The sequence below is a fragment of the Mycobacterium persicum genome (assembly GCF_002086675.1).
Classification (GTDB): Bacteria; Actinomycetota; Actinomycetes; order Mycobacteriales; family Mycobacteriaceae; genus Mycobacterium; species Mycobacterium persicum.
The window spans coordinates 1-46,359 of the sequence record NZ_MVIF01000036.1 but is presented as its reverse complement, the minus strand read 5'-3'; the positions used below and the strand labels follow the sequence as shown (position 1 = coordinate 46,359).

General features: G+C 65.9%; 45 protein-coding genes and 1 riboswitch. Of the genes, 22 read left to right on the top strand and 23 right to left on the bottom strand.

All coding sequences use genetic code 11. From position 1 onward, the window contains the following. The 4 genes from BST40_RS13405 to BST40_RS13390 form a co-directional block, all read right to left on the bottom strand. Window positions 1–461, bottom strand: a 461-nt coding sequence (locus BST40_RS13405) for a transglycosylase family protein (RefSeq protein WP_142276730.1), incomplete at its 3' end; no start/stop codon positions are given. Between the two features lie 9 nt (window positions 462–470). Further along, window positions 471–664: riboswitch (cyclic di-AMP (ydaO/yuaA leader) on the bottom strand. Between the two features lie 236 nt (window positions 665–900). After that, a complete protein-coding gene (locus BST40_RS13400; RefSeq protein ID WP_075548288.1) occupies window positions 901–1,191 on the bottom strand; it encodes a MoaD/ThiS family protein in 291 nt (96 codons plus the stop codon). A 4-nt stretch (window positions 1,192–1,195) separates the two neighbouring features. After that, a complete protein-coding gene (moaA, locus tag BST40_RS13395; RefSeq protein WP_075548287.1) occupies window positions 1,196–2,281 on the bottom strand; it encodes a GTP 3',8-cyclase MoaA in 1,086 nt (361 codons plus the stop codon). Continuing rightward, window positions 2,278–2,682 carry a YccF domain-containing protein gene (locus BST40_RS13390; protein WP_075548286.1) on the bottom strand — a complete coding sequence of 135 codons (405 nt, stop codon included), beginning with the start codon at window positions 2,680–2,682 and terminating at the stop codon, window positions 2,278–2,280. Before BST40_RS13390 ends, moaA begins: the two co-directional genes overlap by 4 nt. Before the next feature lie 163 nt (window positions 2,683–2,845). On the opposite strand from BST40_RS13390, the gene BST40_RS13385 reads away from it, so the two are divergent. Together BST40_RS13385 and BST40_RS13380 are read left to right on the top strand one after the other, a co-directional pair. Further along, window positions 2,846–3,250 carry a cold-shock protein gene (locus BST40_RS13385; RefSeq protein ID WP_036410085.1) on the top strand — a complete coding sequence of 135 codons (405 nt, stop codon included), beginning with the start codon at window positions 2,846–2,848 and terminating at the stop codon, window positions 3,248–3,250. 325 nt (window positions 3,251–3,575) lie between these two features. Further along, window positions 3,576–5,540 (top strand): acyl-CoA dehydrogenase family protein, encoded by a 1,965-nt coding sequence (locus BST40_RS13380; RefSeq protein ID WP_083154485.1) that lies wholly within the window; start codon window positions 3,576–3,578, stop codon window positions 5,538–5,540. A gap of 333 nt (window positions 5,541–5,873) precedes the next feature. On the opposite strand, the gene BST40_RS13375 is transcribed toward BST40_RS13380, so the two are convergent. Together BST40_RS13375 and BST40_RS13370 are read right to left on the bottom strand one after the other, a co-directional pair. Beyond that, a complete protein-coding gene (locus BST40_RS13375; RefSeq protein WP_075548296.1) occupies window positions 5,874–7,061 on the bottom strand; it encodes a PPE family protein in 1,188 nt (395 codons plus the stop codon). Window positions 7,062–7,169: 108 nt separating this feature from the next. Next, a complete protein-coding gene (locus BST40_RS13370) occupies window positions 7,170–8,390 on the bottom strand; it encodes a PPE family protein (RefSeq protein WP_083154483.1) in 1,221 nt (406 codons plus the stop codon). Window positions 8,391–8,698: 308 nt separating this feature from the next. On the opposite strand from BST40_RS13370, the gene BST40_RS13365 reads away from it, so the two are divergent. Beyond that, a complete protein-coding gene (locus BST40_RS13365; protein ID WP_083154490.1) occupies window positions 8,699–9,703 on the top strand; it encodes a glutathione S-transferase family protein in 1,005 nt (334 codons plus the stop codon). A 78-nt stretch (window positions 9,704–9,781) separates the two neighbouring features. Here BST40_RS13365 and BST40_RS13360 read toward each other — a convergent pair whose 3' ends face one another. From BST40_RS13360 to BST40_RS13330, 6 genes are all read right to left on the bottom strand, one after another. Next, window positions 9,782–10,168 carry a hypothetical protein gene (locus BST40_RS13360; RefSeq protein WP_075548284.1) on the bottom strand — a complete coding sequence of 129 codons (387 nt, stop codon included), beginning with the start codon at window positions 10,166–10,168 and terminating at the stop codon, window positions 9,782–9,784. A gap of 441 nt (window positions 10,169–10,609) precedes the next feature. Next, on the bottom strand, window positions 10,610–11,029 hold the full coding sequence (locus BST40_RS13355) for a hypothetical protein (protein WP_131808332.1): 420 nt from the start codon (window positions 11,027–11,029) through the stop codon (window positions 10,610–10,612). Window positions 11,030–11,891: 862 nt separating this feature from the next. Then, the gene (locus tag BST40_RS33240) at window positions 11,892–12,293 is read right to left on the bottom strand and encodes a hypothetical protein (protein ID WP_099224591.1); all 402 of its coding nucleotides are present in this window, start codon (window positions 12,291–12,293) and stop codon (window positions 11,892–11,894) included. A gap of 3 nt (window positions 12,294–12,296) precedes the next feature. Further along, window positions 12,297–12,596 (bottom strand): hypothetical protein, encoded by a 300-nt coding sequence (locus BST40_RS13340; protein ID WP_075548282.1) that lies wholly within the window; start codon window positions 12,594–12,596, stop codon window positions 12,297–12,299. Between the two features lie 42 nt (window positions 12,597–12,638). Next, window positions 12,639–13,130 carry a DUF2771 domain-containing protein gene (locus BST40_RS13335; RefSeq protein WP_075548281.1) on the bottom strand — a complete coding sequence of 164 codons (492 nt, stop codon included), beginning with the start codon at window positions 13,128–13,130 and terminating at the stop codon, window positions 12,639–12,641. After that, the gene (locus BST40_RS13330) at window positions 13,127–14,728 is read right to left on the bottom strand and encodes an MFS transporter (RefSeq protein ID WP_167381690.1); all 1,602 of its coding nucleotides are present in this window, start codon (window positions 14,726–14,728) and stop codon (window positions 13,127–13,129) included. Before BST40_RS13330 ends, BST40_RS13335 begins: the two co-directional genes overlap by 4 nt. Window positions 14,729–14,921: 193 nt before the next feature. Between BST40_RS13330 and BST40_RS13325 the strand changes: the two genes are divergently transcribed. Further along, window positions 14,922–15,725, top strand: coding sequence for a DUF3027 domain-containing protein (locus tag BST40_RS13325; RefSeq protein ID WP_075548279.1), 804 nt, complete (start codon window positions 14,922–14,924; stop codon window positions 15,723–15,725). On the opposite strand, the gene BST40_RS13320 is transcribed toward BST40_RS13325, so the two are convergent. Then, complete coding sequence (locus BST40_RS13320; protein ID WP_083154480.1) at window positions 15,722–16,177, bottom strand: SRPBCC family protein; 456 nt, start codon at window positions 16,175–16,177, stop codon at window positions 15,722–15,724. The two genes, BST40_RS13325 and BST40_RS13320, sit on opposite strands and share 4 nt — an antisense overlap. Window positions 16,178–16,204: 27 nt before the next feature. Beyond that, window positions 16,205–16,492, bottom strand: a complete 288-nt coding sequence (locus BST40_RS13315; protein WP_075548293.1) for a DUF2530 domain-containing protein — start codon at window positions 16,490–16,492, stop codon at window positions 16,205–16,207. 720 nt (window positions 16,493–17,212) lie between these two features. Between BST40_RS13315 and BST40_RS13310 the strand changes: the two genes are divergently transcribed. Genes BST40_RS13310 through BST40_RS13300 form a run of 3 tightly spaced genes read left to right on the top strand, consistent with a single transcriptional unit; the run spans window position 17,213 to window position 18,761 of the window. Next, window positions 17,213–17,644: an Rv0880 family HTH-type transcriptional regulator gene (locus tag BST40_RS13310; RefSeq protein ID WP_075548276.1), complete on the top strand. Its 432-nt coding sequence runs from the start codon at window positions 17,213–17,215 to the stop codon at window positions 17,642–17,644. Beyond that, window positions 17,641–18,468 carry a TrmH family RNA methyltransferase gene (locus BST40_RS13305; RefSeq protein WP_075548275.1) on the top strand — a complete coding sequence of 276 codons (828 nt, stop codon included), beginning with the start codon at window positions 17,641–17,643 and terminating at the stop codon, window positions 18,466–18,468. The genes BST40_RS13310 and BST40_RS13305 overlap by 4 nt, the downstream gene beginning before the upstream one ends. After that, a complete protein-coding gene (locus BST40_RS13300; protein ID WP_075548274.1) occupies window positions 18,465–18,761 on the top strand; it encodes a DUF2537 domain-containing protein in 297 nt (98 codons plus the stop codon). Before BST40_RS13305 ends, BST40_RS13300 begins: the two co-directional genes overlap by 4 nt. 1 nt (window position 18,762) lies before the next feature. Here the strand turns inward: BST40_RS13300 and sepH are convergent, their stop codons facing one another. After that, a complete protein-coding gene (gene sepH, locus BST40_RS13295; protein WP_075548273.1) occupies window positions 18,763–19,512 on the bottom strand; it encodes a septation protein SepH in 750 nt (249 codons plus the stop codon). Between the two features lie 120 nt (window positions 19,513–19,632). Beyond that, complete coding sequence (gene serC / locus BST40_RS13290; protein WP_075548292.1) at window positions 19,633–20,763, bottom strand: phosphoserine transaminase; 1,131 nt, start codon at window positions 20,761–20,763, stop codon at window positions 19,633–19,635. 217 nt (window positions 20,764–20,980) lie between these two features. Between serC and BST40_RS13285 the strand changes: the two genes are divergently transcribed. After that, entirely contained in the window at window positions 20,981–22,006 is a 1,026-nt protein-coding gene (locus BST40_RS13285; RefSeq protein ID WP_075548272.1) for an AurF N-oxygenase family protein, read from the top strand. Between the two features lie 6 nt (window positions 22,007–22,012). Further along, window positions 22,013–23,707, top strand: coding sequence for an FAD-dependent oxidoreductase (locus tag BST40_RS13280; RefSeq protein WP_075548271.1), 1,695 nt, complete (start codon window positions 22,013–22,015; stop codon window positions 23,705–23,707). A gap of 1 nt (window position 23,708) precedes the next feature. Here the strand turns inward: BST40_RS13280 and BST40_RS13275 are convergent, their stop codons facing one another. Next, window positions 23,709–24,167: a VOC family protein gene (locus tag BST40_RS13275; RefSeq protein ID WP_075548270.1), complete on the bottom strand. Its 459-nt coding sequence runs from the start codon at window positions 24,165–24,167 to the stop codon at window positions 23,709–23,711. Window positions 24,168–24,381: 214 nt separating this feature from the next. Here BST40_RS13275 and BST40_RS13270 point away from each other — a divergent pair, with 214 nt between their 5' ends. The 3 genes from BST40_RS13270 (at window position 24,382) to BST40_RS13260 (ending at window position 28,389) form a co-directional block, all read left to right on the top strand. Further along, window positions 24,382–24,984 (top strand): TetR/AcrR family transcriptional regulator, encoded by a 603-nt coding sequence (locus BST40_RS13270; protein WP_142276729.1) that lies wholly within the window; start codon window positions 24,382–24,384, stop codon window positions 24,982–24,984. 10 nt (window positions 24,985–24,994) lie between these two features. Then, window positions 24,995–25,756, top strand: a complete 762-nt coding sequence (locus BST40_RS13265) for a sterol desaturase family protein (RefSeq protein ID WP_083154476.1) — start codon at window positions 24,995–24,997, stop codon at window positions 25,754–25,756. A gap of 1,088 nt (window positions 25,757–26,844) precedes the next feature. Continuing rightward, window positions 26,845–28,389, top strand: a complete 1,545-nt coding sequence (locus tag BST40_RS13260; RefSeq protein ID WP_083154475.1) for an Ig-like domain-containing protein — start codon at window positions 26,845–26,847, stop codon at window positions 28,387–28,389. Between the two features lie 60 nt (window positions 28,390–28,449). Here BST40_RS13260 and BST40_RS13255 read toward each other — a convergent pair whose 3' ends face one another. Beyond that, window positions 28,450–29,571 carry a citrate synthase 2 gene (locus BST40_RS13255; RefSeq protein ID WP_075548266.1) on the bottom strand — a complete coding sequence of 374 codons (1,122 nt, stop codon included), beginning with the start codon at window positions 29,569–29,571 and terminating at the stop codon, window positions 28,450–28,452. A 91-nt stretch (window positions 29,572–29,662) separates the two neighbouring features. Here BST40_RS13255 and pdxH point away from each other — a divergent pair, with 91 nt between their 5' ends. Both pdxH and BST40_RS13245 read left to right on the top strand, forming a co-directional pair. Next, window positions 29,663–30,289, top strand: coding sequence for a pyridoxamine 5'-phosphate oxidase (pdxH, locus tag BST40_RS13250; RefSeq protein WP_089025131.1), 627 nt, complete (start codon window positions 29,663–29,665; stop codon window positions 30,287–30,289). A gap of 438 nt (window positions 30,290–30,727) precedes the next feature. Beyond that, a complete protein-coding gene (locus BST40_RS13245; protein ID WP_075548264.1) occupies window positions 30,728–32,023 on the top strand; it encodes a citrate synthase in 1,296 nt (431 codons plus the stop codon). A 17-nt stretch (window positions 32,024–32,040) separates the two neighbouring features. Here BST40_RS13245 and BST40_RS13240 read toward each other — a convergent pair whose 3' ends face one another. Together BST40_RS13240 and BST40_RS13235 are read right to left on the bottom strand one after the other, a co-directional pair. After that, window positions 32,041–33,606 (bottom strand): phytoene desaturase family protein, encoded by a 1,566-nt coding sequence (locus tag BST40_RS13240; RefSeq protein ID WP_075548263.1) that lies wholly within the window; start codon window positions 33,604–33,606, stop codon window positions 32,041–32,043. Between the two features lie 30 nt (window positions 33,607–33,636). After that, window positions 33,637–33,900: a DUF2630 family protein gene (locus BST40_RS13235; RefSeq protein ID WP_083154473.1), complete on the bottom strand. Its 264-nt coding sequence runs from the start codon at window positions 33,898–33,900 to the stop codon at window positions 33,637–33,639. A gap of 104 nt (window positions 33,901–34,004) precedes the next feature. Between BST40_RS13235 and arfA the strand changes: the two genes are divergently transcribed. From arfA to arfC, 3 genes are read left to right on the top strand one after another with little or no spacing between them, the layout of a single operon-like run. Further along, window positions 34,005–35,003, top strand: a complete 999-nt coding sequence (gene arfA, locus BST40_RS13230) for a channel-forming protein ArfA/OmpATb (protein ID WP_082275531.1) — start codon at window positions 34,005–34,007, stop codon at window positions 35,001–35,003. Window positions 35,004–35,015: 12 nt separating this feature from the next. Further along, on the top strand, window positions 35,016–35,162 hold the full coding sequence (gene arfB / locus BST40_RS30820) for a channel accessory protein ArfB (RefSeq protein ID WP_089025130.1): 147 nt from the start codon (window positions 35,016–35,018) through the stop codon (window positions 35,160–35,162). Further along, window positions 35,159–35,719, top strand: a complete 561-nt coding sequence (gene arfC, locus BST40_RS13225; protein ID WP_244174377.1) for a channel accessory protein ArfC, sunset domain variant — start codon at window positions 35,159–35,161, stop codon at window positions 35,717–35,719. The genes arfB and arfC overlap by 4 nt, the downstream gene beginning before the upstream one ends. A 1-nt stretch (window position 35,720) precedes the next feature. Here arfC and prrB read toward each other — a convergent pair whose 3' ends face one another. From prrB to BST40_RS13210, 3 genes are all read right to left on the bottom strand, one after another. Continuing rightward, a complete protein-coding gene (gene prrB / locus BST40_RS13220; RefSeq protein WP_075548261.1) occupies window positions 35,721–37,061 on the bottom strand; it encodes a two-component system sensor histidine kinase PrrB in 1,341 nt (446 codons plus the stop codon). Continuing rightward, window positions 37,062–37,772: a two-component system response regulator PrrA gene (gene prrA / locus BST40_RS13215; RefSeq protein WP_089025129.1), complete on the bottom strand. Its 711-nt coding sequence runs from the start codon at window positions 37,770–37,772 to the stop codon at window positions 37,062–37,064. Window positions 37,773–38,012: 240 nt separating this feature from the next. Further along, window positions 38,013–39,494 carry a carboxyl transferase domain-containing protein gene (locus BST40_RS13210; protein ID WP_083154469.1) on the bottom strand — a complete coding sequence of 494 codons (1,482 nt, stop codon included), beginning with the start codon at window positions 39,492–39,494 and terminating at the stop codon, window positions 38,013–38,015. A 26-nt stretch (window positions 39,495–39,520) separates the two neighbouring features. Between BST40_RS13210 and BST40_RS13205 the strand changes: the two genes are divergently transcribed. The 5 genes from BST40_RS13205 to BST40_RS13185 all read left to right on the top strand — a co-directional run. Next, on the top strand, window positions 39,521–40,252 hold the full coding sequence (locus BST40_RS13205; protein WP_075548259.1) for an enoyl-CoA hydratase: 732 nt from the start codon (window positions 39,521–39,523) through the stop codon (window positions 40,250–40,252). Window positions 40,253–40,257: 5 nt separating this feature from the next. Then, window positions 40,258–41,376, top strand: coding sequence for an MBL fold metallo-hydrolase (locus tag BST40_RS13200; protein ID WP_089025133.1), 1,119 nt, complete (start codon window positions 40,258–40,260; stop codon window positions 41,374–41,376). Window positions 41,377–41,452: 76 nt separating this feature from the next. Continuing rightward, window positions 41,453–43,045 (top strand): serine hydrolase, encoded by a 1,593-nt coding sequence (locus BST40_RS13195; RefSeq protein WP_083044258.1) that lies wholly within the window; start codon window positions 41,453–41,455, stop codon window positions 43,043–43,045. Further along, on the top strand, window positions 43,042–45,429 hold the full coding sequence (locus BST40_RS13190; protein WP_083154468.1) for an HAD-IC family P-type ATPase: 2,388 nt from the start codon (window positions 43,042–43,044) through the stop codon (window positions 45,427–45,429). The genes BST40_RS13195 and BST40_RS13190 overlap by 4 nt, the downstream gene beginning before the upstream one ends. 269 nt (window positions 45,430–45,698) lie before the next feature. Then, window positions 45,699–46,359 (top strand): PPE family protein (locus BST40_RS13185; protein WP_083154487.1); only part of this gene is annotated, 661 nt, incomplete at its 3' end.

The following is a 46,359-nucleotide window of genomic DNA, read 5'->3' as shown; positions in this document are numbered from 1 at the left end:
GGGGGTGGGGCGTCGGCCAGCGGGGCCGGTTCGCCGTTGACATCCGGCGCATCGACGGGCGCGTCCATCGCCGCCGGAGCAGGAACGTCGCGGGGAGTGGCAGACGACAGCCCGTGACCGCACACCGGCCAGGCGCCGCGGCCCTGGGTGGCCAGCACTCGCTCGGCGACCGCGATCTGTTGTTCCCGGGTGGCCAGTTGGGCCGACGGGGCGAACTCGCCGCCGCCGTGGGAGGCCCAGGTGCCTGGGGTGAACTGCACGCCGCCGTAGTAGCCGTTGCCGGTGTTGATCGCCCAGTTACCGCCGGACTCGCAACGGGCTACCTGATCCCATTCCCAATCGGTGGCCGCGGCCGCATGACCGGCCATGGCGATGCCGCCGCCGCCGAGCACCGCGCCGGTAAAGGCGACTTTGGCGACGCTGACGCTTGATGTGGTGGGCTTACGGTGACGTCCACTCATACGCTCGGTTATTCCTCTCTGTACACGCCTACGAGGTCAGCTGTCGGGTTCGGGTTGGTTCAAAACCAGAGAGGCCACCCGGCCAGCGTCGTACTCCGGTGAGACGACGTCGGCTTCACCCCAAGGGCCGTGAACGGCCCTGGTCCGATCTCGGCGGACCCGGTGGGTCCCCCGCCTCCATCCGCGTTCGGAACCCCTCACCTACTGGATGGAGCTCGGCGCGTGGTAGGCAGGGTGGGCAAGTCAGTGGTTCGTTGACGAGCCTTCGGAGACGGTAGCGGTTTCAGCCAATCTCGTCACGTGTGAGATGGGCCGGCGTTTTGCTCACAGACGCCGCCGAAAACCCCAAGAAGCGCGGCTATTTGCGCAGGTCATAATGCTCGACACCGCACCGTGTCCGGCTTGTTATCGTTCCGTTACGTGACAAATCTCACAGCGATCAGCCGCCCGCAAAGGGGGGGAGTACATCAAGCGTGTCGCCGGCGGATAACGATGTGGCGTCGTCTCGGACGGCAATACCGTCGCGCAGATAGGAGCATCGGCCCAACACCGTTGCCAGCCGAGCGTTGCGTGCGGCCAGGCCGTCGACCAATTCGGCCACCGTGGCGCCGGGCCGCAACGTGACTGTTTCCGACTCGATACCGGCGGCCGCTCGCGCCGCCGCGAAGTAGCGGACGGTCACCTGAATCCCAGTGGCATCTGCCACCGAGTTAGCCAGCGTGTTAGCCATCGGGTTAGCCACCGATGGCGCTCATCGGGCGGTCGGGCTGCACGAAATCCGGATCGTTGATGCCGTGGCCGGCCGGCTTGCGCCACATCGCGGCGCGCCATGCCCGCTCGATCGCGTCGTCGTCAGCGCCGCTGCGCAGCAGGCCGCGCAAGTCGGTCTCCTCGCCGGCGAACAGGCAGCTGCGGATTTGGCCGTCGGCGGTAAGCCGGGTGCGGTCGCAAGTCGAGCAGAAGGCATGCGAGACCGAGGCGATGACCCCGAACTTGCCGGCCGGCGTGTCGGGGCCCGAGTCGGCCAGCCAGAGCTCGGCCGGGGCCGAACCTCGCGGGGCCGGGTCGGGCCGCAGCCGGAAATGCGGGCGCAACGCTGCCAGCACATCGTCGGCGCTCAGCGCGGCGTCGCGGCGCCATTGGTGCCCCGCGTCGAGTGGCATCTGCTCGATGACTCGCAACTGGTAGCCGTGTTCCAGGCAGTAGCTCAGCAGCTCGACGACATCCTTGCGGCCGGTGGCGGGGTCGAGCACGGCGTTCACCTTGACCGGGGTCAGGCCGGCGTTCTTGGCGGCGGCCAGGCCCTCCAATACGTCGGTGAGCCGGTCCCGACGGGTGATGGCGGCGAAGTGGGCGCGGTCCACGCTGTCCAGTGAGACGTTCACCCGGTCCAGGCCGGCGTCGGCCAAAGCGGCTGCCCTTCGTGCCAGCCCGACGCCGTTGGTGGTCAACGAGATCTCCGGACGAGGCCGCAGGCCGGCCGTTACGACAACGACCTCTTCCAGGTGGCGGGCCAACAGCGGCTCGCCGCCGGTAAACCGCACGCTGGTGACACCGAGCCGGGTGACGGCGAGACCGATCAGCCTGCCCAGCTCCTCAGCTCGCAGCAATTGCTCCCCCGGCAGCCAGTCCAGGCCGTGCGCCGGCATGCAATAGTTGCACCGCAGATTGCAGCGGTCGGTCAGCGAAACCCGTAGATCGGTTGCGACCCGGCCGAAGCTGTCCAGCAACGGGCCTTCCACGGGGGCGGCGTCCGGTAGGGCCGCTGGCTCCGGCAACCGGCCACGCACCGTCGGAACGCCCAGCGCCGTCACCGTCATACGGTCACGCGTTCGATTCGAGCCGGCGCACCGACGGGAACGATCTCTTTGCCCAACGGCACCAACGACACCGGGATCAGTTTGAGATTGGCCAGGGCCAGCGGAATGCCGATGATCGTGGCGGCCATCGCCACCGCGCTGACCAAATGCCCGATTGCCAGCCAGATGCCGAACAGCAGCACCCAGATGACATTGCCGAGCAGCGCGCCGGTCCCGGCGCTCGGCTTGTCGACGATCGTCCTGCCGAACGGCCACAACGCGTACGACGCGATGCGCAGGGCCGCGAAACCGAACGGGATGGTGACGATCAGCAGGAAACAGACCAACGCCGCAACCAGGTATCCGACGGCCAACCACAGGCCACCGAAGACCAACCAGATAACGTTCAGGATCAGGCGCATATCTCCTCCAGCGGTAATCCCAGCCTACTCAGTACGCGGTAAACACGGATGCTCGGCGGCCGACGATCCGAGTAGGATCTGAGATCGTCATCGCGTCCTGCGCAGGCGGGGCGCGTCTTGGTGTGGTAAACCCAGCGATCCGTCAGACAAGCAGGTGAGAGCAGTGCCGACCGGCAAAGTGAAGTGGTACGACTCCGAAAAGGGGTTCGGCTTCCTGTCGCAGGAGGACGGCGAGGACGTCTACGTCCGTTCCTCGGCGTTGCCGGCGGGCGTCGAGGGACTCAAAGCGGGGCAACGCGTGGAGTTCGGCATCGCATCCGGGCGGCGCGGACCGCAGGCGCTGAGCCTCAAGCTGATCGACCCGCCACCGAGCCTTTCCCGCACCCGGCGGGAGGTGGTCGAGCACAAGCACAGTCCCGATGAACTGCACGGCATGGTCGAGGACATGATCACCTTGCTGGAGAGCACGGTGCAGCCCGAGTTGCGCAAGGGTCGCTACCCCGATCGCAAGACGGCTCGGCGAGTTTCCGAGGTGGTCAAGGCCGTGGCGCGGGAGTTGGACGCCTAGCCGCGCCAGCCGGGGAGGTTGCCCGCGCCGCCGTTCCGGTCGGATCGGTGGCGCGCCACGACACACTGCTCGCAGCGACACCAACTCGGTTGGCTCGCCGGCCAGGCTTATCCGGCAATGCTTTTCGTGTATGACAGCGGGCCGGGCTGGGCGGCACGGCTGTTCTGCGCCCGTCCCGCTCGAACTCGGAGGCGCGGGGCCGCGCTGGGCGATCGCACAGTTTTTGCCCCGGCCGGTAAGGGTCATTCGGGCCGTCTCTCGTCGTACTATCGGGCAGGAACCGGGTAACCAACCCCCATGTCGGTTCATCAGCGAGGAGGCCGCGATGGCGCAGCAAGTGCAAGTCACCGAACAGCAGGCGAGAGCGCTTGCCGAAGAATCGCGCGAAAGTGGTTGGGACAAACCATCTTTCGCCAAAGAGATTTTTCTTGGCCGGTTCCCGCTCGAACTCATCCACCCGTTTCCGAAACCGTCGGAAGCCGAGGAGGCCCGCATCGAGGCGTTCCTGGGCAAGTTGCGGGAATTCCTCACCACCGTCGACGGCAGCGTGATCGAGCGTGATGCCCAGATTCCCGACGAATACGTGAAGGGCTTTGCCGAACTGGGTTGTTTCGGCATGAAAATCCCGACCGAATATGGCGGATTGAACATGTCGCAGGTTGCCTATAACCGCGCGCTGATGATGGCCTCGACGGTTCATCCGAGCCTGGGCGCACTGCTGTCGGCCCACCAGTCGATCGGGGTGCCCGAGCCGTTGAAGCTGGCCGGAAGCCCGGAGCAGAAGCGGAAGTTCTTGCCCCGGTGTGCTGCCGGCGCCCTGTCGGCTTTCCTGCTCACCGAGCCCGACGTGGGTTCGGACCCGGCGCGCCTGGCCTCGACGGCCACACCGATAGAAGACGGCAAGGCGTACGAACTCGAGGGCCTCAAACTGTGGACCACCAACGGCGTGGTCGCCGAATTGCTGGTCGTCATGGCGCGGGTCCCCAAGAGCGAGGGGCATCGGGGCGGCATCAGCGCGTTCGTCGTCGAGGCCGACTCACCCGGGATCACCGTGGAGCGGCGCAACAAATTCATGGGACTGCGCGGTATCGAGAACGGCGTCACCAGGCTGCACCGCGTGCGGGTTCCGGCCGAAAACCTGATCGGCCGGGAGGGCGACGGTCTGAAGATCGCGCTCACCACACTCAACGCCGGACGGCTGGCGATACCGGCGATGGTGACCGGATCGTGCAAATGGTCGCTGAAGATAGCGCGTGAATGGTCTCGTGAGCGGGTGCAGTGGGGCAAACCGGTAGGCAAACACGAAGCGGTGGCCGGCAAGATCGCGTTCATCGCCGCCACCACTTACGCGCTGGACGCGGTGGTCGAGCTGTCCGGTCAGATGGCCGACGAGGGTCGCAACGACATCCGGATCGAGGCGGCGCTGGCCAAGCTCTGGTCCAGTGAGATGACCTGTCGGATTGCCGACGAGCTGTTGCAGATCCGGGGCGGGCGGGGATACGAGACCGCCGAGTCGCTGGCCGCGCGAGGTGAGCGCGCGGCACCGGTGGAGCAGTCGCTGCGCGACATGCGGATCAACCGCATCTTCGAGGGATCCAGTGAGATCATGCGGCTGCTCATCGCCCGGGAGGCAGTGGATGCGCACTTGACAGCTGCCGGCGATCTCGCCAAGCCCGAGACCGATCTGCGCCAGAAGGCCGCGGCTGCGGTCGGCGCCAGCGGTTTCTACGCAAAGTGGTTGCCGCAGCTCGTATTCGGCGAAGGGCAACGACCCACGGCATATCAGGAATTCGGCCCGTTGGCGTCGCATCTGCGATTCGTCGAACGCTCCACGCGCAAGCTGGCCCGCAACACGTTCTACGGCATGGCGCGCTGGCAGGCCAGGTTGGAGCAGAAGCAAGGGTTCCTCGGGCGCATCGTCGATATCGGTGCAGAGCTGTTCGCCATGTCCGCGGCATGTGTTCGGGCCGAGGCACAGCGGGTTGTTGATCCGGTCGTCGGTCATCAGGCGTATGAGCTGGCCGAAATCTTCTGTGAGCAAGCGACCCTTCGCGTCGAGGCGCTGTTCCACGCGTTGTGGGCCAACACCGACAGCAGCGACGTTCGCCTGACCAACGATGTGTTGGACGGCCGCTACACCTGGTTGGAGGAGGGGATCATCGATCAGTCGGAGGGCACCGGACCGTGGATCGCGCCCTGGGAACCGGGCCCGTCCACCGAAACCGATGTGGCACGGCGAATTTCGACGGTGTCCTCGCCCGGGCCGGTCGGGCGAACGCAAAGCGCGTGAGTTCCGCTGAGAAGCTCAAGCTCGGCTCGAAACCGGCGGTATCGTTCGGCGCGGCACCGGCCGGCGCCGGACGACCAGCCAACCGACCGCTAGGAGTATGAGCCACAACGGAAACCACGCAATGCGATCAATGCTTCGGTATCTGTGGTGAGCGTCCAGACCACGAACGCGAAGAAGGCGAGTACGGCCCAACGCATCATGACGCCACCGGGCATCCGATAGTTCGAGGCCCATGGCGTTGGTGGTGTCGACATCGGTTGTGGCGTCGGCGGCGGCAACCTGGCCGACGATCGGTGAAGTCTTCGGCACAGCCGTGTGTTTTTCGTCATTCCGCTAACCCGCAAACGGTGGCCGCAGCATCACCTTGGGACGAAAACCGTATCGGGGAGCGCTGCCTGCGGCATTGACTCCGGCGCCGGCCAGCGGCATGCCGCCCAGCATGTTGCTGCTTTCCGGAGCGGCCTCGGGCAAGGCGATATTGCTGACCAAGGGCGCCGATACCGAACCCACCGACGGAGCCGGGGCCGGGCCGGTCGCCGACCAACTGGGCGGTACCGACAACTTGCCGACGGCCGGCGCATTGCCCATACCCGCGGCTATCGGTGCAGCGCGGCCCAGCGTCCCCGCAGCATCGGTCGCGGCGCCGCCCGCGGAAGCCGCCGCCGCGCCGACGTCCGGACCGATCGCTCCGACGGCTCTTGCCGTCGAAGCAAGGCTGTTGGTGATACCGATCCCGAAATAGGGCAGGCCCGTGACGTTGTACCAGGTACCGGTCAAGGGAGAAATCAGGTTCAGGAAATCCTCTAGCCACACCACCCATGAGGGTGGCGTCGGGGCTGCTCCCGCAGAAGCCAATAGGGACGAAAGTGGCGTCGCCAGATCAAGTAAGGCGTTCGGCGCTTGAGAAACCAGCTTCGACAGCAGGTTTTGTATCCCTCCAGCAGCGGTGCCTGCGGCCTTCGCGACGGCCGCGCCTTGCAAGGCCGAAGCCGACAGGCTGGTGGTTTGCGTTGGCGACGTGAACGGTGTGAGACGGGAGGCATTCGCGGAAGCGGCGGCATACACATACATGGCCGTCGCATCCTGAGTCCACATGTCACCGTACTCCGCCTCGAGAAGCGCTATCCGCGCAGTGTTTTGGCCAAAGACGTTGGTCGAGGTCAGTGAGGCCACCCGGGCGCGATTGGCCGCAACCAGAGGTGGGGGAACGACCGAGGCTACCGCGGCCTCGTAGGCGGCGACTACCATGCGTGCCTGGGTGGCAGCGTGCTCAGCCTGTGCCGCAGTGGTTCTGATCCACGCCAGGTACGGTTGGACCGCATCGGCCATGGACGTCGCCGCCGGACCAATCCAGTCCTCACTCTGCAGTCTGGTCACAATGGTCTCGTAATCGTCTGCGGTAGAGGCTAATTCGGCAGCAACTCCGCTCCACGCCGACACAGCGGCCAACATCGGCGCCGACCCCGGGCCGGAATACATTCTAATTGAGTTGACTTCCGGCGGTAATACGCCAAAATCAATCATTGCTCTGAACCCCTTACGTCATGTCCGTCGCTACTGTGTGTGAACTACCTTCTGGCCCAAGCATCCTCGGCGGTGACTCGCTCATGGCGCCGGGTATGAACTCTGCTAACCGATTGCCTTCGGGCTGAGCACCGCAATGCGTGATCCCTGTTGGCGTTTGACGAAGTGTGTGTCTTCGCGCATACCACCTGTGCGCATGCCGGGAATCAGACCGGTTGGTCCACTTCCCGGCACGGCGTCGCTGACCACCATCGGTGCCATTCGCACCGCTTCGGGGTGCGGCGCTGAAGCCGTGGTTGCCCAGCTGGTCGGCGCCGACATCAGCCCGATCTTGTCGGCCTTGCCCATACTCGCCGACACTTCAGCTGCGCTCAGCCGGGCAAGGCCAGAGCCGACAGGGTGCCCGCTGACGCCGGTTGATGCGGCCGCGGCACCGGTTGCTGCTTGCGCGGGTGCCCACGTCAGCGACTGAATGAGCTGCAGGGCGTTCAGTTCGTAGCCTTGGGTGTCGTAGATCAGGGCCCCGTACATGTATTCCAGGTTCAGCAGCTGGTCCCACACCGGGATCGGGATACTCTTGAGGAAGTCCCAGATTCTGATATACCAGGGCGGCAACGAAAGGTGTTGCAACACTTGGGTTGCAACGGCGAGGTCGATCAATTTCGGGGTTAATTGCGATATCGCGGATACGGTGCTGCCGACCGCAGCGGCTTGTCTGGCCGGACCGTCTGAGTCGGCAGTTCGGGGCGGCGCGGTGAACGGAGTCAGCGTCGAGGCGCTCGCGCAGGATGCGGCATAACCGTACATCGCGGCGGCATCTTGCGCCCACATCTCGGCGTAGTGGAACTCGGTGGACGCGATCGCCGGGGTGTTCTGGCCAAAGAAGTTCGTCGCAATCAGCGTCTGCAGCACGCTCCGGTTGGCCGCGACGACGGGCGGGGGCACGGTCATCGCGTGCGCGGTTTCAAAGGCTGCGGCGGCTGCCCGCGCCTGCATTCCGGTCAGCTCTGCATTCCGGGCGGTGGCGCTGATCCAGACTTGGTGCGGCACGATGGTGGCCGCCATGGCCGTCGATGCGGGCCCCAACCACTGTGAGCTGGTCAGCTCCGAAATCACCGAAACGTAGCCTGCCGATGCCGCGGCCAATTCTGCGGCCAGCGTGTCCCACCCCGTTGCCGCGGCGATCAGCGGCCCTGATCCGGGGCCGCTGTAGATCCGAGCCGAGTTGATCTCGGGGGGTATTGCGCCGAAATCGACAGTCACCACTTGACATTGGGCCAGGAGCGGCTTCGTGCCGGCGTGGGCGTCGTTGGCTCGAAAGGTCATCTAGCCCACCATGTGTATGGGTCGCGTGCGCGACACCGTTGTCGGGGCACAGCAGACCGATGAATAGAGCGATAGTCTCTTGCTGCACTACTGCGTGAGGGAAATAATTGCCTATGAGTGTTTTGTTCGGGTTACCTTTTTGTAGCGTCCTGTTCTCCGGCGTTGACCCGTTACGACCATGGCCGCGGTTCCCGCGGGGCGGCGGAAACGACGGCAGCCCACGGCTATGAGATTCGACGGAGCCAGCGTTCGATCGTCAAGTGTCGAGCGCTTCGCCAGGTGTGTGCGCCAAAGGCATGATGGAAACCATGGCCGCTTACGTCGCCGGGACAGGCGAATTCAACCGCGACACCAATTACATCACCACCCGTATCACCGCCGACGGACGCGACGGCTATCCGGTCGAGCCGGGCCGCTATCGACTTGTCGTTGCCCGCGCCTGTCCGTGGGCCAACCGCACGATCATCGTCCGTCGGCTACTTGGCCTGGAACCCGTTCTGTCCATTGGTTTTTGCGGTCCCACTCACGACGAGCGCAGTTGGACGTTCGATCTTGATCCCGGCGGCGTCGACCCGGTGCTCAAGATTCCCCGGCTTCAGGATGCCTACTTCAAGCGTTTCCCCGGCTACCCGAAAGGCATTACTGTTCCGGCGATCGTCGACGTGGCGAGCGGGGCGGTGGTCACCAACGATTTCGCTCAAATCACTGTGGACTTTTCCACGGAATGGACCGCTTACCACCGCGACGGCGCGCCGCAGCTGTACCCCGACGCATTGCGGGACGAGATCGACGAGGTGAGCAAGAGGGTTTACACCGAGATCAACAACGGCGTTTACCGCTGCGGTTTCGCCGGATCACAGCAGGCCTACGACGCCGCCTACGACCGGCTGTTCACCGCGTTGGATTGGGTCAGCGACCGCCTGGCGGCGCAGCGATACCTGTTGGGGGACACCATCACTGAGGCCGACGTGCGGCTGTTCACCACGCTGGTCCGCTTCGACCCGGTATACCACGGGCATTTCAAGTGCAATCGAAGCAAGCTGTCCGAGATGCCGGTGTTGTGGGCTTATGCCCGAGATCTGTTCCAGACGCCGGGTTTCGGCGATACGGTCGACTTCACTCAGATCAAGCAGCACTACTACATCGTGCACGCCGACATCAACCCGACCCGCATCTTGCCCAAGGGGCCTGAGCTAGCCGGATGGCTCACACCACATGGTCGGGAAGCATTGGGCGGCAGGCCTTTCGGTGATGGGACACCGCCGGGGACGCCGGTTGAGGGAGAACGGGTGCCGGCGGGTCACGGAGTGTAGGGGATTCCGGCGTCGACGCGTCTGGCTGAAATGAGTTGACGGGCATGCCGCCCTGGTATGGCTGCCGCGTCTGAGGAATCAGTCCGCTGCGTCACCTTTGAGCTTGTGGGCTTGCCGTTCTCCGGCGGGCGTGAGGCCCAGCCAGATCGTGAATTCCCACAGATCAGGCTCATCGTATTTGCTGACAAACAGGTTGGAGACGCGCTCCATAGCAGCGTCCACCGAGAGGTCCCACCCTGCGAACCTTTCGCCCGGGTAGGGAAGGTCCCCAATTTGCATGAGCCCGTCTTCCAAGAGCGATCGGATGGTCCGCAGGGCGAACTGTTGTCGGGCGGGAAGGGTTTCAATAAGGTCGCCGCGGGTGATCAGCGATTCCACCTCTGCCAGCGGCACCAGGTCGTACAGCGCACTGACGAGCAACTCGGCGCGCAGCCGGTCTTGCGCTACTTCGATTGGCTGGCTCACCGGCCGCCTATTCTCATCGGGTCCAGTCATGATTCTCCATACTTGGGTGGTGTGCTTGTGGTGTCGTGTCTTAGCGACCGGTCGGAGTCAACGTCAGGGCGTCATCCGGGGTTGAATTCGTCGAGGTCGGGTAACTCGTCTTTGCCCAGCACCGGGGGCCCGTGGTGGCTGTGGGCGGGTGAACAGGGTGTGGCACGGATTCCGGCGGTACCGGGGTTCAGCCGGGGCGTAGCATTCCGCCATTCGCGTTGCTGCCAACGTGGTGCGCATGGAACCGCGATCGACGAAAGGACCCGGTAGAACGAAAATCACCCGGACTCCTGTCTAAATGCACGTAGGTGCGGCACTGGAGGGCGGTACGATGTGCGACCGCATGTCTGCATGAGCGGTTCTCCCATTCCGCGAGTATCGCCAACGGCTTTCGCGGACGCTCCCGACGATTCAGTCCGCGGCTTCACCCTGAAGCTCGCGCGCTAGCCGTTTCCCGGCAGGAGTGAGTCCCAGCCAGATTGTGAAGTCCCACAACCCACGCTCCTCGTAGTGGCGAACTAGGAGGTCGTAGATACGTTTCATAACCGCATCGATCGAGAGATCCCAGGGCACGATGCGTTCATCGGAGGCGCCGAGTATGTCTCCGATCTCCATGAGTCCATCATCGAGGAGCGACCGGATAGTGCGCAGCGCCACGTCTTGTTGCGCCGTTAGGCTCTCGGCGAGGTGTTCGCGCAAAATTAGCCCCATTACGTGCGCCATTGGCAGGCAGTTTGCTTCCGCATCGGACAACAAACGTCGGCGCAAGGAATCTTGGGCGCTAAACCCGCTCTGGCCGCGTTTGCGGCGCTCGTCATCAGGTTGAGTCATCGTTCTTGATACCTTCGCATTGTTTCTGGGTCGTTAGTTGTCCAGCGACGAGTGTCAGTCGACATCTTGGGCGTCATCCTGGGGTGAATTCATCTAAGTCAGGTAACTCGTCCTTACCCAACACCGGAGGTCCGTGATGGCTGTGCGGAGGGTGGACAGGGTGTGGGATGGATTCCGGCGGCACTGGGCCGATACCGACGACCGGTGGTGCTGGCCCAGCGCGGCCCGGCACCGGCTCTACTGGTGGGCGCGCAACAGATGGAGGTTCGACCGGGGTCCGGGCCGGTGGCGCCTCGACTGGCGCAGCCCTGACTGGCTCCGGAATTTCCGGTACACCGCCCCGCGGATTGATGTGGATCTTGGTGTAGCCACGTTCGCCGGGGATATCGATGTCGAGGACCGGCTTTCCGGTGGACTCGGCCGACCAGCGTTGTCCGATCATGGTTCCGTCTGGGAGCCGATATCGAATGCCCTTACTGGGATCACCATACCCATTGGGTACTTCCACCCCGTTCTGCTGCGCCCACCTCCACAGGTTTTCAAGATCCTCCGGTGAGCGGACCTCTCTGATGAACGGTTTGTTGCCCGCAGGCAATTTATCCAGCACCTTGCGAATATCGTCGGCGCTCGGACCAGTGGCAGGTTCCGGCGGCGGCGCCGGCGTTGGGTCCTGTTTCCAAGTGCGGTTGTCGACGGCCTCGACGCGGTTGCCGTGTGCCGGTGCGGCGGGGGCAGGTGTTGGCGGGACGACGTGTCGGATGCCGGCCACGGCGGCGGTGACTTTGGCGGCGACTTGCTGATCGACCCCAACCAGCTGGACGGCTCGTTGGGCGGATGTCGCCGGCGAAGGCTTGCGCCTGGGTTAGCCGGGCGGCCCGCTGCGCGGCCGACCCACCACTGCTTCGATCTGTGACCGACAGGTCTTCGCCGACATCGAACCCGCCGCGCGGGCATCCTCGACCGCGTAGCGCACCCGCGAGCGCGCCGCATGCAGATCCGAGGCTCCGCTGCGTGCCACTTTGGCCGCCTCATGCAACTGGTCGGCCACCGCGCTGGTCGTCAGCATGTCGGAATGCGTTTCGGTGCGCAGTGTGTCGGCTGCCGCGCCTCGCCAATCCACCGCTAGCGCGTCTCGCCAGCCCTGATTGGCCACCCCGTAGCAGCGCCCACCGACAGCCTCCCAGTGGTCAGCGGCCTCGATGAGATGCTCGGTGGGCCAGGCCAACAGCTGCGAAAGGGTGGGAAACGCGGTGACCACTGACATGTGCTAGGCGCGGACCACCGGACTGGCCACGGCGGCCAGCATATTCGCCGAATCCGTCTCGTTGGCAACGTAGCGAGTATCAGCCTCGACGACATGGGCGGCCCGGGCGATCACCCGTGCGGCGAGCGCCGCCGAGAACGCCGTGACATCGGCGTGGGCGCCGTCGACCGCGACAGCGCTGGCCTGACCCGACAAACCCAGCCCCGTCGGAGCCGCTGTCGCGTTCAGTTCGCCCGCCGCAGCGTCCCAGCGGGTGGCCATGGTCTGCAGACCACCGCTATCGACACGCAGATTCTGCTGCATGGCGGCAGTGTGGCCACCCTTTTCGTCGCCCGCACTTCGGCGTCAAAATACCAGGCGCACAGACCATTCCGCGTGCGGCGCCTCGCGCAACTCACCGGAGGCGGGGTCGACCACCAACGTCAACAATTGCACCACAATCCCGGTCAGTCGGCCCCGCTGCGGGTCGACGGTGGGGATGGTGACCGCAAGCCGGCTGTTGGGCCGAAAGATGGTGGCGGCGGCATCGGCGGGATCCTCGTAGAGCTGCAGGAGTCGCCACGGTGCCCGCGAAATGGCTTGCGGCACCGAGAGCTGCACCGGGTCGCGTTCGTTCACCGGCAGTTCGCCCTGGGTCTGCGGCGTCTCACACTCGTCGAGCCGCAACACGTTGCAATACATGTAAGGGCCGACGCGGCTCAGGTGCCCGTGCGAGTACGCACTGATCTCAGGTCGCTGCGGGCCGGAATCGCGCACCAGCAGCCACGCGCCAAGCCCCGCCCCGACGGACAACAGCAACACCACGACCGCGAGAAGCGCAACGCCCCAACGTTTCACCGCGGCATCGCTCCGGTTGCCGAAGCGGCGCGGCGGGTGCTCTCCTGCTCGGCCAGCACCGGCCGATTACCGCCGAGACCCGGGATCAGCGAGTCGCCGCGGAAGCTGACGACGGTCTGCGCCAGACCCAGGATCAGCAGGGCGCTGACGGCGGTGAATCCGACCCCCAATTCGGTGTAGACCAACACGCCGAGCGCTCCGCCGAGCACCCAGGCCAACTGCAGCGTCGACTCCGAACGGCCGAACCCCGATGCCCGCGATTCCTCGGGCAGATCGTCTTGGAGCGAGGCGTCCAGCGAGGCTTTGGCGATTGCACTGCAGCCCGACGTGATCAGGGTCGCGATAGCGGCCGCCACCAGATTGCCGGCCACCGCGGCAGCCAGCGCGAACACCGTCACCACCACGGTGCAGCGCACGACCAGCACCGCCGGCCTGCCCAGTTGCAGGCGTGCGCTGGTGAAATTGCCGGCGAAGTTGCCGATCGCGGCGGCCGCGCCGATCAGGCCCAGCATGGCCAACTGAACCCACCCGTCGGCGTCGTGAGCCTTCGCGACGAACGCCGGATACAAGAACAGAAAGCCGACCATCACCTTGATGGTGCAGTTGCCCCACAACGAGGTAATGATGTTGCGGCCCAACGGTTGTCGCAGTGTTCCGCCGAGGTTCTTGACTTCCTCCGGCCAGCTTCGCCGCAGCTTGCCGGCGTCGCGGTGGTAGCTCAGGGTGGCCGGCACCTCGCCGGTGGTCACCTCGACCCAGCTTGGAATCCGCATCGACAAAACGGCGCCGGCGATGGTGATCGCGACGACGACGAACAACGCGCCCGGAAGTTCCAGCAGATGGGTACAGCCGAACTCGACCCCAGCGGCGACGGCACCGCCGGCCATGGTGCCGCCGAGCAGCCCGAACACCGTCAGCCGAGAGTTGACCCGCACCAAATCGATCGTCGGCGGCATCACCCGCGGGGTCACCGCGCTGCGCAGCACGCTGAATGACTTCGAGAACACCATCATGGCCAGCGCGCACGGATAGAGCACCCACGACGGGAAGCTGCCGGTGGCGCCGTCGTAATTCATGATCAACACCAGCGCCAACGCCGTCCGCAGTCCGAAAGACAGCGCCAGCGCCACCCGCCGGCCGTGCTGCAGCTTGTCCAGCGCGGGGCCGATCAGCGGCGCGATCACGGCGAACGGCGCGATGGTGATCAACAGGTAAAGAGCGACGCGCGATTTGCTTTCACCGCTTGCCGCGGCAAAGAACAACGTGTTGGCCAGCGCAACCGCCATCGCGGAGTCGACCGCGAAGTTGGCCATCACCGGCCAGGTCAGCGCGGTCAGGCCCGACTTGTCGGCGCCGTCGGCGGTGGCGGCGCGCTGCACCATCCAATACATCCGCGAGCCCATTTCGCGGCTGCGCATCGCCGCGGCCCGGGTGACGGTGATCCGTTCGCCGTCGTTGAACTCGCGCGGCGGCGGTTGGCTGTCGCGCTGGCGTTCCTGCTCCTGACCCAGCGGCGGGAGGTAGCGGTTGGCGCTCGGCATGGGCGGCGGACGGCGCGGGCGCCGATAGTCGGCGTCGTCAGCGGGATAGTTTTCCATACCGGGGTGCTCGTTGACCGATCCGTTCCGGCTCCGGCGGCCCGCAGCCGGAGCCGTACGGCCCGGGTGATCACGCCGCCGTGCAGACACGCATCAATTCTGGCTTATCCCGTCTCCACGCGTAGGCAACCGGGTGTGGCTCGTCCACCGTGTCTTCCGGCAGTATGGATACGCACTGCAGAGAGGGAAGAGTGTGACCGGACCCTTGGAGAATTCGGCGGAATCCGCCGTGGCGACCGTGGCCGAGTGGCCGCACGATGTGGCGTCGGTGCTCACGGGCGCGGTGGACCAGGCCAGGGCGGCGGTCGCCGAGTTCAGCGGGCCCGATGCGGTCGGCGACTATCTCGGTGTCGGCTACGAAGATCCCAATGCAGCGACACACCGATTCCTGGCGCATCTGCCCGGGTACCAGGGATGGCAGTGGGCCGTCGTCGTCGCTGCCTACGCCGGTGCCGACCATGCCACCATCAGCGAGGTGGTGCTGGTCCCCGGCCCAACGGCCTTGATGGCGCCGCCCTGGGTGCCCTGGGAGCGGCGGGTACAACCGGGAGATTTGAGCCCGGGAGACCTGCTGGCGCCGGTCAAGGATGACCCGCGGCTGGTACCGGGCTATAGCGCCAGCGGTGACCCGCAGGTCGACGAGATCGCTGCCGAGGTCGGGTTCGGCCGGCGCTGGGTGATGAGCGCGTGGGGCCGCGCCGAGGCGGCGCAACGCTGGCACGACGGCGACTACGGCCCCGACTCGGCCATGGCACGGTCGACTAAACGAGTGTGCCGCGACTGCGGGTTCTTCCTGCCGCTCGCCGGAGCGCTGGGCGCAATGTTCGGGGTATGTGGTAACGAATTGTCGGCCGATGGCCATGTCGTCGACAAGCATTACGGTTGTGGTGCGCATTCCGACACCCCGGCCCCGGGGGGCAGCGGCTCCCCGATGTATGACCCGTACGACGACGGGGTGCTCGACATCTGGGAGAAGCCGCCGGAATCGTCCGATTAGCCGTTTTCGGCGGCCGCCTTGATCTTTGCCAGCGAGGTGTTCATGCCGTCGACCAATTCGCGTTCGAAGTTGGTGGTGCCTCCCAAGAGGGCGTTGACCGACAAGTTGGAAAACGCGCTGACCCCGTTTTCGGCGTGTCGGCTCTCGGTGACCCGGGTGCCCTCGCCATTCGGCTCCAGCTCGTAGCTCCAGACGCTGCGGTTGGTATCGACCCGAAACGCCAGCTTCTGCTCCGGGATGACCTCGACGACGGTGCAGGTTGTCGGCCAGAACAACCGATTGCGACGGTTGAAATTAATGGTGCGGGTGCCAGGGCGCAGCGGACCGAATTGGTGCGTCCAGCGACATTGCGGGCTCCATTGCGGCATTCGCCGCAAATCGGAGATCAGCGCCCAGACTTTCGCGGGCGGCGCATCGATGTCTACCTGCGCCTGTAGCAGCGGAGCTACCATTTGTCCTCCCAGATGTGTTTTGCGCCACTATTTTTGGTCGTATTCGTGGTCCAGATAGGTCTCGAGTCCGGCTTGAGCGCCGCGGGCACCGCGGCGGGCGGCGGCAAGTTGCCAGACGAAGATGCCCGTGCCGAGCAACCCCACCGCCAGGCCGGCCACTGTCACCGGACGCCATGTCTGAAGACTCGGCACGGCGAATGCGGCCACCGCGGCGGCCAGCCAGCCGAGTGCGCCGACCGCGATGACCGGCCACACTTCCAATAGCGCTGTCGGTAATGGGGGCGGCTCGGGATCGTGGTCAGGTTCGTCACTCATCATCGGGTTTCAACATAGCCCGCGACGATGCCGGCCGCCGTATGGGCGGAACGACAGCGCCCAGGGGTGCACGGCGTCGGGGTGCACGGCGCCGGGGTTGTCGCTGTTAACGGCGTCGGGTGTGCGTTGCGGGCGTCGAGTGTGCGGTGGCGGCGTCGGGTGTGTGTTGTGGGCGTCGAGCGTGCCGTCAGGGCGGGCCGCCGCGGATTTTCCCGCCCTACGCGCACGATCAAAGCCGTCGTTGCACACTCGATACGGCGGGCATGGCCGTCGGCTCGGTGAGCACCCGATTCTTCTGCTGTACTGAACTGAAACACCCGCCATCACAAGAGGTTTGAGCTAAGCCGCGAACATCGGCGTGGCCGAAAACCGACGTCAAGGTGTGCGCGCAGCCCAAGCTGCGCGACGACCGGCAGCCTTGTGGCCTCCGGAAGGCTTTGCATCGCCCCACAGATGAAGAAGCCCCACAGATGAAGAAGATGACGTACGTGGTGAGCGAGTTGACACAGGATCCTAGAGGCATCCTGGGCCTCTCGGGGTGGCCGCCTGTGCAGGACCGATGTGACAGGTGGCATGGATGTGACGTTGCTGGACTGCAGCGACGCAACGGTTTCAGCATGCCGAGGGAGTGTGGCGACGGGGTGAGCGCTCAAGGCGGGAGCGCAGTCGTTTGCCGTCGTTCTGATCGCGAGCATTGGGGTTCCGTTGTAACCTCGCGCTGTGCCTGACAGCGATGCGCAGCTGGCGAGCGACTTGTCGCTGGCGGTCATGCGTCTGGCGCGCCAACTTCGATTCCGGAACCCGTCATCTCCGGTGTCCTTGTCGCAGCTGTCGGCATTGACAACCCTGGCCAACGAGGGGGCCATGACGCCCGGCGCGCTGGCAATCCGGGAGCGGGTCCGCCCACCGTCGATGACCCGGGTGATCGCCTCCCTGGCCGACGTGGGTCTGGTGGACCGCGCCCCACATCCCGTGGACGGCCGTCAGGTGCTGGTGTCGGTATCCCAAGCCGGCGCGGAGTTGGTCAGGGCTGCACGGCGAGCCCGTCAGGAGTGGCTGGCCGAACGGCTCGCGACGCTCGACAGCGACAGACGGGACACCCTGCGCCACGCCGCCGACATCATGATGGCCCTGGTCGACGAAAGCCCGTGACTGTTCCCGACATCGACGTTCAAGACATCAGCGATCCCGACGATCCGCGCCTCAACGATTTCCGCGACCTGAACAGCGTCGACCGCAGGCCCGACCTGCCGTCCGGGAAGGGCCTGGTGATCGCCGAGGGTGTTTTGGTCGTACAGCGCATGCTGGCTTCGCGCTTTACCCCGCGGGCAATGCTCGGCACCGACCGCAGGCTGGCCGAGCTCAGGGACGACTTGGCCGGCAGCCCGGCCCCCTACTATCGAGCCTCCGCGGAAGTCATGGCGCTGGCTGTCGGATTTCACCTCAACCGGGGGGTGCTGGCCTCGGCAAGCCGGTTACCGGAGCCCAGCGTCACCGAGGTGGTCGACGGTGTTCGCACCGTCGTCGTGCTCGAGGGGGTCAACGATCACGAAAACCTGGGGTCCATCTTTCGCAACGCCGCGGGGTTGGGGGTGGACGCGGTGGTGTTCGGCAGCGGTTGCGCGGACCCGCTGTACCGTCGCGCGGTCCGGGTTTCCATGGGGCACGCTTTGCTGGTGCCCTACGCTCGAGCAGCAGACTGGCCCACCGACTTGCTGATGCTGCAAGAACGGGGCTTTCGGCTGTTGGCCATGACCCCCCGCGGCGATGCGCGCGAGCTGGCCGAGGCCATGAACGAGGTGCGGGACCGACCGATCGCGTTGTTGGTCGGTGCCGAGGGCCCGGGACTGACAGCCGCCGCCCTGCGGATCAGCGATCTGCGGGTGCGGATCCCGATGTCGCGGGGCACCGACTCACTCAACGTGGCCACGGCGGCCGCAGTGGCGTTCTACGAGCGGGCTAGGCTCTGCCCGTGAGCCAAGAGCTCGAAGAGCGTGACGAATCCGTGCCGTGGGCAACGGGTTTGGTGGTATCCGGTTTCGTCGCCGCAGTGACCGGGGTCGGGATGGTAGTGCTCAGCCTGGGGCTGATCCGGGTGCACCCGTTGCTGGCGGTCGGGCTGAATGTGGTGGCGGTCGGCGGGCTGGCGCCGACCCTCTGGGGCTGGCGGCGCACCCCGGTATTGCGTTGGTTTGTCCTGGGCGCGGGAGCAGGTGTCGTGGTGGCGTGGCTGACGCTGCTCGCGATCGCCGGATTGGGGCGCGCTTAACTCAGCGCTGCCCGCCGGAGCGCACCCCGAGCAGGACGTCCTCCCAGGCCGGGATGGCCGGCTTGCCCCGCCGATGGCTGGCTGGTGGTTCCGCCGCCGGGGCGGGTGCCGGCTTCGCGGGTTCGTCGAAGGCGAGGTGGGCCACTGGAGCCAGCTGCCGGGGTTTGAAGCATGGGTCGATCAGCTCGCTGGCCGCGTCGTCGATCGCGGTGACGGTGCCGCCATGCGCGCCCGGTGTGAAGCGGAAGTGCGCGAGGTTATCGGAGTGGCCGGCCTGCCATGCAAGCTGCACCGTCCAGCGGCCGTCTTCGTTGCGCCACGCGTCCCAGCTGAGTTTCTCCGGGTTGAGGCCACGCGTCAGCAGCGTGGCGGTGATGGTTTCGAGCAGCGTCAGCACCGCGGGGCCGTCCGCCAGCATCGGGTGCGCGGCCGTTGCCAGCTCGGCGGCGCGCGACCGTTCCAGCAACACCGGGTGGGCGAATCGCTGGATGCGCGCCAGGTCGGAGCCCGACGCGGCGGCCACCTGCTCCACCGATGCGCCGGCGCGGATCCTGGCCTGAATTTCCTTGGGACTCAACATATTCGTGATTTCCATGTCCAGGTGCGGTTGAACCGGGTGCGTCGTATTGCCGCTCAGGACCGCCCGCAATCGGTCGTCTGCCGGCAGCTTGAATGTTTCGGCCGGTTTGGCACCCTCGCAGATGAGGTATTTGCCGTCGGCATCCAGCCCAATCAGTTTGAGTTCCCGCATGGCTTCTCCTCGCAGGCTCCGTGCCTCGAAGCACCGGACCTGTTACGTGCGCACTTTAATGCAGCCAACCCCGCAACCCGCGCTGACACGCGGGACGGTTGCGGGCGGATAACGAGCAGGTTAGAGCCGCTCGACCACCCAGTCGATGCATTGGGTGAGGGCGCTGACGTCATCGGGTTCGACGGCGGGGAACATCGCCACCCGCAACTGGTTGCGGCCAAGTTTGCGGTACGGCTCGGTGTCGACGATGCCGTTTGCCCGCAAGGTCTTGGCCACGGCCGCGGCGTCGACTTCGTCGACAAAGTCGATCGTGCCCACCACCTGCGACCGCAACTCCGGGTCGGTCACGAACGGCGTGGTGTACGGCCGCTCCTGCGCCCACGAGTACAACCGCTGCGAGGAGTCCGCCGTCCGCTTGACCGCCCACTCCAGGCCACCGTTGCCCAGCAGCCAGTCGAGCTGTTCGGCGAGCAGCGCCAGCGTGCCGATCGCCGGTGTGTTGTACGTCTGGTTCTTCAGACTGTTCTCGATCGCTATCGGTAGCGACAAGAAGTCGGGAACCCAGCGCCCCGAGGCCGCGATGGCCTCGACGCGGGCCAGCGCGGCCGGGCTCATCAGCGCCAGCCACAGGCCACCGTCGCTGGCGAAATTCTTCTGCGGCGCGAAGTAATACGCGTCAGCCTCGGTGATGTCGACCGGCAGACCGCCGGCACCCGAAGTGGCGTCGATGACGATCAACGCGTCGCCCGAGTCGGTGGGACGTCGCACCGGCACCGCCACCCCGGTCGACGTCTCGTTGTGAGCCCAGGCGATCACGTCCACCGACGGATCGGCCTGCGGCTGCGGCGCGTCGCCCGGGTCCGCCTTGATGATGATCGGGTCGCCCACGAACGGGTTCTTGGCGACGGCTGAGGCGAACTTCGAGCTGAACTCGCCGTAGGCCAGATGCAACGAGCGCTTGTCGATCAGCCCGAATGCGGCGGCGTCCCAAAACGCAGTCGCGCCGCCGTTGCCCAAAATCACCTGGTAACCATCGGGCAGCGAGAACAGCTCGGCCAGGCCGGTGCGCACCCGGCCCACCAGATTCTTGACCGGCGACTGCCGGTGCGAGGTCCCGAACAATGCCGCCGCAGTGGTGGTCAGCGCATGCAATTGCTCGGGCCGCACCTTTGACGGGCCGGACCCGAAGCGCCCGTCGCGGGGCTTGAGGTCTGCGGGAATCTCAAGGGCAGTCGTGAGCTGGTCGGCCATGGCAATCAGGGTAGTGAGCGGTGGGGGACCGGCGACCACGCGGGCCGAATAATGCCGCGTCGCACCGACCGGCGTGAGCAGCGTCACACTCAATCGGTCGAACGGGCCAGGCCACAGCCCGCCTGCGGGTCTGGAGAATTCCCGGTACCAGCGGTACCGTGTTTATCAGACGTCCGAAGGTAAACCTCAGCACAAACCTCATTGGGGAGGCTTCTCAGTGGACAAGACGCGCATGGTTCGGCGTTGGCGCCGCAACATGGAGGTTCGGGACGATACCGAGTACGTGGAGATGCTCGCCACCCTGTCCGAGGGATCGGTGCGGCGAAACTTCAACCCGTACACCGACATCGATTGGGAGTCACCGGAGTTCGCTGTTACCGACAACGATCCCCGGTGGATCCTCCCGGCGACCGACCCGCTGGGTCGCCACCCCTGGTATCTGGCGCAGCCCGACGAGCGCAAGATCAAGATCGGGATGTGGCGCCAGGCCAACGTGGCCAAGGTCGGGCTGCACTTCGAGTCGATCCTGATCCGCGGCCTGATGAACTACACGTTCTGGATGCCCAACGGGTCACCGGAATATCGGTATTGCCTGCACGAATCGGTTGAAGAGTGCAACCACACCATGATGTTCCAGGAGATGATCAACCGCGTCGGCGCCGACGTTCCGGGGATGCCGCGGCGGCTGCGCTGGGTGTCGCCGTTCATCCCGCTGGTGGCCGGCCCGCTGCCGGTGGCCTTCTTCATCGGGGTACTCGCCGGCGAGGAGCCCATCGACCACACCCAGAAGAACGTGTTGCGCGAGGGTAAGGCGCTGCATCCGATCATGGAACGGGTGATGTCCATTCACGTGGCCGAGGAAGCCCGGCACATCTCCTTCGCGCATGAGTTCCTGCGTAAGCGGTTGCCGCAGTTGACCAAGCGGCAGCGATTCTGGACGTCGTTGTACTTCCCGCTGACCATGCGGATGCTGTGTAACGCAATCGTGGTGCCGCCCAAGGCGTTCTGGGAGGAATTCGACATCCCGCGTGAGGTGAAGAAGGAGTTGTTCTTCCGGTCGCCGCAGTCGCGGAAGTGGTTGCGCGACATGTTCGCCGACGTGCGGATGCTGGCTTACGACACCGGGTTGATGGAAAGTCACCTGGCCCGGCTCATGTGGCGGCTGTGTAAGATCAACGGCGAGCCGTCGCGCTACCGCAGCGAGCCGCAGCGTCAACACCTGGCGACCGTGCCGGCCGCGTAATCCTTTATGCCACACGTTATTACCCAATCGTGCTGCAATGACGCCTCCTGCGTCTTTGCCTGCCCGGTCAATTGCATCCATCCCTCGCCGGACGAGCCGGGGTTTGCGACGTCGGAGATGCTGTATATCGATCCGGTGGCGTGCGTCGACTGTGGCGCCTGCGTAAGCGCCTGCCCGGTGGGAGCCATTTCGCCGGACAGCAGGCTGCAATCGCGGCAATTGCCGTTCGTCGAGATCAATGCCTCCTATTACCCGAAGCGGCCGGCCGACGCGAAACTGCCGCCGACCTCGAAACTGGCTCCGGTGATCCCGGCTGCCGAGGTGCGTGCCCGCCGGCATCCGCTGACCGTTGCCATTGTCGGGTCCGGACCCGCGGCGATGTATGCCGCCGACGAGCTGCTGGTCCAGCCGGGGGTGCACGTCAATGTCTTCGAGAAGCTGCCCACGCCCTACGGGCTGGTGCGCGCCGGGGTGGCACCGGATCACCCGAACACCAAGCGGGTCACCACACTGTTCGATCGGGTCGCGCGCCATGACCGGTTCCGGTTCTACCTCAACGTCGAGATCGGCAAGCACCTGACCCACGCCGATCTGTTGGCCCACCACCATGCCGTGGTGTACGCAGTCGGTGCTCCCGACGACCGTCGCCTTGACATCGACGGGATGGGGCTACCCGGCACCGGTACCGCGACGGAGTTGGTCGCGTGGCTCAACGGGCATCCCGAGTTCGTCGATCTCCCAATCGATCTCGGCCATGCCCGGGCCGTGATCATCGGCAACGGCAATGTCGCTCTGGACGTGGCGCGGGTGCTCACCACCGACCCCGGTGACCTGGCCCGAACAGATATCGCCGATCATGCGCTGCGGGCGCTGCGCGGCTCGGCGGTCCGCGAGGTGGTGATCGCCGCCCGCCGCGGACCCGCGCACTCGGCGTTCACCCTGCCGGAGTTGATCGGGCTTACCGCCGCATCCGAGCTGGTGCTCGACCGCGACGACCACCAGCGGGTCCTCGAGGACTTGGCAACCGCCTCGGCGCCGTTGACGAAAGCCAAGCTGGAAATCCTGAGCACCCTGGGCGACGGGTCGACCCCGGCGTCGCATCCCCGAATAAGGCTGGCCTATCAGCTCACGCCCCGGCGCGTCCTGGGATCGCAACGGGCCACCGGCGTCGAGTTCGCCGTCACCGGCACCGACGAGGTGCGCCGACTTGACGCGGGGCTGGTGCTGACGTCGATCGGCTACCGCGGCAAGCGAGTTCGTGACCTGCCGTTCGACGAGGCGGCGGCCGTCGTGCCCAACGACGGTGGCCGGGTCGTCGATCCCGGTACCGGGCAGCCGGTGCCGGGTGCCTATGTCGCGGGTTGGATCAAGCGCGGGCCGACCGGGTTCATCGGTACCAACAAATCGTGCTCGTGGCAAACGGTTCAGGCGCTGGTGGCCGACTTCAATGCGGGCAAGCTCAGCGATCCGGCCGGCAAGCCGGCGGCGCTGGACCAGCTGGTGGCCATGCGTCAGCCCGACGTCATCGACGCCGCGGGCTGGCGTGTCATCGACGCCGCCGAGGTCGCCCGCGGCAGCCGCGACGGTAGGCCGCGCAGCAAATTCACCGACGTCACCGACATGCTGGCGGCGGCGACCGCCGCATCGCAGACGCCGCCACTGCGACGGCGCCTGCTGATGCGGCTGCGCGAGCTGGCCTGAACTAGCCGGTTGCCTGCGCGGACATCGCCTCGTGAATCTCGGCCATGCTGAGCTCTCGTACGGGTTGCCCCAGTGACCAGTGGTGGCCGAACGGGTCGGCGACTACTCCGTATCGGTCGCCCCAGAACTGGTCTGCCAACGGGATTACCACGGTGGCACCGGCGTCCACTGCCCGCTGGAACTTGGCATCGACATCGGTCACGGTCAGGTGGATGGTGACCGGGGTTCCGCCCAGTGACCTCGGTGTCGTCGACTTGCCACCGCAGCTTTCCGGGAAGTCGTCGTTGAGCATCACCATGAAGCCATTGATGCGCAGCGCGGCGTGGATGAGCTTGCCGTCGGGCCCTGGTATACGGCCGAGCTCGACGGCGTCGAAGGCCTTGACGTAGAAGTCGATCGCCGCCGCGGCGTCGTCGACGACGAGGTGGGGGGACAATGCTGGTTCCACGGTGATTGCCACGTTGTTCGCTCCTTTGGATAGTTGGTGTCGCCCGCGCGCGGGGCCCACAGGTACTGACTGAACGTGGCAGCAATTTTCATCGGGCAGTCGGCGACGGCCGCCGTCAGGGCCGCCTCTTGCGACATGACGTGGCGACCTGATATAGATGTGTCGACTGCTGTTGATACATCTGTCTCACCACGTGTCTCAGATCGCCGGCCGATGAGGATGCCGCGTGTGCGCCACCCGATTGACCATCCATCGCACGATGGACGCGCGTCAGCAGGAAGTGCGCACCCGGCTGCTGCAAGCCGCGCGACAGCTGATCCGTGAGCACGGTCATGAGACCGTGGGCATGGAGTTGATCGCCACGACCGCAGGGGTATCGAGGGCGACGACGTACCGCTACTTCGCGTCCAAGGAACATGTCGTCTGCGAGGCCGCGCTGGCCTGGGGTCATGACGTTGCGGCGCGCTTGCCGCAGGCCATTGAGGCGGCCGGGGAGACGGTTGGCGCCATCGACGTCGCGATCGAGCAGGTGGTGCACGAAGCAGCGTCGGATTTGTCGATGGTTCGGGCCACCATGGCGTCGGTGCTGGCGCAGGGCCCGGTCTCCGACGAGTTTCGCCGGGGCGTGCGCGAGATGTTCCGCGCGTTGTTGGCCGGTGCCGTCGACGACATGCCGGCCACCCTTGATCCGTCGATGACGTTGCTTGGGCGGGTGTTTTTCGCCGATCTGGCATTGCTGGGTGTCGGCGATATCAGCGTCGAGCAGTGCATCGAGGAGCTGCGGACGGCGGCACAGCGCTTACTCACCGGCACCATTCACCGCAACTAGGAGCGGACCCATGAGTCAGGTATCGCCTTTGCAACCGGTCTGGGATGAGATAGTGAACCTGTTGGGTGTCGGCTTCTTCGAATTTCCGCTGTATTTTCTGCCCGTCGTCGTCGCCGTCGTCTTGCTGACCGGCATCGGCTTTTCGATAGTGGATGTCGCGATCTACCGGCGGATTTCGGCCAAAGCGGCCAGGAAGCTCGGAATTCGGATCATGTCGACCTACGTCGGCGCGGCCGTTGTGCTGTTCGTGTTTCACGCGACGTTTCACCTCTGGACGGCAGCGGTGCCGGGCGCCGCACCGACGCTGCCGGTATTTGTCGCTCAACTCATCGGTTTCATGGTGGTCGGCGAATTTCTGACCTATTGGTGGCACCGGTTAGAGCACGGCAGCCGCTTTGTGTTCGAGAAGGTCCACTACGTACATCACCGTGTCCAGTCGCCGTTGACCATCTGGACCAACTTCGTCGTGCATCCCGTCGAAGGCTTGATGGTGATGCTGTGCCTGTACGTTCCGCCGTTGCTGGTTGGTGCGCATCCGCTGGTGGTGGTCGCGTATGCGATCACCAACACGACCGCGATGGTGATCACGCACAGCGGATACGACATCACGTTTTATCCCCGTTGGTTGCTGCCGGCCGCGTCGGGCCATGAATTGCATCATTCCGAGCGGCGTCCCGCCAACCTGTCCGTGGTGATGACATACGGCGACAAGCTGTTTGGCACGTACAAGAATCCGGCCGGGTCACGCCAGCGACTCATGTCGACGGCATGAGCGCGCTCGCAGGGGGCCCGGCCATCCGGCGCGCGTACCTTGCCGACGGCCGGTGGGTGATCAGTTGATTAGGAATACTTTTGGTATCACCATGAGTACTATCGGATCTCGACACGGGTGCATTTTGGTTTCAACGCGAATACGTCTCCGTCACAGCGTCGGGTCGAAGGAAACCGCAGGTGGTGCAGAGTGCCCCGACGGTCCTGCCGCACAGCGTCTTTGTCGGCGACCAACCGGCCCACGCCAAGGCTCGACAGGAGTGTCCCGGCAACGCAGGACGGTCACCACGAATCGGCAACCCGGGCCGGGCTCCGTGCCTGGTTGAAACAACTATGGAAAAGCCGTTTGAGAAACCGCGGCTACCGGACCGGTAGCGTAGCGAAACCCGCTGTGCGGCCGAGTACCTCAGCTGCCGTTCGCGCGCGACACCTCGACCGGCCAAGGGTTCACGTCCCTAGACGAGGCTTCCGTTGACACGATGACCATCGCCCGTTACACCGCTGGTTCGCTGCGGAGGTGACAGTCACATCGGCTGCCGTCCAACAGTATTCGAATGACACCGACCAAGCGACAGCTGTCCACCGGTGATCGCCCGGTAGATGAGCGGGCAGCTTCGCATGCGTGCTTCGGCTTGCCCTCTTGGACCACGCAACACAATGTCGTTGCATGCCAACATCTTTAATGAGCTCATGTCGACTTATCGGTCGCCCTCGAAAGGCTCGTCGAGACGGCAGAGGGTTGGTCCTAGCGCCGAGATTATCGGGGCCGGGCAGTTGCGTGTGACGCCGTGCGACGCGCGGCACTTATCACCTCGCCTCCGGGTGGGCGCCCCGCCGAACTCGGAAACGTGTTGAAAGTGCCCGCAGGAACCCGAAGGCGATTAGGTCAGCTAACCCAAAGTCGGATATTGACAATGGCTCTCGCGGCGCGGCAAACTTCGCTCGGCATTCGCACCTTGGGGTTAAACACCTCTGATGTCAGGTGCGCAACGCGACCCGAAAGTGCTACGGCAAGCGAAGACGAGCACCGAATTATCCACTGACAGTTCAACAATCACCGGCTCACTAGTGGATGCGCGAGGAGAATCCATGCGTTATGCCAGGCGTATCGGCGGCGTCGGGGCGATAACCGCTGTTCTGTTGGCTGGCAGCACGCCGACAAATCCTCCGGTCGGTTACGCTGCGCCAACGGATTCGGGTTCCTCGGCCGGCGAGTGGGCAGACGTGCCGTCACCGCCAGCCGGGTCGGACACCGCGCTGGCTGCGCTGCCGGGCGGGGTAGCCGGGGTGCCGGGCGCGGCGGCTGCGGTGCCGGGCACGGCCCCGCCAGGCGCGGCAGCTGCGGTCCCGGGCGCGGTGCTGCCGGGCGCCAGCGCGCAACCGGTCGACCCCGCCAGCATTCCCGATGACCTGCTCAACGCCGTGATCGATTTTCTGGCCGCGGTCCGCAACGGGGTGGTGCCCGTCCTCTTCAACCGGACTCCGGTCGCGACCCCCCAACAGGTCAGCATCCCCGTTAACGGCAGCACCGGCCCCGTGCCGTTCACGGCCTTCGACCCCGACGGCAACAGGATGACCTTCAAGGTCAATCCGCGGGGCTTACCTGGCGGACCGCAGCACGGCGTCGTCAACATCAACCAACAGACAGCCAGCTTCACCTATACGGCCGATCCGGGTTTCGTCGGCAACGACACCTTCACCGTCGCCGTGAGTGACGACACCAGCCTGCACGTGCACGGCCTGGCGGGATACCTGGGCCCGTTCCACGGGCACGACGACGTCGCCACCGTGACCATCTTCGTGGGTGGCGTCCCGACCACGACGATAAGCGGTGCCTTCAGCATGCTCACCTACAACATTGCCGGGCTCCCATTTCCGTTGTCCAGCGCAATCTTGCCGCGCTTTCTGTACACCAAACAGATTGGGCAACGGCTCAATTCCTACTATGTCACCAACGTTCAGGAAGACTTCGCCTACCACGATTTCCTGGTCAAGAAATCGGATATGCCCAGCCAGACACCGCCCAGCCCACCCACGTTGCTGTGGCCCATCGGCGTGCCCTTCTCCGACGGACTCAACACACTCGCACAGTTCAAGGTGAAAAGGCTCGACCGGCAGACATGGTGGCAGTGCAGCGCCGACAACTGCCTCACCGCGAAAGGCTTCAGCTATAGCCAGCTGCAGCTTCCGGGTGGCGAAACGATCGACCTTTACAACTTGCATACCAATACCGGCGGGGGCGCGTTCACCAACGCCAACCTGGCTCAGCTCACCAATTACATCCAGCAGAATTCCGGGGGCCGTGCGGTCATCGTCACGGGCGACTTCAACGCCCTGTATTCCGACGACCAAAGCGCGCTTCTGCAATTCGCTGCGAACAATTCGCTGACCGATGCGTGGGTCCAGGTCCAGGGTGGTCCCACCAGCCCACCCTTCGCGCCCACCTGCAAGGTCGGCAACGAGTGCGAACTGCTGGACAAGATCTTCTACCGAAGCGGTCAGGGCGTGACGTTGACCGCGACCGGTTACAGCAACGAGGCGCCGAAGTTCTTCAATTCCAATGGGCAGCCGTTGTCGGATCACAGTCCGCCCATGGTCACCTTTCAGTACATCGCCGACAATGTGGGTCCCTAGGCCGCAACTGTCGGTGACGGCTGGTGGCGGGGTGCCCTTCGCATCGCATCAGGTGTCGAATCAAGCGGACGTGAGAACCTGGTCCCACCCTGCGACAGATTCGGGGCTGCGCGGGCCCGGCCCGACATAAATGGCCGACGGGCGGACCAGCTTGCCGAGTCGCTTCTGCTCAAGGATGTGCGCACACCAGCCAGCGGTGCGTCCGCAGGTGAACATCGCCGGCATCATGTTCGCCGGCACTCTGGCGAAGTCCAGGATGACAGCGGCCCAGAATTCCACATTGGTCTCGATCGCCCGGTCCGGGCGGCGTTCCCGCAGCTCAGCCAGTGCTGCCTGCTCCAGCGCCATGGCGACGTCGTAGCGCGGTGCGCCCAATCGTTCCGCGGTTGCGCGCAAGACCCGCGCCCGCGGGTCCTCGGCGCGATAGACCCGGTGCCCAAAGCCCATCAGCTTGTCGCCACGATCCAAGATCTTCTTGACCAGACCACGCGCATCGCCGGTGCGCTCGACTTCTTCGAGCATCGGAAGCACCCGCGCCGGCGCGCCGCCGTGCAGCGGTCCGCTCATCGCGCCGATCGCTCCGGACAGCGCTGCGGCGACGTCTGCACCCGTGGAGGCGATCACGCGTGCGGTGAACGTCGAGGCGTTCATGCCGTGCTCGGCCGCCGACACCCAGTACGCGTCGATGGCGTCGACATGCCTGGGGTCCGGCTCGCCTTGCCACCGGGTCATGAAACGCGCTGTCACCGTGGAACATTCGTCGATGACTCGCTGTGGTACGGCCGGCTGGTAGATGCCGCGCGCGGATTGCGCGACGTAGGACAATGCCATCACCGATGCACGGGCCAGCTGTTCGCGGGCCGTGCGATCGTCGATGTCGAGCAACGGCGCGTACCCCCAGATGGGGGCCAGCATCGCCAGTCCCGCCTGCACGTCGACCCGCACGTCGCCGGTGTGGATGGGCAGCGGGAACGGTTCGGCCGGCGGCAGTCCATGGCCGAATTCGCCGTCCACCAGCAGCGCCCACACGTCTCCGAATGTGACCCGTTGACTCACCAGATCTTCGATATCGACGCCGCGGTAGCGCAATGCGCCGCCATCTTTATCCGGCTCGGCAATCTCGGTGGTGAAGGCCACCACGCCATCAAGACCAGGGACAAAATCTTCCGGGACCACAGTCATAGGCAAATTCTCGCACCCCACCTCCCCGCGGACGCTACCGGCTGGTAGCGACGCCGCTAGCGTTGACACGATGACAGATCATCTGGCTGGAATGCGGGTGGAGTACGGGTCCGTCGAGAAGGACGGGAGCCCCGACCTGGATGAATCCTGGCTCGCGCACGGGTGGCTGGCCTTGTTTCGCACCTGGCTTGCCGACGCTCAGCGCGCCGGCGTCGCCGAGCCGAATGCGATGGTGCTGGCTACCGTCGCAGCGGGCCGTCCGGTCAGCCGATCGGTGCTGTGCAAGGGCGTGGACGAGACGGGGATCACCTTTGTCACCAACTACGAGTCGGCCAAGGGCGCCGAGTTGGCGGCTGTGCCTTATGCATCGGTCACCTTTCCGTGGTATCAGCTGGGTCGACAGGTCCACATCCGGGGCCCGGTGAGCCGGGTTGATCCCCGAGTGACCGAGCAGTACTGGTCCCAGCGACCGCGTGGGTCGCAGCTGGGAGCGTGGGCGTCGCACCAGTCGCAGCCGATCGCCTCACGCGCGGCGCTGCTCGATCAACTTGCTGAGGTGACTGCGCGGTTCGCCGATGCGGAGCGCATTCCGGTTCCGCCGAACTGGGGCGGTTATCTCATCGGCCCTGAGGTGGTGGAGTTCTGGCAGGGCCGGGAAAACCGGGTACACAACAGGATCCGGGTCGCCGACGGTCATATCGAGCGGCTGCAGCCCTAGCGGGCCCGATGCGCGCCCAGCGTGACGTCAGGGCGAGGATCCGTGCCGAAACTCGTCCCGACGTCACGCTCGCGAATGGGTCATGCGACGGCGTCGACGCGGGCCGCGAAGCCGTATAGGGGCATTGCGCGCCGCCGCGATGCGGCATCAAGCCGCTGGCGGGCCGAGTGTGTAGTGGTGGCTTCGAAAGTGAGCTCACGGTGGCCCCAAGGGCCTTGGGCTCGCCAGAGCCGCACGCTCGACGCCGCAGGCGCACACTCGAGACGCCCCAAGCGGGCGAAGGCATACCGCGCATGCGGACAAGCCCGGAAAGACCCGACAAGCACCGCCCGACCAGCAGATTCGACCCCGGGCAGGCGCGGCGTCGCGTCAACGACTACCTTCACCTATACGCACCGAGTGGGGCTGCCATATCAGCCAGAGCGCAAAGGGGTTCTCGTGGCCGACACCGACGACACCGCAACTCTGAAGTACCCGGGGGGCGAGATCGAGCTGCAGATCGCCCATGCCACCGAAGGTGCGGACGGGATTTCGCTCGGGCCGCTGCTGTCTAAGACCGGCTACACCACATTCGACGTCGGCTTTGTGAACACCGCTTCGTGCAAGAGCTCCATCACCTACATCGACGGAGACGCCGGCATTCTGCGTTATCGCGGTTACCCGATTGACCAGCTGGCTGAGAAGTCGACCTTCATCGAGGTCTCCTACCTGCTGATCTACGGCGAGCTGCCCACCCCTGACCAGCTGGCCGAATTCACCGGCCGCATCCAGCGCCACACCATGCTGCACGAGGACCTGAAGCGGTTCTTCGACGGGTTTCCGCGCAACGCACACCCGATGCCGGTGCTGTCCAGCGTGGTCAACGCCCTCTCGGCGTATTACCAGGATGCCCTGGACCCGATGGACAACAACCAAGTTGAGCTCTCGACCATTCGGTTGCTGGCCAAGCTGCCCACCATTGCTGCCTACGCCTATAAGAAGTCGGTCGGCCAGCCCTTCCTCTACCCGGAGAACTCGCTGACGCTGGTGGAGAACTTCCTCCGGATGACGTTTGGCTTTCCGGCCGAGCCCTACCAGGCCGACCCGGAAGTGGTGCGGGCGCTGGACATGCTGTTCATCCTGCACGCCGACCATGAGCAGAACTGTTCGACATCGACGGTGCGACTGGTGGGCTCGTCGCGGGCCAACCTGTTCACCTCCATCTCCGGCGGCATCAACGCGCTGTGGGGCCCGCTGCACGGCGGCGCCAACCAAGCGGTGCTGGAAATGCTGGAGCAGATCCGCGAGAGCGGCGACGACGTGGACGAATTCGTCCGCAAGGTGAAAAACCGCGAGGCCGGCGTCAAATTGATGGGCTTCGGCCACCGGGTCTACAAGAACTACGACCCACGCGCGCGGATCGTCAAGGAGCAGGCCGACAAGATCCTGTCCAAGCTGGGAGGCGACGACTCCCTGCTGGGCATCGCCAAGGAGCTCGAAGAGGCGGCGCTGACCGACGACTACTTCATCGAGCGCAAGCTCTACCCGAACGTCGACTTCTACACCGGCCTGATCTACCGTGCGCTCGGTTTCCCGACTCGGATGTTCACCGTGCTGTTTGCGCTGGGCCGGCTCCCGGGGTGGATCGCGCACTGGCGGGAGATGCACGACGAGGGCGACAGCAAGATCGGCCGGCCGCGCCAGATCTACACCGGCTACACCGCGCGCGATTACGTGGCCATCGATGGGCGGTAATTGCCGCTAACCGAGTGCTAGTCGAGTGCAGCCAACACCGCCATGGCGGCATTGTGCCCGCCGATGCCCGATACCGCGCCGCCGCGGCGGGCTCCCGAGCCGCACAGCATGATCCGCTCGTGGCCGGTAGCCACGCCCCATTGCCGGGCCGGTGTGTCCAGTGGCTCGTCGTTCTCGGTGAACGGCCACGACAGGGCGCCGTGGAAGATGTTGCCGCCGGTCATGTGCAGCGCGTGCTGCAGGTCCAGCGTGGTGGTGGTCTCGATGCACGGCCGGCCGTCCGCGTCGGTCATCAGGAGATCCTGAATAGGTTCGGCCAGAACCGAATTCAGTGACGAAAGCACCGTCTGCGTCAGGTGGCCGCGGACGGTATCCGGGTCGGCGGCCGAGCACAGCGAATGTGGCGTGTGCAAGCCGAACACGGTCATGGTGTGCACTCCCGCGTCGCGCAGCCGGTCCGGCAGGATGCTGGGATCGGTCAGCGAATGGCAGTACGCCTCGCACGGCAACGGGTCGGGCAGCCGCCCGCCGGTTGCGTGCGAATACGCGGTGTCCAGCTGGGTCCAGGTCTCGTTGACGTGCAAGGTCCCGGCGAAGGCCTGCTCCGGGGTGACGCCGGCGTCCCGCAACCGGGGTAGTCGGCGTACCACCATATTCACCTTGATCTGGGCGCCCGGGGTCAGCAAGGGCTCCGGTTCGCCCAGCAGGCCGGCCAAGACCGCCGGTGTCACCCCGGCCAGCACGAACCGCCCTCGGATCGCATGCTCGTCGCCGTCCGCGCGGTAATACACCTCCCCCGTCGGATCTACCGCGAAAACATCCGCGCCAGTGGTTATTTCGGCACCATGGCGGGCGGCTGCGGCAGCCAGGGCCGACGTCACCGAACCCATGCCGCCGACCGGGACGTCCCAGTCTCCGGTACCCCCGCCCAGCACGTGGTACAGGAAGCAGATGTTCTGCCTCAGCGACGGGTCGTCCAGTCGCGCGAAGGTGCCGATCAGCGCGTCGGTCGCAATCACCCCCCGGACCAGGTCGTTAGCCACCGCGCCGGTAATGGCGTGTCCGATCGGCTCGTCGATCATGGCCTGCCAGGCGAGCGCCGCCGCGCGGCCGGCGCGGTCCACGACGGCGCGGCGTGCCTGCTGCCGAGTGCGCAGCGGCTCGAGCAGCGTCGGCCAGAGCCGTTCGGTCACCAGTCGGCAACGGCGGTAGAAGGCGTCGAAGCCATGCTCGTCAGCCGCGGCGCCGATCGCAGCGAAGGTGCCCGCGCCGTTCGGCCCGACGAGCAGACCGGACCGCCCGGCGGTAGCCGGGTCCGGCGTATACGACGAATACGGTCGACGGGCCAACCGGACATGCGCGCCCAGGTCGTCGACGATGCGGCGGGGTAACAGGCTGACCAGATAGGAATACCGCGACAGCCGGACCTCGACGCCGGCGAAGGCCTGCGCCGACACCGCTGCCCCGCCGGTGTGTGACAGCCGCTCCAGCACCCGCACCCCGAGCCCCGCCCGGGCCAGGTAGCCGGCCGCGACCAGGCCATTGTGACCGCCGCCGACGACGACGACATCGAATTCCCGCATGGTGGTGTCGACAGGAAGCCCGGATCGGTGCTAGCTGAGGTAGCCCTCGACTTGGCCGCCGGGACGAAGGTGTGCCTCGTGCGGGTCACCACCGGTTTCCCGCAGTGCCCGTCGCTGCCGCAACAGGTCCCAGCACTGGTCCAGTTCGATTGCGATGCGGCGCAGTTGCTGATGCTCATCGGACTCGGTGATGTCACCCTGCTGCAGCCGGGTACGCAGCGCCTTCTCCTCGGCGACCAGGTCGCGGATCTGCGCCAGGGTCTCGCTGTCGGTTGGTTTGCTCTCGCTAGCCATTGCTCCAGTGTGCCTGACATTGGCAGTTTCGCCGCTGGACAGTCGGTAGGCTGCATATCGCCTGAGGGCGGGACAGACACTTTTCGACGGCGAGAGGCGGGGTGATGGTGGGTAGCCAGCCGGTCTCAGACATGCCGCCCGCACCCAGCCGCGCGTGGAGACTTCGTCGGCACCCACTCGGCGTCGCCTGGCTGATCGCGCTGGCGGTTATTCCGTTGCTGATAGCGGCAATCGGTTACGGCATGTTCGAACGCCCCACCTCCGTCACAGGGCCGGCCGGTGACCTGCCCACCCTGACAACGACCAGTAGCACCTCCAGCGCCTCCGACGTGTCATGGTCGCTGCTTTCAATCAGCCGCAGCGGCAACACCATTACGCTTATCGGCGATTTTCCCGATGACAATTCCAAGGCGGCGCTGCTGGCGGCCCTGAGAAACGTGCTGACTCCGGGCGTCATCGTCATCGATCAAATCCGTATCGATCCTCTGGTCCGCGCCCTTGATTTCGCAAACGCGGAACCGGTTTTCACCGCCGGCGCCGCAATCCCGGACTTCAGCCTGAAGGTCGAGGGAAACACCGTGACCTTGTCGGGAACCGCCGCATCGCCCGACCAGAAAGATGCGGTGGAGCGTGCGGCCAAGACTGCTTGGCCCGGAGTCAATGTCACCAACAACATTGAGGTCAAGGCTCCGTCCCCGACGCCGGGCGCCAGTCCACCGCCAGGTTCCGGTGCCTCTGGACCGTGCGCCGACCTACCGGCGGCCATCAATGCTCTGACGGGCGGGGCGATCGCCTTTAAGAACGACGGGGTCAGCCTGACCCCTGCCGACAACCAGATCCTGAGCCAGGTAGCCGCCAAACTCAAAGCCTGTCCGGACGCACGCGTCACCGTTAACGGCTACTCCGACAACGGCGGCGGCGAGGGCATCAACTTTCCGTTGAGTGTTCAGCGGGCCACCACCGTCGCCGACTTCCTCGCCGCCCAGGGAGTTGCCCGCGATCACATCACCGCCCAGGGCTACGGTTCCGCCAACCCCATCGCCGGCAATGACACACCCGAGGGTCGCGCCAAGAATCGCCGCGTCGAAATCGTGGTCAGCTAAGGAGAATCCAGCGTGGATTTCGTGATCCAGTGGTTGTACTACCTGGCTGCCTTCGTGGCAGGCTCGGCTCTCGCATGGGTGATCGCCACTGTCTTCGTCAAGCCCGCCGGCCAAGAACAGCATGTGCACGAGCCGCATGAGACGGACGCAGCGCCGTGACGGGCAACGTGCACTGGTGGCTGGTGGGCCTGGCTTTCGCCCTCGGCATGCTGCTGACCTTCACGCTGATGATCCGCCCCGTCAAAGACCAACTGCCGCAACGCAAGTCGAGCGCCGTGCCACGCCGGCCGGCGCAGAAGGTCGTCGCCCGCAAGGGGGCGCCGGCGAAGAAGATCCCGGCCGCCAAGAAGACGCCCAGACCCGAGACCCCCGATGCGGACCCGGCGGCAACGCACGAGATCGCACCCGCGAAAGTTACGTCGGCACAACAGGTCCCGGACGCGACGGAGTCGGCTGAGCAGACCGCGGTCACTGGGGAAACTTCGCCGCAATCCCCGGTGCGGTTTGCCCCCTACGGCCCGGGCTCCGCGCGCGCCTGCGCCGACGGCAGCGGACCGGAGGGATGGCTGGTCAAGGGCCGCACGGATACCAGGCTCTATTACACCCCCGACGACCCCGACTACGACGCGACCGCGGCCCAGGTCTGGTTCCAGGACGAGGCCGCCGCGGCACGGGCCTTTTTCACGCCCTGGCGCAAGAGCGCGCGACGGGAGTGAGTTAGCTCGGGCCCGGAAGCTTCAGCAGCAGCCGTGCGCCGCCCAGTGGGCTGTCCTGCAAAGACGCGGTCCCGCCGTGCAGCTGGGCCTGCTGCGCCACCAGCGCCAGCCCGAGACCGGATCCCGAGTGGGACGCCGTTGATCCGCGGGAGAACCGGTCGAACACCACCTGGCGCTCTTCTTCGGGTACTCCGCTGCCGTTGTCGTCGATGGCGATCTCGACGCCGGCCCGCGAACTGACGGCCGACAGCTGCACCCGGGTGGCGCCGCCGTGCTTGACGGCGTTGGCGATGGCGTTGTCGACGGCCAGCCGCAAACCGGCGGGCAGCCCGACGATGATGCAGGTCGGCGACGGCACCAGCGAGACGTCGAGATCGGGGTAGATGCGCATCGCGTCGTGGGCCGCGCGGTCGAGCAGCTCGGTGATGTCAACCGGCACATGATCGTCCGAGGTCGACAATTCGCCCTGGGCCAGCCGCTCCAGCGCGCTGAGGGTGGCTTCGATGCGCGACTGGGTGCGGATCACGTCATTGAGCACTTCTTTGCGTTGGTCTTCGGGCAGGTCCAAGGTAGACAGCACCTCGAGATTGGTCCGCATTGCCGTCAACGGAGTGCGCAATTCGTGGGAGGACACCGCGGCGAAGTCGCGAGCCGACGCCAGCGCCTCCTTAGTGCGGATTTGCTCGTTCCAGATGCGCTGCAGCATGCCTCGCATCGCCTCGGCGATCTCGATGGCTTCGCTGGCGCCGTGCACTTCGACCCGCGGCGCCTCGTCCCCGGCGTCGATCGAGCGCGTTTGTTCGGCCAGCTGTTTGAACGGCCGCACCGCGAACACGGCCAGCAGCCAGGCGAACACCGCTGCCGCGCCGATGGCGAAAGCACAGATCAACAGCACCCGGCGGTGCAGGTTGTTGGTCTCGGCGACGGTGGCGTCATAGGTCGCGCCGACCGCTACCGACGTCGGCTCGGGCCCCGGGATCTCCACCGTGCGCACCCGGTAGCGCACTCCGCCGATGTAGGTGTCGGCGTAGTCCTTGTGCAGCTTGGGCAAGGTGATGTCGGAATTCGACTTGACCAGGTCGCCGCGGCGGACCGTGATGAGGGCGTCGCGGTCGTTGGGGGAGCGCGGTATTTCGTCGAGGCCGCGCGGCACGAACGGGATCGCGAAGCCCGCCGCCTCGTCCAGGCGGCGGTCCAGCCGCTCTTTGCGGTCGTTGGTGATCCCCACCCAGACCACGGTTCCGACGATGAGTACCGGGATCGCGGCGCCGATCGCTGTCGCGACCACCACCCGCGTCCGCAACGAAGGCGTCCGGGCAAAGATCCGCGACAGGATGTTCACTCACTGCATCCTGAGCACGAAGCCGACGCCGCGCACGGTGTGCAGCAGCCGGGGTCCGCCGTTGGCCTCGAGCTTGCGCCGCAGGTACCCAATGAACACGTCGACGACGTTGGTGTCGGCGGCGAAGTCGTAGCCCCACACCAGCTCCAGCAGCTGCGCGCGGGACAACACCGCGGTCTTGTGCTCCGCCAAAACCGCCAGCAGGTCGAACTCGCGCTTGGTCAGGTCGACGTCGACGCCGTTGACCCGGGCCCGCCGGCCGGGGATGTCCCCCTCCAACGGGCCCACCGTGATGGTTTCCGACGAGGACGTGGCGGTGGAGCCGCGGCGGCGCAGCAGAGCCTTCACCCGGGCCACCAGCTCGGCCAGCACGAACGGCTTGACCAGGTAATCGTCGGCGCCGGCCTCGAGGCCGGCGACTCGGTCGTCGACCGAGCTGCGTGCCGACAGCACGCAGACCGGCACGTCGTTGTCCATCGCGCGCAGCGCCGTGACCACGCTGACGCCATCGAGCACCGGCATGTTGATGTCGAGCACGATCGCGTCCGGGCGGGTTTCGGTGGCGCTGCGAAGGGCCTCGGCGCCGTCGACGGCGGTCGAGACCTCGAACCCGGAGAGCCGCAGGCCGCGTTCCAGCGAGGCCAGGACATCGGAGTCGTCGTCGACCACCAAGACCCGAGGTGAGCTCACACCAGTCTCCATGCCGCTCATTTTGCCTGATTGTTGCCCGCGGCGGTGGGACGCCGCCCGCCGGGTCGCTGGTGCCTGTCCGGCGGGTTACCGTCAGCCTGTTCGAATCACCTCGGCGACGACGGGAGCCCCGGCGGCGGTGCGCGCCGGGGACAGCGCCAGGTGGGCAAGACGAGACACCGCGAATTCTCGGAGACTGACGTGGCTGATGGGAAAGTCGGAGTTGCCTCCAACAATTCGGGCCAATAGATCAGCACCGTCCTAGGTGTCTCGGGGCAACCCGATGCGTCGATAGCGCGCCAACCGCGCCGCCATGCGTTCGGCGTCGGGAGCCGACCGCAGCGCATGCACCTCGGCAGCGATGGCGCGCGACAGCCGTCGGGCGAACTCGACCGGCTCGGCCGCAGCGTCGGGATACTCGGGCACAATGACGTCGACAATGCCGGCGGCCAGCAGGTCTGCCGACCGGACACCTTGGGCGGCAGCGAGTTCGGCGGCGTGCTCGGTGTCGCGGAACACGATCGCGCTGGCGCCCTCCGGCGGCAACGGGGCGAGCCAGCCGTGCAGCGCGGCCAGCACCCGGTCAGCGGGCACCATCGCCAGCGCAGGTCCACCGCTGCCCTGACCCAACAGCACCGACACCGTCGGGGTGTCCAGGGTGACGAGGTCGGCAAGGCACTGGGCGATCTGTCCGGCCAGCCCGCCCTGCTCGGCTTCGGCCGACAATGCGGGTCCGGCGGTGTCGATCATCAGCACCAGCGGTAACCGCAGCTCGGCGGCCAGCGCCATGCCTCGCCGGGCTTCACGCAGCGACGCCGGACCGACAAGACCGCCGACGACTCGCTGCTGGCCCAGCACCACCGCCGGCTGGCCGCAGAAGCGAGCCAGGGCCAGCAGCGTCGTCGCCGCTTCGCCAGAACCGGTACCCGAGAGCAGCACGCGGTCGGTGGCACCGTCGCGCAACAGCCGTGCCACACCCGGCCGGTCGGGTCGTCGCGATGCCACCACCGAGTCCCAGGTGGGTACGTCGGGCACCGGCTCGGGCGGTGCCGGGGCCGGCGGCGGCTCGGGAACATCGGTGAGCACTGTCAGCGCCCGATCCACCGTGCGGCGCAGCTCGTCGAGCGCGACGACGCCGTCGATCACGCCGTGGCGTTGCAAATTCTCCGCGGTCTGAACACCGTCGGGGAAGGGTTCGCCGTAGAGCAGCTGGTACACCCGCGGACCCAGGAAACCGATCAGGGCACTCGGTTCGGCGACGGTGACATGGCCCAGCGAGCCCCACGACGCGAACACCCCGCCGGTGGTCGGATTGCGCAGGTAGACGAGGTAGGGCAGGTGCGCCTGCTGGTGCAGCCGGACGGCCGCGGCGATCTTCACCATCTGCAGGAAGGCGACCGTGCCCTCCTGCATCCTGGTGCCGCCGGAGCTCGGCGACGCCAGCAGCGGCAGGCGCTCGGCGGTGGCGCGCTCGACGGCGGCGGTAATGCGTTCCGCCGCCGCCACCCCGATAGATCCGGCGAGGAAGCCGAACTCGCACACCACCACCGCGACGCGTCGCCCGAAGATGCGCCCCTCGCCGGTGAGCACCGATTCGTCGCGGCCGGTGGCGGCGCGGGCCCGCGTCAGATCACCCGCGTAGGACTGCGATACCGGCACCGGCAGCGGGTCGGTGTCCCAACTGGTGAACGAGCCCTCGTCCAGCACCGCGTCGCGCAGTTGGTCGGTCGTGATACGACTCACCGGATGAGGCTATATAGGCTGGCGCAATGATCGGTATCACCCAGGTCGAGGCCGTGCTGACAATCGAGTTGCAGCGCCCGGAGCGCCGCAATGCCCTGAACTCCCAGCTCGTGGAGGAGCTGCGGGAGGCGTTCCTGAAGGCCGGTGACGGCTCAATCCGGGCGATTGTGCTCACCGGACAAGGCTCTGCGTTTTGCGCCGGAGCGGACCTGTCCGGCGACGCATTCGCCGCCGACTACCCCGATCGGCTCATCGAGCTGCACCGGGTGATGGACGCCACCCTGATACCGGTGATCGGCGCGATCAACGGTCCGGCTATCGGCGCGGGCCTGCAGCTGGCCATGCAGTGCGACCTGAGGGTGGTCGCGCCGGAGGCGTTCTTTCAGTTTCCGACGTCCAAATATGGCCTGGCACTGGACAACTGGAGTATCCGCCGGCTCTCCTCGCTGGTCGGTCACGGACGGGCGCGGGCGATGCTGCTGGCCGCGGAGAAGCTGACAGCCGAGATGGCGTTGCATACCGGAATGGCCAACCGGATCGGGACGCTGGCCGACGCGCAAGCCTGGGCCGCCGAGATCGCCGGCCTGGCGCCGCTGGCAATCCAGCATGCCAAGCGGGTGCTCAACGACGACGGCGCCATCGAGGAGCCCTGGCCGGAGCACAAGGAGTTGTTCGACAAGGCATGGGGCAGCCAAGATGTCATCGAGGCACAGGTGGCGCGCGTGCAGAAGCGGCCGCCGAGGTTTCAGGGGGAGTAGTCGTGGTGGTGCGCCGAGCGCTACGGCTGGCCGCCGGCACGGCCTCGCTGGCGGCCGGTGGCTGGCTGGTGCGGGCACTGCACGGCGCGCCGGCTGCGCTTGGGGCAAACCCCGCGACCATCCGCGCCATTTCGGAGGGGTCGCCGCACTACCAGGACGGCAACTTCGTCAACCTCGACCCGGGGTCCATATACGTCATGGGCCGCGAGGAACTGCGGCTCATCATCTGGGAGTTCGTGGGTAATCGCGGCGGCAGCAGGCCCGCCAAACCGATCCCGCTGGCCGCCCCGGAGATCTACAAAGGTGACGCCAGCCGGCTCGCCGTCAGCTGGTTCGGCCACTCGACGGCGCTGGTGGAAATCGACGGCTACCGGGTGCTGACCGATCCGGTGTGGAGCAACCGGTGTTCGCCCTCCGATCTCGTCGGGCCCCAACGGCTGCATCCGCCGCCGGTGCAACTGGAGGGCCTTCCGGCCGTCGATGCGGTGGTGATCAGCCATGACCACTACGACCATCTCGATATCGACACCGTCATCGCGCTGACCCGCACCCAGCGCGCGCCGTTCTTCGTGCCCCTCGGGGTCGGTGCCCATCTGCGGGCGTGGGGCATTCCCGAGCAGCGCATCGTCGAACTCGATTGGCAGCAAAGCGGCCAGGTTGACCAGCTCAGGATCGTCTGTATGCCGGCCCGGCATTTTTCGGGCCGCTTTCTGAGCCGTGATAACACCTTGTGGGCGTCGTGGGCGTTCATCGGTCCCAGCCATCGCGTCTACTTCGGCGGTGATACCGGCTACACCAAGAGCTTCGCCCAGATCGGCGCGGACCACGGGCCATTCGACCTGACGCTGATGCCGATCGGCGCCTATAACACCGCATGGCCGGATATCCACATGAACCCCGAGGAGGCGATCCGGGCCCATCTGGACGTCACCGATTCCGGCGCGGGGCTGTTGGTGCCGGTGCACTGGGGTACCTTCCGGCTGGCTCCGCACCCATGGTCAGAACCGGTTGAGCGGCTGTTGGCGGCCGCTGAGCCCGAGCGAGTCAAGGTGGCGGTGCCGCTGCCAGGTCAGCGGGTGGATTCGGCCGGGCCGTTGAGATCCAACCCGTGGTGGCGGCTTTAGCTCGAGCGCGTTGGACCCGGCCGCAGGTGACGTCGTTCACGCGGCGCGATTCGGCACCCGGTTAGAGTGAGCGGCCATGACGAGACGCGCGGCGACGGCCGCACTAGTTGTGATGTTGCTGGCGCTGGTGGCATGCGGGCCCGCGCAGCGGGCATCCGGCCCGACGTCGGCGCTGTCGAAAGTCCCGCCCAATGAGGTTTCCGGCGTGGACATTCCGGCCGGGCGCATCGACGAGGCGGTGGCGAAGCTGGACGGCCTGGTCGCCGAGCTGATGAAGACCAGCGGCATCCCCGGCATGGCCCTGGCCGTTGTCCACGGTGGAAAGACGTTGTACGCGAAGGGTTTCGGCATCAAGGATGCCAGCAAGGCCGACGGCCCGGACAACCGGGTGGACGCCGACACCGTCTTCCAGCTGGCATCGGTGTCCAAATCGGTGGGTGCGACGGTGGTGGCGCACGAGGTCAGCACCAACGTGGTCACCTGGGATACGCCCGTCGTCGCGAAGCTGCCGTGGTTCGAACTCGGCGATGCCTACGTCACCAGCCATGTGACCGTCGCCGACCTCTATTCGCATCGCTCCGGATTGCCGGACCATGCCGGTGACCCGCTGGAGGATCTGGGTTACGACGGGCAGCAGGTGCTGCAGCGGCTGAAGTACTTGCCGCTGGCCCCATTTCGGATCAGCTACGCCTACACCAATTTCGGCGTGACCGCCGCGGCCGACGCGGTCGCGGCCGCGGCCGGCAAATCCTGGGCGGAGCTGTCCGACGAGGTGCTCTACCGTCCGCTGGGAATGACATCCACCAGTTCGCGGTTCGCCGATTTCCTGGCCAGACCCAATCACGCGGTCGCCCACATCAAGGTCGGCGATAAATGGGAGGCCCGCTTCCAACGGGATCCCGATCCCCAAACGCCCGCAGGCGGGGTCAGCTCCTCGCTCAACGACATGACGCACTGGCTGACCATGGTGCTGGCCAACGGCGCCTACAACGGTCAGCAGATCACGTCGCCGGAGGCGCTCTTGCCGGCCATCACACCGCAAGTGATCTCGACTCCGGCGCGGTTGCCCAAGGCGCGAGCGGGCACCTATGGTTTCGGATTCAACGTGTCGGTGAACTCGTCGGGTCGTACCCAGTACGGTCATTCCGGCGGATTCGGCTTGGGGGCCGCGACGAATTTTACCGTCCTGCCGTCCGAAGACCTCGCCGTCATTGCCCTGACCAATGCCGCACCCTACGGAGTGCCGGAAGCGCTGACGGCCGAATTCTTGGACCTGGTGCAGTACGGCCAGGTCCGCGAGGACTGGGCCACCCTGTACAGGCAGCAACTTGCCCCGCTGAACCACCCAGAGGGGTCGCTGGTCGACAAACAGCCTCCCGTCAGCCCCGCGCCGGCACGGCCGTTGAGCGACTACGTTGGGGGCTACGCCAACGACTACTGGGGTCCGGCCACCGTGACCGAACATGACGGCCAGCTGCAGCTGTCGCTGGGGCCGAAGAACCAGACATTCACGTTGACGCATTGGGACGCAGACACTTTCACTTTTCCGCTGTCGACCGAAAACGCCTTACCCGGATCCATTTCCAAGGCGGTCTTTTCCGGCTTCCCCGTCGCCACGCTGAACCTCGAATACTACGACGCCGACAAGCTGGGAACGTTTACCCGATGAGTGCCGCGCCCGGCTTGACCGATGCCGAAGTGGCACAACGGTTAGCCGAGGGCAAGAGCAACGACATCCCAGAACGGACCACCCGCAGCGTCGCGCAGATCATCCGGGCCAACGTGTTCACCCGCATCAACGCGATCCTGGGCGTGCTGCTGCTGATCGTGTTGGCGACGGGCTCGGTGATCAACGGGCTGTTCGGTCTGCTCATCATCGCCAACAGCATCATCGGTATGATTCAGGAGCTCCGAGCGAAGCAGACGCTGGACAGCTTGGCGATCCTGGGGCAGGCAAAGCCCTTGGTGCGCAGGCGATCCGGTACTCAGACCCGGTTGCCGAGCGAAGTCGTGCTGGACGACATCATCGAACTCGGGCCGGGAGACCAGGTTGTCGTCGACGGTGAGGTCGTCGAGGACAGGAACCTCGAGGTTGACGAATCACTGTTGACCGGTGAGGCCGACCCGATCGCCAAAGACCCCGGCGACGCGGTGATGTCGGGCAGTTTCGTCGTCTCCGGAACCGGAGCCTACCGCGCGACCAAGGTGGGCCGGGAAGCATACGCGGCCAAGCTGGCCGCCGAGGCCAGCAAGTTCACTTTGGTGAAATCCGAACTGCGCAACGGTATCAACAGGATACTGCAGTTCATCACCTACCTGTTGGTGCCGGCGGGACTGCTGACCGTCTACACCCAGCTGTTCACCACGAAGGCCGGCTGGCGGGAATCGGTGCTGCGGACGGTGGGCGCCTTGGTGCCGATGGTGCCCGAAGGTCTGGTGTTGATGACGTCGATCGCGTTCGCGGTCGGTGTCATCCGGTTGGGCCAACGCCGATGCCTGGTGCAGGAATTGCCCGCCATCGAGGGGCTGGCCCGAGTCGACGTGGTTTGTGCCGACAAGACCGGCACGCTGACCGAAAGTGGGATGCGGGTATCGGAGGTCAGTGGATTGGGCACTGCTGACGATCGTATCGTCGACGTGCTGGCTTCCCTGGCAGCTGCCGATGACCGACCCAATGCCAGCATGCAGGCGATCGCCGCGGCCTGTCATTCGCCGCCCGGCTGGACCGCAACGGCGACAGCATCTTTCAAGTCCGCGACCAAATGGAGCGGTGCATCCTATCGGGACCACGGCAACTGGGTGATCGGCGCGCCCGATGTGCTGCTCGACTCGGCATCGGCCGCCGCCGAACAGGCGGAGCGCATCGGGGCGCAGGGGTTGCGGGTGCTGCTGCTGGGTGCTTCCGACGTCGCCGTGGACCACCCCGACGCGCCCGGACGGGTCACCCCGGTCGCTCTGGTGGTGCTCGAGCAGAAGATCCGGCCCGACGCCCGCGAGACGCTTGAATACTTTGCCGACCAAGGCATTTCGGTAAAGGTGATATCCGGCGACAACGCCGTGTCGGTGGGGGCGGTCGCCGGCAAGCTCGGGCTGCGGGGCGAGGTGCTGGATGCCCGTCAGCTCCCTACCGGGCCCGCCGAATTGGCCGACACGTTGGAATCCTTCACGACGTTCGGCAGGGTGCGTCCCGACCAGAAGCGAGCCATTGTGCATGCCCTGCAGTCGCACGGGCATACCGTGGCGATGACCGGCGACGGCGTCAACGACGTGCTGGCCCTCAAGGACGCCGACATCGCGGTGGCGATGGGGGCGGGTAGCCCGGCGTCTCGTGCGGTAGCGCAGATCGTCTTGCTGGACAACAGGTTTGCCACCCTGCCCTACGTGGTCGCCGAAGGCCGCCGGGTGATCGGCAATATCGAACGGGTCGCGAATCTGTTTCTGGCTAAAACGGTGTATTCGGCGTTGCTGGCGTTGCTGGTGGGGATCGAGTGCTTGCTTGCCAAACCGCTGGGGGCCGATCCGCTGCTGTATCCGTTCCAACCGATCCATGTGACCATCGCGGCGTGGTTCACCATCGGCATTCCGTCATTCATCCTGTCCCTGGCGCCCAACAACGAGCGTGCGTATCCCGGCTTCGTTCGGCGGGTGTTGACCTCCGCACTGCCGTCCGGACTTGTGGTGGGCACGGCGACTTTCGTTTCCTACCTCGTGGCCTACCCCGGCCGTCACTCGACCTGGCATGAACGGACGCAAGCTTCAACGGCGGCCCTGATCACGCTGCTGGTGACCGCGCTATGGGTGCTTGCGGTGGTGGCACGGCCCTATCAATGGTGGCGTCTGGGACTGGTTATGGCCTCCGGCGCGGCCTATTTGGTGATCTTCAGCCTGCCGCTGGCGCAGCAGAAGTTTTTCCTGGACCCGTCGAACCTCGCTATGACGTCGATTGCCTTGGGCATCGGCGTGATCGGGGCCGGTGTGATCGAGGCGACGTGGTGGATTCGAGCCAGGGTGCTCGGTGTCAAACCGCAGGTATGGCGGCGTCCGGAAAAGTAAACGACCAAGACGTCAATATAAGCGGAAGTCAAAGGCGTGGCATCCCGAACCGCAGGTGTATAAATACTTTACATTTCGGGGCTATCTATGAATATTCTTTGTCGACGTCTATTTTGCCGAAAACACGAAATTGTTGCCGCGCCGTCCGTATGCTGACGGGGAAATCCGCTTGACGGCAGCCGGCTCAATCCCGGTGACCGCCGGATTGTCGCAGGCAGTGATCGATAGGTGGCCCCGATGCGACGGCCACCTGGGAGAGGTTGCCGCGAATGAATTTTTCGGTCTCGCCACCGGAGATCAATTCGGCCCGCATATTTAGCGGTGCCGGAGCAGGTCCGATGCTGGCCGCGGCGGCGGCCTGGGACCAGCTGGCCGGCGAGCTGGGATCGGCGGCGACCGCATTCTCGTCAGTGACCTCGGCGCTGGTGGGTTCTTCTTGGCAGGGCCCGGCGTCGGTGGCGATGGCAAGCGTCGCCGGAAGCTATCTCGGATGGTTGTCCACGGCGGGAGCGCAAGCGGCGCAGGCGGGTGGTCAGGCGCGGATCGCCGCGGCCGCGTTCGAGGCGACCCGCGCGGCCACGGTGCATCCGGCGGCGGTTTGGGCCAACCGTTCTCAACTGGTTTCGCTCGTCGTCTCCGACCTGCTCGGCTTCAACGCGCCCGCGATCGCCGCCGTCGAGGCCGCCTACGAGCAGATGTGGGCACAGGATGTGGCGGCGATGTTCGGGTATCACGCCGGTGCTTCGGCGGCCGCGTCGGCGTTGACGCCATTTGTCCAGTTGGTGCAGAACCCCGCCGCCGGTGGGGCGTTGGTCGCGGCCGCGCAGGCCGCCGTCTTCAGCCCACCGGGTCGGATGAGTATTTTTAATGCGGGGTTGGCGAATGTGGGGGTGGGCAATGTTGGGTTTGGGAGTGTGGGTGATGGGAATG

What these genes read in the sequence shown, in the direction of transcription:
- moaA (WP_075548287.1), bottom strand. Translation starts at nt 2,281, where the DNA reads ATGACGGTGACGGCGCTGGGCGTTCCGACGGTGCGTGGCCGGTTGCCG.
- serC (WP_075548292.1), bottom strand. Translation starts at nt 20,763, where the DNA reads ATGGCCGACCAGCTCACGACTGCCCTTGAGATTCCCGCAGACCTCAAG.
- BST40_RS13370 (WP_083154483.1), bottom strand. Translation starts at nt 8,390, where the DNA reads ATGACCTTTCGAGCCAACGACGCCCACGCCGGCACGAAGCCGCTCCTG.
- BST40_RS13255 (WP_075548266.1), bottom strand. Translation starts at nt 29,571, where the DNA reads ATGACTGTGGTCCCGGAAGATTTTGTCCCTGGTCTTGATGGCGTGGTG.
- BST40_RS13205 (WP_075548259.1), top strand. Translation starts at nt 39,521, where the DNA reads ATGATCGGTATCACCCAGGTCGAGGCCGTGCTGACAATCGAGTTGCAG.
- sepH (WP_075548273.1), bottom strand. Translation starts at nt 19,512, where the DNA reads ATGCGGGAACTCAAACTGATTGGGCTGGATGCCGACGGCAAATACCTC.
- BST40_RS13315 (WP_075548293.1), bottom strand. Translation starts at nt 16,492, where the DNA reads ATGAGTGACGAACCTGACCACGATCCCGAGCCGCCCCCATTACCGACA.
- BST40_RS13365 (WP_083154490.1), top strand. Translation starts at nt 8,699, where the DNA reads ATGGCCGCTTACGTCGCCGGGACAGGCGAATTCAACCGCGACACCAAT.
- BST40_RS13240 (WP_075548263.1), bottom strand. Translation starts at nt 33,606, where the DNA reads ATGCGGGAATTCGATGTCGTCGTCGTCGGCGGCGGTCACAATGGCCTG.
- prrA (WP_089025129.1), bottom strand. Translation starts at nt 37,772, where the DNA reads ATGAGCGGCATGGAGACTGGTGTGAGCTCACCTCGGGTCTTGGTGGTC.
- BST40_RS13400 (WP_075548288.1), bottom strand. Translation starts at nt 1,191, where the DNA reads ATGGCTAACACGCTGGCTAACTCGGTGGCAGATGCCACTGGGATTCAG.
- BST40_RS13260 (WP_083154475.1), top strand. Translation starts at nt 26,845, where the DNA reads ATGCGTTATGCCAGGCGTATCGGCGGCGTCGGGGCGATAACCGCTGTT.
- BST40_RS13390 (WP_075548286.1), bottom strand. Translation starts at nt 2,682, where the DNA reads ATGCGCCTGATCCTGAACGTTATCTGGTTGGTCTTCGGTGGCCTGTGG.
- arfA (WP_082275531.1), top strand. Translation starts at nt 34,005, where the DNA reads ATGGTGGGTAGCCAGCCGGTCTCAGACATGCCGCCCGCACCCAGCCGC.
- BST40_RS13195 (WP_083044258.1), top strand. Translation starts at nt 41,453, where the DNA reads ATGACGAGACGCGCGGCGACGGCCGCACTAGTTGTGATGTTGCTGGCG.
- BST40_RS13320 (WP_083154480.1), bottom strand. Translation starts at nt 16,177, where the DNA reads ATGGTAGCTCCGCTGCTACAGGCGCAGGTAGACATCGATGCGCCGCCC.
- BST40_RS13330 (WP_167381690.1), bottom strand. Translation starts at nt 14,728, where the DNA reads ATGGAAAACTATCCCGCTGACGACGCCGACTATCGGCGCCCGCGCCGT.
- BST40_RS13190 (WP_083154468.1), top strand. Translation starts at nt 43,042, where the DNA reads ATGAGTGCCGCGCCCGGCTTGACCGATGCCGAAGTGGCACAACGGTTA.
- pdxH (WP_089025131.1), top strand. Translation starts at nt 29,663, where the DNA reads ATGCGGGTGGAGTACGGGTCCGTCGAGAAGGACGGGAGCCCCGACCTG.
- BST40_RS13380 (WP_083154485.1), top strand. Translation starts at nt 3,576, where the DNA reads ATGGCGCAGCAAGTGCAAGTCACCGAACAGCAGGCGAGAGCGCTTGCC.
- BST40_RS13355 (WP_131808332.1), bottom strand. Translation starts at nt 11,029, where the DNA reads ATGACTCAACCTGATGACGAGCGCCGCAAACGCGGCCAGAGCGGGTTT.
- BST40_RS13340 (WP_075548282.1), bottom strand. Translation starts at nt 12,596, where the DNA reads ATGCAGCAGAATCTGCGTGTCGATAGCGGTGGTCTGCAGACCATGGCC.
- BST40_RS13265 (WP_083154476.1), top strand. Translation starts at nt 24,995, where the DNA reads ATGAGTCAGGTATCGCCTTTGCAACCGGTCTGGGATGAGATAGTGAAC.
- BST40_RS13235 (WP_083154473.1), bottom strand. Translation starts at nt 33,900, where the DNA reads ATGGCTAGCGAGAGCAAACCAACCGACAGCGAGACCCTGGCGCAGATC.
- BST40_RS13280 (WP_075548271.1), top strand. Translation starts at nt 22,013, where the DNA reads ATGCCACACGTTATTACCCAATCGTGCTGCAATGACGCCTCCTGCGTC.
- BST40_RS33240 (WP_099224591.1), bottom strand. Translation starts at nt 12,293, where the DNA reads ATGTCAGTGGTCACCGCGTTTCCCACCCTTTCGCAGCTGTTGGCCTGG.